Source organism: Actinoplanes sp. NPDC024001, from assembly GCF_040638955.1.
Taxonomy (GTDB): Bacteria; Actinomycetota; Actinomycetes; order Mycobacteriales; family Micromonosporaceae; genus Actinoplanes.
The window spans coordinates 1-56,393 of sequence record NZ_JBEZZB010000010.1 but is presented as its reverse complement, the minus strand read 5'-3'; the positions used below and the strand labels follow the sequence as shown (position 1 = coordinate 56,393).

The 56,393-nt window shown below is 71.5% G+C and carries 52 protein-coding genes and 1 pseudogene (1 of these 53 running past the window's edge); 39 read left to right on the top strand and 14 right to left on the bottom strand.

From position 1 onward, the window contains the following. From AB0F81_RS06275 to AB0F81_RS06260, 4 genes are all read left to right on the top strand, one after another. Positions 1-1,120, top strand: partial view of an FtsX-like permease family protein gene (locus tag AB0F81_RS06275; RefSeq protein ID WP_360191821.1) — the end only. The gene continues 1,460 nt to the left of window position 1, outside the view; the window shows 1,120 of its 2,580 coding nt (coding positions 1,461-2,580); its start codon lies off the left edge, out of view; the stop codon is at positions 1,118-1,120. A gap of 64 nt (positions 1,121-1,184) precedes the next feature. Beyond that, on the top strand, positions 1,185-2,960 hold the full coding sequence (locus AB0F81_RS06270; RefSeq protein WP_360191818.1) for a CocE/NonD family hydrolase: 1,776 nt from the start codon (positions 1,185-1,187) through the stop codon (positions 2,958-2,960). A 265-nt stretch (positions 2,961-3,225) separates the two neighbouring features. Continuing rightward, positions 3,226-4,362, top strand: a complete 1,137-nt coding sequence (locus AB0F81_RS06265; protein ID WP_360191815.1) for an FAD-dependent monooxygenase — start codon at positions 3,226-3,228, stop codon at positions 4,360-4,362. Between the two features lie 47 nt (positions 4,363-4,409). Further along, positions 4,410-5,954 carry a carboxylesterase family protein gene (locus AB0F81_RS06260; protein ID WP_360191812.1) on the top strand — a complete coding sequence of 515 codons (1,545 nt, stop codon included), beginning with the start codon at positions 4,410-4,412 and terminating at the stop codon, positions 5,952-5,954. 131 nt (positions 5,955-6,085) lie between these two features. Here AB0F81_RS06260 and AB0F81_RS06255 read toward each other — a convergent pair whose 3' ends face one another. Then, positions 6,086-7,234, bottom strand: a complete 1,149-nt coding sequence (locus AB0F81_RS06255) for a cellulose binding domain-containing protein (protein ID WP_360191809.1) — start codon at positions 7,232-7,234, stop codon at positions 6,086-6,088. Beyond that, positions 7,234-8,607: a non-reducing end alpha-L-arabinofuranosidase family hydrolase gene (locus AB0F81_RS06250; protein ID WP_360191806.1), complete on the bottom strand. Its 1,374-nt coding sequence runs from the start codon at positions 8,605-8,607 to the stop codon at positions 7,234-7,236. The genes AB0F81_RS06255 and AB0F81_RS06250 overlap by 1 nt, the downstream gene beginning before the upstream one ends. Before the next feature lie 414 nt (positions 8,608-9,021). Here AB0F81_RS06250 and AB0F81_RS06245 point away from each other — a divergent pair, with 414 nt between their 5' ends. The 5 genes from AB0F81_RS06245 (at position 9,022) to AB0F81_RS06225 (ending at position 16,456) form a co-directional block, all read left to right on the top strand. Continuing rightward, positions 9,022-10,395: a non-reducing end alpha-L-arabinofuranosidase family hydrolase gene (locus AB0F81_RS06245; protein ID WP_360191803.1), complete on the top strand. Its 1,374-nt coding sequence runs from the start codon at positions 9,022-9,024 to the stop codon at positions 10,393-10,395. A gap of 22 nt (positions 10,396-10,417) precedes the next feature. Then, positions 10,418-11,764 carry an endo-1,4-beta-xylanase gene (locus AB0F81_RS06240; protein ID WP_360191800.1) on the top strand — a complete coding sequence of 449 codons (1,347 nt, stop codon included), beginning with the start codon at positions 10,418-10,420 and terminating at the stop codon, positions 11,762-11,764. Positions 11,765-11,983: 219 nt separating this feature from the next. Beyond that, complete coding sequence (locus AB0F81_RS06235; RefSeq protein WP_360191797.1) at positions 11,984-13,315, top strand: TIGR04013 family B12-binding domain/radical SAM domain-containing protein; 1,332 nt, start codon at positions 11,984-11,986, stop codon at positions 13,313-13,315. Next, the gene (locus AB0F81_RS06230; protein ID WP_360191794.1) at positions 13,305-13,622 is read left to right on the top strand and encodes a trypco2 family protein; all 318 of its coding nucleotides are present in this window, start codon (positions 13,305-13,307) and stop codon (positions 13,620-13,622) included. Before AB0F81_RS06235 ends, AB0F81_RS06230 begins: the two co-directional genes overlap by 11 nt. Positions 13,623-13,624: 2 nt before the next feature. Continuing rightward, the gene (locus AB0F81_RS06225; RefSeq protein ID WP_360191791.1) at positions 13,625-16,456 is read left to right on the top strand and encodes a trypsin-like peptidase domain-containing protein; all 2,832 of its coding nucleotides are present in this window, start codon (positions 13,625-13,627) and stop codon (positions 16,454-16,456) included. Here AB0F81_RS06225 and AB0F81_RS06220 read toward each other — a convergent pair. Further along, the gene (locus AB0F81_RS06220; protein ID WP_360191788.1) at positions 16,400-17,785 is read right to left on the bottom strand and encodes a DedA family protein; all 1,386 of its coding nucleotides are present in this window, start codon (positions 17,783-17,785) and stop codon (positions 16,400-16,402) included. The two genes, AB0F81_RS06225 and AB0F81_RS06220, sit on opposite strands and share 57 nt — an antisense overlap. Before the next feature lie 124 nt (positions 17,786-17,909). Between AB0F81_RS06220 and AB0F81_RS06215 the strand changes: the two genes are divergently transcribed. Together AB0F81_RS06215 and AB0F81_RS06210 are read left to right on the top strand one after the other, a co-directional pair. Next, the gene (locus AB0F81_RS06215; RefSeq protein ID WP_360191785.1) at positions 17,910-18,677 is read left to right on the top strand and encodes a hypothetical protein; all 768 of its coding nucleotides are present in this window, start codon (positions 17,910-17,912) and stop codon (positions 18,675-18,677) included. Between the two features lie 26 nt (positions 18,678-18,703). Continuing rightward, entirely contained in the window at positions 18,704-19,300 is a 597-nt protein-coding gene (locus AB0F81_RS06210; RefSeq protein ID WP_360191782.1) for a holin, read from the top strand. On the opposite strand, the gene AB0F81_RS06205 is transcribed toward AB0F81_RS06210, so the two are convergent. After that, positions 19,294-20,463 (bottom strand): 4-hydroxybenzoate 3-monooxygenase, encoded by a 1,170-nt coding sequence (locus AB0F81_RS06205; protein ID WP_360191779.1) that lies wholly within the window; start codon positions 20,461-20,463, stop codon positions 19,294-19,296. The two genes, AB0F81_RS06210 and AB0F81_RS06205, sit on opposite strands and share 7 nt — an antisense overlap. 98 nt (positions 20,464-20,561) lie before the next feature. On the opposite strand from AB0F81_RS06205, the gene AB0F81_RS06200 reads away from it, so the two are divergent. Next, complete coding sequence (locus AB0F81_RS06200; protein ID WP_360191776.1) at positions 20,562-21,437, top strand: hypothetical protein; 876 nt, start codon at positions 20,562-20,564, stop codon at positions 21,435-21,437. Between the two features lie 12 nt (positions 21,438-21,449). Here the strand turns inward: AB0F81_RS06200 and AB0F81_RS06195 are convergent, their stop codons facing one another. Next, positions 21,450-22,199: an IclR family transcriptional regulator gene (locus AB0F81_RS06195; protein WP_360191773.1), complete on the bottom strand. Its 750-nt coding sequence runs from the start codon at positions 22,197-22,199 to the stop codon at positions 21,450-21,452. Between the two features lie 74 nt (positions 22,200-22,273). Here AB0F81_RS06195 and pcaH point away from each other — a divergent pair, with 74 nt between their 5' ends. The 8 genes and pseudogenes from pcaH (at position 22,274) to AB0F81_RS06155 (ending at position 28,375) form a co-directional block, all read left to right on the top strand. Beyond that, positions 22,274-23,020 carry a protocatechuate 3,4-dioxygenase subunit beta gene (gene pcaH / locus AB0F81_RS06190; RefSeq protein WP_360191929.1) on the top strand — a complete coding sequence of 249 codons (747 nt, stop codon included), beginning with the start codon at positions 22,274-22,276 and terminating at the stop codon, positions 23,018-23,020. After that, entirely contained in the window at positions 23,017-23,580 is a 564-nt protein-coding gene (gene pcaG / locus AB0F81_RS06185) for a protocatechuate 3,4-dioxygenase subunit alpha (protein ID WP_360191770.1), read from the top strand. The genes pcaH and pcaG overlap by 4 nt, the downstream gene beginning before the upstream one ends. After that, the gene (locus tag AB0F81_RS06180) at positions 23,577-24,794 is read left to right on the top strand and encodes a lyase family protein (protein ID WP_360191767.1); all 1,218 of its coding nucleotides are present in this window, start codon (positions 23,577-23,579) and stop codon (positions 24,792-24,794) included. The genes pcaG and AB0F81_RS06180 overlap by 4 nt, the downstream gene beginning before the upstream one ends. Beyond that, positions 24,788-25,510, top strand: a pseudogene (locus tag AB0F81_RS06175) (alpha/beta hydrolase); the annotation flags it as partial. The gene AB0F81_RS06180 and the pseudogene AB0F81_RS06175, both read left to right, overlap by 7 nt. Before the next feature lie 15 nt (positions 25,511-25,525). After that, positions 25,526-25,912, top strand: coding sequence for a 4-carboxymuconolactone decarboxylase (pcaC, locus tag AB0F81_RS06170; protein WP_360191926.1), 387 nt, complete (start codon positions 25,526-25,528; stop codon positions 25,910-25,912). After that, the gene (locus AB0F81_RS06165) at positions 25,909-27,087 is read left to right on the top strand and encodes a thiolase family protein (protein WP_360191764.1); all 1,179 of its coding nucleotides are present in this window, start codon (positions 25,909-25,911) and stop codon (positions 27,085-27,087) included. Before pcaC ends, AB0F81_RS06165 begins: the two co-directional genes overlap by 4 nt. A gap of 5 nt (positions 27,088-27,092) precedes the next feature. Then, a complete protein-coding gene (locus AB0F81_RS06160) occupies positions 27,093-27,746 on the top strand; it encodes a 3-oxoacid CoA-transferase subunit A (RefSeq protein WP_360191761.1) in 654 nt (217 codons plus the stop codon). Then, positions 27,743-28,375, top strand: a complete 633-nt coding sequence (locus tag AB0F81_RS06155; protein WP_360191758.1) for a 3-oxoacid CoA-transferase subunit B — start codon at positions 27,743-27,745, stop codon at positions 28,373-28,375. The genes AB0F81_RS06160 and AB0F81_RS06155 overlap by 4 nt, the downstream gene beginning before the upstream one ends. A gap of 156 nt (positions 28,376-28,531) precedes the next feature. Here AB0F81_RS06155 and AB0F81_RS06150 read toward each other — a convergent pair whose 3' ends face one another. Beyond that, on the bottom strand, positions 28,532-29,440 hold the full coding sequence (locus AB0F81_RS06150) for an AraC family transcriptional regulator (protein WP_360191755.1): 909 nt from the start codon (positions 29,438-29,440) through the stop codon (positions 28,532-28,534). Between the two features lie 71 nt (positions 29,441-29,511). On the opposite strand from AB0F81_RS06150, the gene AB0F81_RS06145 reads away from it, so the two are divergent. Next, the gene (locus AB0F81_RS06145) at positions 29,512-29,988 is read left to right on the top strand and encodes a VOC family protein (RefSeq protein WP_360191752.1); all 477 of its coding nucleotides are present in this window, start codon (positions 29,512-29,514) and stop codon (positions 29,986-29,988) included. Between the two features lie 171 nt (positions 29,989-30,159). Here AB0F81_RS06145 and AB0F81_RS06140 read toward each other — a convergent pair whose 3' ends face one another. Next, positions 30,160-31,233 carry a lytic polysaccharide monooxygenase gene (locus tag AB0F81_RS06140; protein ID WP_360191749.1) on the bottom strand — a complete coding sequence of 358 codons (1,074 nt, stop codon included), beginning with the start codon at positions 31,231-31,233 and terminating at the stop codon, positions 30,160-30,162. A gap of 168 nt (positions 31,234-31,401) precedes the next feature. Beyond that, positions 31,402-32,019: a hypothetical protein gene (locus AB0F81_RS06135; RefSeq protein ID WP_360191746.1), complete on the bottom strand. Its 618-nt coding sequence runs from the start codon at positions 32,017-32,019 to the stop codon at positions 31,402-31,404. A gap of 151 nt (positions 32,020-32,170) precedes the next feature. Here AB0F81_RS06135 and AB0F81_RS06130 point away from each other — a divergent pair, with 151 nt between their 5' ends. After that, positions 32,171-32,749, top strand: coding sequence for a DUF2087 domain-containing protein (locus AB0F81_RS06130; RefSeq protein WP_360191743.1), 579 nt, complete (start codon positions 32,171-32,173; stop codon positions 32,747-32,749). Positions 32,750-33,565: 816 nt separating this feature from the next. Here the strand turns inward: AB0F81_RS06130 and AB0F81_RS06125 are convergent. After that, positions 33,566-34,759: an MFS transporter gene (locus tag AB0F81_RS06125; protein ID WP_360191740.1), complete on the bottom strand. Its 1,194-nt coding sequence runs from the start codon at positions 34,757-34,759 to the stop codon at positions 33,566-33,568. A gap of 115 nt (positions 34,760-34,874) precedes the next feature. Beyond that, entirely contained in the window at positions 34,875-35,807 is a 933-nt protein-coding gene (locus AB0F81_RS06120; RefSeq protein WP_360191737.1) for a LysR family transcriptional regulator, read from the bottom strand. A 111-nt stretch (positions 35,808-35,918) separates the two neighbouring features. On the opposite strand from AB0F81_RS06120, the gene AB0F81_RS06115 reads away from it, so the two are divergent. From AB0F81_RS06115 to AB0F81_RS06090, 6 genes are read left to right on the top strand one after another with little or no spacing between them, the layout of a single operon-like run. After that, on the top strand, positions 35,919-37,043 hold the full coding sequence (locus tag AB0F81_RS06115; RefSeq protein WP_360191734.1) for an FAD-dependent monooxygenase: 1,125 nt from the start codon (positions 35,919-35,921) through the stop codon (positions 37,041-37,043). Positions 37,044-37,062: 19 nt separating this feature from the next. Then, complete coding sequence (locus tag AB0F81_RS06110; RefSeq protein ID WP_360191731.1) at positions 37,063-38,004, top strand: VOC family protein; 942 nt, start codon at positions 37,063-37,065, stop codon at positions 38,002-38,004. Beyond that, complete coding sequence (locus AB0F81_RS06105) at positions 38,004-38,927, top strand: fumarylacetoacetate hydrolase family protein (protein ID WP_360191728.1); 924 nt, start codon at positions 38,004-38,006, stop codon at positions 38,925-38,927. The genes AB0F81_RS06110 and AB0F81_RS06105 overlap by 1 nt, the downstream gene beginning before the upstream one ends. Then, positions 38,928-40,070 carry an alpha/beta fold hydrolase gene (locus AB0F81_RS06100; RefSeq protein WP_360191725.1) on the top strand — a complete coding sequence of 381 codons (1,143 nt, stop codon included), beginning with the start codon at positions 38,928-38,930 and terminating at the stop codon, positions 40,068-40,070. Next, a complete protein-coding gene (locus AB0F81_RS06095; RefSeq protein ID WP_360191722.1) occupies positions 40,067-41,026 on the top strand; it encodes a cyclase family protein in 960 nt (319 codons plus the stop codon). Before AB0F81_RS06100 ends, AB0F81_RS06095 begins: the two co-directional genes overlap by 4 nt. Positions 41,027-41,035: 9 nt before the next feature. Then, positions 41,036-42,001 (top strand): phosphotransferase, encoded by a 966-nt coding sequence (locus AB0F81_RS06090; protein WP_360191719.1) that lies wholly within the window; start codon positions 41,036-41,038, stop codon positions 41,999-42,001. 170 nt (positions 42,002-42,171) lie between these two features. Here the strand turns inward: AB0F81_RS06090 and AB0F81_RS06085 are convergent, their stop codons facing one another. Then, positions 42,172-42,483, bottom strand: coding sequence for a DUF3817 domain-containing protein (locus AB0F81_RS06085; RefSeq protein WP_360191923.1), 312 nt, complete (start codon positions 42,481-42,483; stop codon positions 42,172-42,174). Between the two features lie 126 nt (positions 42,484-42,609). Here AB0F81_RS06085 and AB0F81_RS06080 point away from each other — a divergent pair, with 126 nt between their 5' ends. Both AB0F81_RS06080 and AB0F81_RS06075 read left to right on the top strand, forming a co-directional pair. Beyond that, complete coding sequence (locus tag AB0F81_RS06080) at positions 42,610-42,771, top strand: hypothetical protein (RefSeq protein WP_360191716.1); 162 nt, start codon at positions 42,610-42,612, stop codon at positions 42,769-42,771. Positions 42,772-42,781: 10 nt separating this feature from the next. Beyond that, on the top strand, positions 42,782-43,030 hold the full coding sequence (locus AB0F81_RS06075; RefSeq protein WP_360191713.1) for a hypothetical protein: 249 nt from the start codon (positions 42,782-42,784) through the stop codon (positions 43,028-43,030). On the opposite strand, the gene AB0F81_RS06070 is transcribed toward AB0F81_RS06075, so the two are convergent. Then, positions 43,002-43,805, bottom strand: a complete 804-nt coding sequence (locus AB0F81_RS06070) for an SAM-dependent methyltransferase (RefSeq protein ID WP_360191710.1) — start codon at positions 43,803-43,805, stop codon at positions 43,002-43,004. The genes AB0F81_RS06075 and AB0F81_RS06070 overlap by 29 nt on opposite strands. 79 nt (positions 43,806-43,884) lie before the next feature. On the opposite strand from AB0F81_RS06070, the gene AB0F81_RS06065 reads away from it, so the two are divergent. Then, positions 43,885-46,191, top strand: coding sequence for a PAS domain S-box protein (locus tag AB0F81_RS06065; RefSeq protein WP_360191707.1), 2,307 nt, complete (start codon positions 43,885-43,887; stop codon positions 46,189-46,191). A gap of 17 nt (positions 46,192-46,208) precedes the next feature. Beyond that, positions 46,209-48,311, top strand: a complete 2,103-nt coding sequence (locus AB0F81_RS06060; protein WP_360191704.1) for a glycoside hydrolase family 15 protein — start codon at positions 46,209-46,211, stop codon at positions 48,309-48,311. On the opposite strand, the gene AB0F81_RS06055 is transcribed toward AB0F81_RS06060, so the two are convergent. Beyond that, on the bottom strand, positions 48,283-48,753 hold the full coding sequence (locus AB0F81_RS06055) for a hypothetical protein (RefSeq protein ID WP_360191701.1): 471 nt from the start codon (positions 48,751-48,753) through the stop codon (positions 48,283-48,285). The two genes, AB0F81_RS06060 and AB0F81_RS06055, sit on opposite strands and share 29 nt — an antisense overlap. Before the next feature lie 76 nt (positions 48,754-48,829). On the opposite strand from AB0F81_RS06055, the gene AB0F81_RS06050 reads away from it, so the two are divergent. Further along, positions 48,830-49,606 (top strand): SAM-dependent methyltransferase, encoded by a 777-nt coding sequence (locus AB0F81_RS06050; RefSeq protein ID WP_360191698.1) that lies wholly within the window; start codon positions 48,830-48,832, stop codon positions 49,604-49,606. Here the strand turns inward: AB0F81_RS06050 and AB0F81_RS06045 are convergent. Then, entirely contained in the window at positions 49,593-49,937 is a 345-nt protein-coding gene (locus AB0F81_RS06045) for a cupin domain-containing protein (protein WP_360191695.1), read from the bottom strand. The two genes, AB0F81_RS06050 and AB0F81_RS06045, sit on opposite strands and share 14 nt — an antisense overlap. A gap of 85 nt (positions 49,938-50,022) precedes the next feature. On the opposite strand from AB0F81_RS06045, the gene AB0F81_RS06040 reads away from it, so the two are divergent. From AB0F81_RS06040 to AB0F81_RS06015, 6 genes are all read left to right on the top strand, one after another. Continuing rightward, positions 50,023-51,006, top strand: coding sequence for a sporulation protein (locus AB0F81_RS06040; protein ID WP_360191692.1), 984 nt, complete (start codon positions 50,023-50,025; stop codon positions 51,004-51,006). 412 nt (positions 51,007-51,418) lie between these two features. After that, positions 51,419-52,432, top strand: a complete 1,014-nt coding sequence (locus tag AB0F81_RS06035) for an ABC transporter substrate-binding protein (RefSeq protein ID WP_360191689.1) — start codon at positions 51,419-51,421, stop codon at positions 52,430-52,432. Beyond that, complete coding sequence (locus tag AB0F81_RS06030; RefSeq protein ID WP_360191686.1) at positions 52,429-53,229, top strand: ABC transporter ATP-binding protein; 801 nt, start codon at positions 52,429-52,431, stop codon at positions 53,227-53,229. The genes AB0F81_RS06035 and AB0F81_RS06030 overlap by 4 nt, the downstream gene beginning before the upstream one ends. Then, the gene (locus AB0F81_RS06025; RefSeq protein ID WP_360191683.1) at positions 53,222-54,049 is read left to right on the top strand and encodes an ABC transporter permease; all 828 of its coding nucleotides are present in this window, start codon (positions 53,222-53,224) and stop codon (positions 54,047-54,049) included. The genes AB0F81_RS06030 and AB0F81_RS06025 overlap by 8 nt, the downstream gene beginning before the upstream one ends. After that, a complete protein-coding gene (locus AB0F81_RS06020; protein ID WP_360191675.1) occupies positions 54,046-54,933 on the top strand; it encodes a TauD/TfdA family dioxygenase in 888 nt (295 codons plus the stop codon). Before AB0F81_RS06025 ends, AB0F81_RS06020 begins: the two co-directional genes overlap by 4 nt. Further along, positions 54,933-56,276 (top strand): LLM class flavin-dependent oxidoreductase, encoded by a 1,344-nt coding sequence (locus AB0F81_RS06015; protein WP_360191672.1) that lies wholly within the window; start codon positions 54,933-54,935, stop codon positions 56,274-56,276. The genes AB0F81_RS06020 and AB0F81_RS06015 overlap by 1 nt, the downstream gene beginning before the upstream one ends. Positions 56,277-56,393: the final 117 nt, after the last annotated feature.

Here is a 56,393-nt window from a genome sequence, read left to right as displayed (position 1 = left end):
CAACCCGCGGCGTACGGCGGTCACCGCGGCAGCCCTGATGATCGGGGTCACGCTGGTGAGCGCGGCCAGCGTGGTCGGCGCCTCGTTCAAGACCACCATCGACCAGCAGGTCAACTCGTCCATCGGCGCGGACGTCATCGTGCAGACCAACCAGACGCAGGGCCCGCCCGGCGGTGAGACCGGCTTCTCGGCGGCGGCGATGCAGCAGGTCCGCGAGCTGCCCGACGTGGAGCGCGCGCTGTCGCTGTTCGTCACCATCGACGCCGTGATCGAGGGACAGGCCAACCAGACGCTGGGGCTCGCCGCCGTCGATCAGGACTTCACGGTGGCGGCCGACATGTTCGGGATGAAGCCGGTCGCCGGCGATCTCGGCACGTTCGGCGAGGGCGAGTTCGTGACCGACGAGAACACCGCCGACGGACGCGGCTGGCAGGTCGGCGACCAGGTACCGATCACGCTGAGCAAGGGTGGTGAGCGGCGGTACCGGCTGGCCGGCACCTTCGAGAGCACGCCGATCCTGACCGGCACGCTGTTCCTGCCGCGGTCGGCGGTGGGCGACTTCACCGGGCCGCTGGCCAACCAGGGATACGTCGACCTCGCCGAGGGCGCCGACGCCGCGGCCGTCACCGAGCGGATCGAGCAGATCATGTCGGACTTCCCGCTCGTCACCGTCGGCGACCGGTCCAGCCTCGTGGAGCAGTTCAACTCGTTCGTCGACATCGCCCTGACGATCGTCATCGTGCTGCTCGGCCTGGCGATCCTCATCGCCCTGCTGGGGATCCTGAACACGCTGCTGCTGAGCATCTACGAGCGGACCCGCGAGCTGGGCATGCTGCGGGCGGTCGGGCTCAGCCGGTTCGGTGTGATGCGCATGGTCGGCACCGAGTCGGTCGTGATGGCCGTCTTCGGCTGCCTGCTGGGGATCGTGGTCGGGCTGGGGCTCGGGGTCGCCCTGTCCGCGGCCTTGATCGACATCGACTTCCTCAGCACGATCTCCGTGCCGTGGGTCAGCCTGGCGGTGTTCGTCCTGATCGCGGCACTCGCCGGGGTGGCCGCCGCGCTGTGGCCGGCCTGGCGGGCGTCGCGGCTCAACGTGCTGGAGGCCATCGCCTACGAGTAATCCACACCCGGGCACGCTAGCGTCGGGGTCTTGCAGAGATGTCGGTCTATCTCTTGGAGGCTCAGTGCGCGTACGCAGTCGGACAGCAGCAGCCGCGTTGATCACGGTTGCGACTCTCGCGGTGGGTGGCCCGGCGGCCGCCGCCGCCCCGGCGCCGGCCCCGGCGGGCGTCACCCACGAGGAGAACCCCCGCGTGCCGGAGGGCGCGGTGTGGACGGAGGCCTACTTCCCCTCCGCCGACAACAGCGGCGTCGAACTCCACGCCGACGTCCTCCGGCCGGCGAACCTGCCGTCGCACGCCCGGACGCCGGTGATCCTCGCCGTCGGCCCGTACTTCAGCCACGCCGGCCAGACCGGGCCGGAGGGGTGGCCCCGGACCGGCCCGTCCAGCCGGTTCGCGGACTTCACCAGCGGCACGGACCTCTTCGCCCGCGGCTACACCTACGTCATGGTCGACCTGCGTGGCTTCGGCGGGAGCACCGGCTGCCTCGACTGGGCCGGACCGGGCGAGCAGGCGGACGTGAAGGCCGCGATCCAGTGGGCGGCGACCCAGCCGTGGTCGACGGGCAAGGTGGGCATGTACGGCAAGTCGTACGACGCCGTCACCGGGCTCATCGGCAACAACCTGCGCCAGCGGGCACTGAAAGCCGTCGTGGCCCAGGAGCCGGTGTGGAACATGTACAACTACCTGTTCAGCAACGAGGTGCCCCGGCCCAACGTGACCGGCACTCCGAACGCCTACAACGGCATCGCCACGCTGGCGCCGCTGCCCGACGACACCGAGCGCTACCGGGCCAACGCGGCGTACGAGCAGAGCCACCCCGAGTGCCTGGCCGACAACCTCACCAACAACAACAATCCTGACCTCGACTCGCCCTACTGGCGCGCCCGCAACCTCGCGGCGCAGGCGAGGGGCACGAGCACCCCGCTCTTCGTCACACAGGGCTTCATCGAGAACAACACCAAGCCCGAGGACATGGAGGAATACCTCGACAACCACCACGGCGTCGAGCGGGGCTGGCTCGGGCAGTGGGAGCACGTCCGCGGCAACGAGACGAACGAGCAGGGCCAGCTGCTCATGGGCCGGGCCGGGTTCTTCGACGAGGTCATGCGCTTCTACGACCGTTACCTGAAGGGCGCCAGGCCGTCGGTCCACGACCCGGCTTACGCCATCGAGGACAACACCGGCGAGTGGCGCGCACAGCCCACCTGGCCGGCGCCGTCGTCGTACACCACGGCGACCCTGTCGAACGGAACGTACGTCGACGACGGCATCGCCTCGACGCTGACCGTACCGGCCGGCCAGCAGTGGGACATGGAGCACTTCACCGATCCCGCCCCGCCCGCCGGTCTGCGCCTCGCGCCCGGCGACGCAAGCAGCTACTTCAGCTGGTCCACGCCGGTCACGTCCCGGCTGCGGATCACCGCCACCCCGCGGATCACGATGAACGCGAACGCGCCGGGCAACGTCATGGTGCGGCTGTGGGACGTCGCCCCGGACGGGACCGCGGTGATGTTCGACGAGAACGTCGCGCTGATCGAACGGGCGGGCCGCGTCGCGTTCGACCTGAAATCCACCGACTGGACCTTTGAGGTGGGTCACCAGCTGGGGGTTCAGATCGGGACGATCGGCAGCGGGAGCTGGCGCGACACCCCGAGCGGCAACACCATCGAGGTCACCCGCGCGCGGCTGGGCCTCGCGCTGCAGAACCCGCGGTTCGACGTGCCGACCCAGGGCGATCGCTCACCCTTCCTCGACACCTACCTGAGGCAGTACACCCGCACGCTCACCGACGTCGGCGAGGGGACCTTCCCGCTCGCCCTCCGCAGCCGGCCCTGACGAGCCGGCGACGGGGACTGCCCGGCCCCGCGACCGGCCGGGCGGTCCCGCCAACCACTACTTGTGAGCCTGCGTTCGGTGGTGGCCGTCTGGCGGCGGTACTGACCGTGGTGAGCAGCGCGGGTCGGGCGCCACCCGAGTTCTGGGCGCGGCCCGTACGTCAGGTGACGTAGCGGCGGCTGCGTCACCTGGGCGACGCGCCGGGGCTGTGCATCGGTGACCGTGAATCGTCATCGGAGCAGCCGATCGGCGAAGCGGGGCAGCCATGGACGTGATCATCGTAGGTGCGGGTGTCGGGGGTCTTGCCCTGGCCGCCGGCCTGTCCGCGGACGGGCACGGCGTCCGGGTCCTGGAGCGGGCGCCGAGCCTGCGTACCGACGGGGCCGCGGTCACCGTGTACAGCAACGGCGCGGCCGCGGCGGCCGGCCTCGGCGTGCCGCTCGACGGGCTGGGCCGGGTCATCGAGACACTCGACCTCTGCTCCTCGAACGGGCACCCGTTCGCCCGGGCGGACCTGCGGTTACTGCGCCGGCGTACCGGCTTCGGCGTGGCCACCGTCCCGCGCGCCGACCTGCTCCGGCGGCTCGCCGCCGGATTGCGGCCCGGCGTCGTGACACCCGGCTGCGAGGTGGTCGGCGTGACGGCCGGGCCGGACGGGGTGACGGTCACTGATGCCCGCGGCGACCGGCACACCGCCGACGTGGTGGTGGGCGCCGACGGGTATCGCTCGGCGGTCCGCGGCGCGGTGCTGGGCGATGCCGGCGCGGCCCGCAACGGCTGGGTGAGCTGGCAAGGGCTCACCGCCGTACCGCTGGAGCTCACCGGCGGGTCCCGCGCGATCTGCCTGGTCGGCCCGGCTGGTCTGTGCGGCCTGATGCCGGCCGGCGCCGGACTGCTGCAATGGTGGTTCGATGTGCCGCCGCCCGGACCGGGTACCGCCCCGGTCGGCGAGTGGCTGCGGGACCGGTTCGCCGGGTACGCCGAACCGGTCCGCACACTGCTGACCTCGGTGAGTGCCGCCGACATCGGACGGTATCCGCACGTGGTGCACCGCGTCCCGGCGCGCTGGGGTAGCGGAGCGGTCACCCTGCTCGGCGACGCGGCACACGCCTTCCCGCCGTCGCAGGCGCAGGGCGCCAATCAGGCCCTGGAGGACGCCTGGACGTTGCGGTGTGCCCTGCGTACACCGGGCGATCCGGTGCCGCAGCTGCGCCGGTACGAGCGCGCTCGTACCCGCCGGGTGCGGCCCATCGCCCGGCTCGCGGCTAGCGAGGTGACCAACCGCCCGCCGACCGTGGTGGGCCGGCTCGCCGGCCGCGTGCTGTCGCCCGGCATGGTCGCCCGCCTGCAGCTGGCGATGATCCGCCGGTGCAGCAGCGTGCTGAACGAGGAGTCGGTGTGACGGCACACCGCACCCGGAGAACCCTCCGCAGGAAAGGACGCCACACCATGACACTCTGGATCAGCGGCCTGCTGGCGGCCGTCCTCGCCGCCGCGCCCGTCGCCGCCTCCGGCGCGGACGACGGCCACGCCGTCGTCCGAACTGCCGCCGGCGCGGTGCGCGGTCTCGTCACGGCGGACCATCGCATCTTCCACGGTGTTCCGTACGCCGCCGCGCCGGTCGGTGCGCTGCGGCTGCGGGCGCCGCGGCCGCGTCCACCCTGGTCCGGGGTCCGGCAGGCGGTGAAGCCGGCGCCGATCTGCCCGCAGACGTACGCGTACCCGCCCGGCGCCCCGACGCGGTACGACGGTTCCGAGGACTGCCTGTACCTCAATGTGCACGTGCCGCGTGACGCCGGCCGCCGGTTGCCGGTCATGGTCTTTCTGCACGGGGGCAACTCCGGCGCGGGCAGCCACTACGACCCCCGGCCGGTCACCGGGGCGGGGAACGTGATCGTCGTGACGGTCAACTACCGGCTGGGCGCCCTCGGGTTCCTGCTGCATGACGCCCTGCCCGACCCGTACGCCGGCAACCTCGCCCTCGCCGATCAGCAGGCCGCCCTTCGCTGGGTGCGCACCGAAATCGCGGCCTTCGGCGGCGACGCGGGCAACGTGACCCTGTGGGGCGAGTCGTTCGGCGGCTTCGGGGTGTGCGCCAACCTCGCCTCACCGTCGGCGCGCGGGCTGTTCGACAAGGCCGTCGTGCAGAGCGCCTCCTGCGGCAACCACGTCGTCACCCGCGCGGAGGCCGTCCGGCGTGGCCACCGCGCGGTGGCGGCACTCGGCTGCGACCGGGCGCCCGACGTCGCCGCGTGCCTGCGTGCCCTGCCGGCGGAGCGGATCGCCGCCCTGCCGAACACCGCCACGCACCAGCGCGACATCGCCGCGGCGATGCCCTGGTTCTACACCGCGGGTACGCCGGCGCTGCCCCGGCAGCCGCTGCACGCCGCCCGGACCGGCCTGATCCACGGGGTACCGCTGATTCACGGGGGTACTCGCGACGAGATGCGCGGCGTCCTCGCCCGGCTGCTGAACCTCGAACAGAACACGATGACCGCCGACCGATACCGGAGCATCGTCCACGACCGGTACGGCCGGGACGCTGTCACGGTGCTGAACCGATATCCGGCAGCCCGGTACGCGACGCCGAGTCTCGCGCTGGCGACGTTGCAGACCGATGAGGGCCGCACGATGGGCACCTGCAGCCAATGGCCCTTCAACACCGCCCACCGCGCGCCGGTGTACGCCTACGAGTTCGCTGAGGACTCCGGCGACACCCTGGGCGACCTGCCGCTGGGCGCCTCACACGGGGACGACGTCCGGTACTTCTTCGACTCGTACCTGCCCGGCGTGCCGGCGGAGGACACCGACCCGGGGCTCACCGCCGAGCTGATCGGCCGGTGGACGGCCTTCGCGCACACCGGGCGGCCCGGTCCCGGCTGGGCACCGGACCGGCCGGGCACGGCGTTGTCGCTGTCCAGCGCCGAGGTCCGGCCGGTGAATGTGTACCGGCAGCATCAGTGCCGGTTCTGGCGGCCGCTGCTACCACGGTGATCCGGCGTAGCCCGCGGCGCCGCGTATGCCGTGCCGTCTTCTCGGCTCGGCATTTGTCACTCGGTCGGGGCTCACGACCCTGGTCGAGGTGCGGTCGGGGGCGCCGGTACGGGCGCCCCCGACCAGCGGCCTCAGCTCGCGGTGCAGGTGACCGTGGCGCCGCCGCCGGTTCCGGTGCCCTGGAAACCGAAGGTGGTGCTCTGGCCGGGTGACAGCCGGCCGTTGTAGCCAGCGTTCGTGACAATGTTGGTGCCGGTGGCGACAGCGTTCCAGAGCGAACTGATCGACGCCCCGCCCGGCAGGCCCAGGGCGACCCGCCAGCCGTTCACCGCGGCGGTCCCGGCGGTCACGGTCACCGAGGCGACGAAGCCACCGTTCCACTGGTCCTGCACCGAGTACGCCGCGGAGCAGGCCGACGGCGGCGGGGTCGTCGGTGTGCCGCCGTCGAGGGTCAGGTTCTTCTGCCGGACCTGCCATTGTGTGCCGCACAGGCCGCAGTTCGCGCCGACGAAACTGCCGCCCGCGGTGGTGTCACCCTTGAGCCGCCACTTGAGGTAGAGGACCGCCACTCGGGCGAACTCGCCGCCGTTGACCTGGTCGTAGGTGCCGCCGTGGCCGACGTTCAGGTTGCCCATGAAGGCGGGCAGTCCGGCGGGGAGTTTGTTCCAGTCGTCCATCGCATTCGGGTACGCGATGTCGCCGGGCCCGCCGATGAAGTACGCGATCGGCTTGGTCAGCCTCCGGAGCTGGTAGTCGTCGGCGTCGTTGAGCAGACCGCTGCTGAAGATGGTGGTCGTGGTGACTCGCGGGTCGCCGGAGACGGCGTACGCCTCCAGTCCGCCGCAGGAGAAGCCACCGGCGGCGATCCGGGTTGTGTCGAGCCGGCCGTAGTACTTGCCGCCGACCCGGGAGTTCTCCGCGACGGCCCAGTTGATCGACTGGGTGAGCTGCTGGGCCGTCGTGGAGCCGGAGCCGTTCGGGGCGCCGTTGGCGATCGCCAGGAAGCCGTGCGAGGCGATCTCGCGCAGGAAGTTCTGCTGCGACAGGCCGTTGCCCGAGCAGCCGCCGTTGCCCCAGACGAAGACGGGCATCCGCTCGGCCGGCAGGTTTTGCGGCCGGTAGATGGTGTGGTTGGGCAGGCCGGACGAGGTCTCGTAGTCGGCCGGGTACGGGCCCGACCCGCCGACGGCGGCCTGGGCCGGGGCCGCCCCGAGCGCCAGGAGCGCGGCGGTGACCGAGACGACGGCGGTGACCAGGGAGGTGCGGGCGCGGCGGCCCATCAGCGTTGCCTGGTCAGCAGGGCCGGCCGCCAGGGCAGCTGGTCGTAGGGGACGTTCACGCTGGGGTTCTTGCCCTGGTAGAGCAGCTGCAGGTTGCACGGGTCGACGGTCTTGGTCTGGTCCGGATTGGTGCGGACCAGGTCACCGTGGCTGATGTCGTTGGTCCAGGTGGCGCCGGCGTTGGCCTTGCCCGCGAACGGGTTGCTCTCGGTGGCGGCGTTGGGGGTCCACGTTCCGCCGAGGCTGGTGGCGGTGAACGAGCGGAAGTAGCGTCCCTGGCTACCGATCGCCTCGACCAGCATCAGGTACTGGTTCTGGCCGGCGACCTTGTAGACCTCGACACCCTCGAACAGGTTCTCCCGGGTGTCACTCATGATCTGGGTGTACGAGGAGCCGAAGCTGCCCGGGAAGTTGCCGATCGGCATGCTCTGCCGGTAGATCCTGCCGTTGTCACCGGCGAAGAACAGGTACATGTTCTGGCCGTCACCGATCACCGTCTGATCGATCACGCCGTACGGGGCGTCGGCGATGGAGGCGGTCGACAGGGTCTGCGGCGCGGACCAGCCGTTGGCGTTGGTGGGGTCGCTGGAGGTCTTGTAGCTGAACGAGGTCGGGCCCCACTGGTACGCCAGGATCCAGACGTTCTTCGGCGCGAAGTAGAACAGGGTGGGCGCCACGGTGCCCTGGCTCATCGCGTTCTGCCCGGCGGTTGCCATGTCGGACCAGTTCGTGAACGGGGTGAAGTTCATCGAGCCGTACCCGGAACTGGAGACGTTCGAGGCGTAGACCAGGTGCTTGCCGTTGTGGACGACGTTGGTGAAGTCCTTCAGCGACAGCCACCCCGACCTGGGTTCGGCGAGCGGACCCGTCGACGTCCAGCGGTAGGACGAGGGCAGCGTGCACGTCGGCGGCGGGGGTGAGGACGACGGCGGGGTGGACGGCGGTGTCGAGGGCGTGGTGCCGCCGGTGCAGGCGACGCCGTTGAGGGCGAAGCTCGCCGGTACGGGGTTGCTGCCGTTCCACGTTCCGTTGAAGCCGAACGAGACGGTCCCGTTCGTCATGACGGCGCCGTTGTAGCTCACGTTCTTCGCCGTCACGGCCGGGCCGTTCTGCGTCAGGGTGGTGTTCCACGCCTGCGTGACCGTTTGCCCGGCATCGTACGACCAGGTCAGAGTCCAGCTGGACAGCGGATCACCCAGGTTGGTGATGGTCACGTCGGCGTTGAATCCGCCCTGCCACTGCGACGACACGGTGTATTTCACCGCGCAGCCGGTTGCCGCGGCATCGGCCGGCATGGCCACGACGACCGCCGACGAGGCCAGCAGGGCGGCGCCGGCCGACACCAGGCCGGCCCGGGCTCTTCTCGACATCATGGTTCTCTCCTGAGGGGGATGGCGGGGATGCGTGTGCAGCGGTCAATGCTTTTGCCGTAAACAGTTGTTTTCGGCAGGTTACGGGAGCGCTCCCAAAGCCTCAATGGTGTCAGTGTTGAAGAAAATGGCCTCGAAAAAGTGTTACGCGGGGAACGTCATCGAAGTCGAGGGTTGTCGGTCATTTCGGCGACGGAGACGCAGCCCTGTTGCGCGGCAGGTCATGGGCGCCGTACCCGCTCTTTGGAATCAATTCAGGCGGGCCTTAAATGTTATGCGGGCGGGTGCCGCCTGGTCGGTGGACTGATTCCTTGAAAGGAATGGGAGCGCTCCCGTAGCCTGCGGTCAACGGCTGCTCAATCTACAAGCGATCTTTCCCCGAGGTCAGTCAGCCGTGATCCCCGTCAGGAGAGAAGCATGCGCAAATTCAGAGCCGCCGCTGTCAGTGGCGTTCTGCTGGCCGGCTCGGCGGCTGCTGCCGTGACGCTGCCCGCCTCCGCCGCCGCCGGCTGCTCGGTGAACTACGCGGTCTCGTCGCAGTGGCAGGGCGGCTTCGGCGCCGCCGTCACCGTCACCAACCTCGGCGACGCCGTCAACGGATGGACGCTCACCTGGTCCTACACCGCCGGTCAGCAGGTGACCCAGTTCTGGAACACCGACCTCACGCAGTCCGGCGCCGCTGTGACGGCCCGCAACGTCGGCTACAACGCGGTGATCGCCACCAACGGCAGCGTCTCGTTCGGGTTCAACGGCTCGCAGACCGGCAGCAACCCGGCACCGGCGGCGTTCGCCCTCAACGGCGTCGCCTGCACCGGCGACACCACGCCTTCGACACCGCCGTCCACTCCGCCGTCGTCCTCACCCCCGCCGCCGACGTGCACGCTGCCCTCGTCCTACCGCTGGACGTCGACCGGTCCGCTGGCGCAGCCGAAGTCCGGCTGGGCTTCTCTCAAGGACTTCACCATCGCCCCCTACCAGGGCAAGCAGCTGGTGTACGCCACCACCCACAGCAGCAGCGCCACCGGTGGCTGGGGTTCGATGAACTTCGGTCTCGTCGACAACCTCAACCAGCTCGGCTCGGCCAGCCAGAACACCATGAACCAGAGCACCGTCGCGCCGTCGCTGTTCTACTTCGCGCCGAAGAACATCTGGATCCTCGCCCACCAATGGGGTCCGACGTCGTTCTCGTACCGCACGTCGACCAACCCGGCCAACGCCAACAGCTGGTCGGCCCCGCAGCCCCTGTCGACCGCGAGGATCACCGACTCCACCACTGGCGTGATCGACCAGACGATCATCGGCGACGACCAGAACATGTACCTCTTCTTCGCCGGCGACAACGGCAGGATCTACCGCCAGATCATGCCGATCGGCAACTTCCCGGGCAGCTTCGGCTCCAACTACACGACGATCATGAGCGACACCTCGGAGAACATCTTCGAGGCGCCGCAGGTCTACAAGGTGCAGGGCCGCAACCAGTACCTGATGATCATCGAGGCCAGGACCAGCTCCTGGGAGCGCTACTTCCGCTCCTTCACGGCGACCAGCCTGAGCGGCACCTGGACCCCGAACGCGGCGACCTACAACAACCCGTTCGCGGGCAAGGCCAACAGCGGCGCCACCTGGACCAACGACATCAGCCACGGTGAGCTCCTCCGTACCAGCGCCGACCAGACCATGACCATCGACCCCTGCAACCTGCAGCTGCTCTACCAGGGACGATCCCCCAGCTCCGGTGGCGACTACGGTCTGCTGCCCTACCGTCCCGGCCTGCTCACCCTCCGTCGATAACCCCGGAAAGGTTCCGTTCACCATGCGCATCCCCAGGAACGGCCGCTTCGCCCTGTTCTCCGGAGCCCTCGCCACCGTCCTCGTCGCCGCCGGTGTCGCCGTGACCGGCTCCGCCGAGGCGGCCACCACCCTCGGCGCCTCCGCCGCACAGACCGGCCGCTACTTCGGCGTCGCCACCAGCGCGTTCCGGCTCTCCGACACGAACTACATGACGATCCTCAACCGCGAGTTCAACTCGATCGTCGCCGAGAACGACATGAAGTGGGACGCCACCGAACCGCAGCAAGGCCGCTTCAACTACACCAACGGCGACCGGCTGGTCAGCCACGCCCAGAGCCGGGGCATGACCGTACGCGGCCACACCCTGCTCTGGCACGCCCAGCAGCCCTCCTGGGCGCAAGGACTGTCCGGCAGCGCCCTGCGCAACGCCGCGATCAACCACGTCACCCAGGTCGCCACCCACTTCCGCGGGAAGATTCACTCCTGGGACGTGGTGAACGAGGCGTTCGCCGACGGTGGCAGCGGCGGCCGCCGTGACTCCAACCTGCAGCGCACCGGCAACGACTGGATCGAGGCCGCCTTCCGCGCCGCACGGGCCGCCGACCCGGGCGCCAAGCTCTGTTACAACGACTACAACACCGACGGCATCAACGCGAAGTCCACCGGCATCTACAACATGGTCCGTGACTTCAAGTCCCGCGGTGTGCCGATCGACTGCGTCGGACTGCAGTCCCACCTGGGCACCACGCTGGACTCCACCTACCAGCAGAACATCCAGCGGTTCGCCGACCTCGGCGTCGACGTCCAGATCACCGAACTCGACGTCCAGCAAGGCGGCAACCAGGCCAACATCTACGCCTCGGTCACCCGAGCCTGCATGGCCGTGGCCCGCTGCACCGGCATCACCGTCTGGGGCCTGCGCGACCCTGAGTCCTGGCGTACCGGCGCGAACCCGCTGCTGTTCGACGGCAACGGCAACAAGAAGGCCGCGTACACCGCGGTCCTCAACGCCCTGAACGCGGGCGGCCCGACGACACCCGGCTCACCCTCGCCCTCCGCCTCCTCGCAGCCGCCGCTTCCCGGCGGATGCAGCGCCCGCGTGACGCTCAACTCGTGGAACGGCGGCTACACCGCCACCATCCGGGTGACCGCCGGTTCGGCAGCGCTCAACGGCTGGACCGTCGGCGTCACCATCCCGTCCGGCGGTGCGGTGACCAGCGCCTGGAACGCCACGAACACCGGCACCACCGGCCAGGTGACCTTCCGCAACGTCAGCTACAACGGCCAGGTCCCGGCCGGCGGCTACACCGAGTTCGGCTTCCAGGGCACCGGCACCGGGCCCACCGCCACCCCCTCCTGTACCGCCTGAGGAAATCGAGACCGGCCGCCGCGCTTGCGGCGGCCGGCACCTCGTCGCCACCCAGACTGCACGGTGTCCGCGAGGCCGTCCTCGTCGTCTGACGGATCGCCTGCTCTACCGTCATGCCATTCGACGGACGGGACGTCGAATCGCCGGACCAGCAATAGTCCCGGCAGGAGCCCTGGGCTCGGGACGGAACGGTTCTTCGGGGCCTGGCAAAATCGCGGCATGGGTGGTCCTGAGCTGGTCCTGGTGCTGCGCTACCGCAAGGCGGTGACGTACGGCTTCCACGTGTTGCTCGGCGCGCTCGGCGAGCACGAGACCGCGACCCGGTACGAAGTCCGGTTCGGAGAGACCATCGAGGAGACGGCCCGGCACATCCGCGATGCCGGCGAGACCCGTACCCTCGTGCTCTGGTCGTTCTACTCGCCGGACGCCGTAGCGCTGGCAGAGGAACTCCGGCAGATCCGGGCCCGGGCCGACGGCCCGAACGTCACGCACCTGGCCGGTGGTGTGCACGCGACCGCCGAGCCGGTGCAGACCCTCGACGCGGGCTGGGACATGGCCGCCATCGGCGAGGGGGAGTCGACCCTGCTCAGCCTGGTCGACGCGAAAGGCGACCCGAGCGGGATCGCCGGCTTGGCCTACCGCGACGCCACCGGCAACCTGATCCGGACCGGCAAGGCCGAGCAGCGTGACCTCAACGACTTCCCCGGCTTCGCCCTCAAGTGGGACAGGTTCAACGCCCTGGAGATCACCCGCGGGTGCATCTACGCCTGCCGGTTCTGTCAGACGCCGTTCATGTTCTCCGCGAAGTTCCGGCACCGCAGCCTGGAGAACGTGCGCTGGCACGTCGACCAGATGCGGGCGCGCGGCCTGCGCGACGTCCGGTTCATCACGCCGACCGCGCTCTCCTGGGGCAGCCAGACCGAGGAGCCGAACCTCGCCGCCGTCGAGGAGCTGCTCGCCTCCTGCAAGGAGGGGATCGGGCCGAACGGGCGGGTCTTCTTCGGCTCGTTCCCGAGTGAGATCCGGCCCGAGCACGTCACCCGTGAGGCGCTGCGGCTGGTCAAGAAGTACTGCGCGAACAACAACATCATCGTGGGGGCGCAGTCGGGCTCCGACCGGGTGCTCGACGCCGCGAAGCGGGGGCACGGCGTCGAGGAGGTGAAGCGCGCCGCGCGGCTCGGGGTCGAGGAGGGCTTCCGGATCAACGTGGACATGATCTTCGGGATGCCGGGGGAGGACCGGGCCGACGTGGACGCCTCGCTCGGCCTGGCCAAGGAGCTGGCCGACCTCGGCGCCCGGATCCACGCGCACACGTTCATGCCGCTGCCCGGCACCCCGTGGCGCGACGCCCCGCCGGGCGACGTCGACCCGGAAACCATCCGCGAGGTGGACCGGCTCTCCCGGCGCGGCGCCCTGTACGGTCACTGGCAGAAGCAACGCGACCACGCCGTACGTCTCGCGGCCGCCGCGGAGGCGTATCCGCGACCGGGCCGCAGCCGCACGTTGCTGCCCACCATCGAGACCCGGAAAGGGACCGCGAATGGAGCCTGAGTACCTGCCGCTCGCGCAGGCCATCGGCGAGCTGCGCAACGAGCTGATGGCGGCCGTGGACAACGCCACCACCGAGGACCTGCAGTTCGCGGTGGAGTTCATCGAGCTGGAGATGCAGGTCGTCGCCACCAACACGCTGAAGGGCGAGGCGGGCGGCACCCTGTTCGGCGTGCTCACCCTCAAGGGCGGCGCCGACCACGCCAACGCCGCCACCCACAAGGTGAAGCTGGTCCTGCGGCCGGAGAGCCCGTCCGCGCCGGGCCAGGACGTGCTGGTGGCCGACACCACCCCGGTCCGCCCGCGCTGACCGTGCGGCTGAGCTCGGTCACGGAGGTCTTCGCCGGGCGGTCCGGCTCCGGGTACGTGCTGGCTCCCGACCTGGTGCTGACCGCCGCGCACGTCCTGGTGGACGGTCACGCCATCTCGGTGCGGCCGCTCGGCGCCACCGACTGGGTCGACGCGGACGTGGTGTGGCGTGGTTCCGGTGACGTGGACGCCGTGCTCCTTCGCGCCCGAGCGCCGGCTGATCCGGCCCTCAAGTTCGGCACCGTCGGCCCGCGGGAGCAGATCGCCTGCCGGGCCACCGGCTTCCCGGCGGTCGCGCAATTGCCGGGCCAGGTGCGTGACTCCGACACGTTCTGCGGGCAGACCGTGCCGGGCGCGGCCGTCAAGGACGGCCGGCTGGTGATCGAGTCCGCCGCCGGACCCCGCGACCTCGACCAGGCGGCCTCCCCATGGGCGGGCATCTCCGGCGCGGCGGTCTTCTCGGCGCCCGAGCGCTTCCTGCTCGGGATCGTCGAACGGACCCCGGCCGGCTACCCGAACAACCGCCTGAAAGTGCTGCCGTCGAGCGTTCTCCTCGCCGACCCCGAGTTCCGCCGGCTCACCGGCGAACCCGCGGCGCAGGCGGTCACCCGCTCCGGCTCGGTCCTGCACCCGCCCTACCAGGCGTTGCCCGCCAACCGGCCGGACTCGTGGCTGCTGGAGTCCCGCTACGCGGTGGTCGACTTCGTCGACGAGGGCGGCCAGCTGGACACGCTGACCGAGTGGGCGAACTCCGGCGACGGCTTCAGCATCGGCGTGGTCACCGGCGGCGGCGGGACGGGCAAGAGCCGGCTCGCCGCCGAGTTCGCCGACCGGCTGCGCCGGGCCGGCTGGGACGCCGGCCTGCTCAACACCGACAACCCGGCGAGCTGGGACGAGATCTCCTCCGATCAGCCACTGCTGATCATCGTCGATTACGCCAGCCGGTTCGCCGAGCCGCTGGCCGGCCTCATCGGCCGGTTGGCCGACGACAACCCCACCGATTCCGTACGGCTGCTGCTGCTCGAACGTCGCATGGGCTCCTGGTGGGAGACCGTCGACCGGCAGACGAGCCGCCTCGCCCGCCACCTGCTCGGCCTGGACCTGACGATGCGGGAAGCCGAGCGGGACCGGCATGTCGAGGCGGCCACCAGATCGCTGTCGCGCCGCCTCGGGGTGTCACCGGCGGCCGTCGGTGAGATCCAGGCCGACCGTCCGCTGCTGATCCACGTCGCGGTGCTGCTGGCCCTGCGCGGCGACCCGGGCGGATCCGGCCGGGAAGCCCTCCTGCAGCGCCTGCTCGACCGGGAGGTCATCCGCTGGGAGGCAGCGCTCGGCGTGCACAAACTCGGCCACCTGCACCCGGCCCAGGCCGCCGAGATCATCGCGGTGGCCTCGCTGGTCAGCCCCCACCGCGACGAGGCGAAGGCCCTGCTGGAGGGCGTCGCGCCGCACGACGCCGGGAAGGTGGTCGAGTGGCTGACCGACGTGCTCGGCGCGGAGGACGGCGTGATCCGGCCGGTCGGCCCCGACCTGCTCGTCGAGCATCTGCTCGAAACCCTGCCGGACCTGCGCTCCGTCACGCTGCGGCTGCTGGCCGCGAGCGACACCGTCACCGCCACGCACCGCGGGCGCATCCTGCACCTGCTGACGCTCGCGGCCCGGAACGGGCCGAACTCGCGGGCCGCGCTGACCGCCGCGCTGACCAAGCACCTGCCCGAGCTCCTGGACAGTGACCCCACTTCGCTCAGCGCGGCACTCTTCGCCGCCGACAGCACGAACCTCGCCCTTTCCCGGGCCGCCGGGCAGGTCGCCTCCAGCCTCGCCGACAGTGAACGTCTCGCCGAGGTGCGGGCCGAGATCTACCACCTGGCCACGGTCCGGATCCGCAAGCGGGCCGGCGGCCGGATCAGCGAACTCCCGGACGAGATGATCATCGATGACCGGGCCGCCGCGTTCGCCGATCTCGGCGGGCTGCTCGTCAATCGCGGAATGAGCCTCGGCACGCTGAGCCGATGGGGCCGGGCGCTGGCCGTGACCCTGGAAGCGGTCGAGATCTTTTCGGTGCTCAGCGAGAAGTTCGGCAACTTCGCTGACCGGCGCCGGCTGGCGATCGCCATCAGCCACGCGGGAAAGTTCTTCCGGCACCTGGGCCTGCACTGCGAATCGACCCGGTTCGCGAAGAGGGCGACCAGGATGTGGCGTTCGCTCGCGCAGGAAGATCCGGACCAGCGCGAAGATCTTGGCATTTCACTCACCAACCTGGCGGACACCATCTGTGCGGCGGGCCGCGCGGGCGAGGCGATTCCCTACGGGGTCGAGGGGATCGCGCTGTTCCGCGCCGAGCTGCAGCGGGGGCGCGAGAGTTCCCAGCCGCACCTCGAGCGGGCGCTTTCCGAAATGGCCCATCACCGCACGGAGGTGGGCGATGTCGGCGATGCCTGGGCGGTGATCCACGAGGCCGCGCAGCTCAAAGGACTGGTGATCGGCGAGACGGCCGAGGTCGACGACGTGGAGAAGCTCGACGCGGTCGGATACCTCAACGGCCGGGCGGCGGAGTTGCACCTGCGACAGGGTCATCTCGAGCAGGCGAAAGCGTGCGCTGTCCTCTCCGCCGGAGCCTATGCGCAGTATGCCTACGAGTTTCCTGCGAACCTCTTCTACTTCCGGGGGAGTCTGCAACTCCTCGTCGAAATCCTGGACGCCGCGGGTGATGAGGATGACGCTTCGAGGATCCGAGCCGACATGGCGCACCTGCTCGCTGAGCCCGAACCGGCCGACCTAGACCCGCACCTCACGGAGTTCGCCGGCTTCCAGGACGTCATCGACGCGGTCTGAACCCGGCCGCCGGCGATCCTCCCGTCCCGACCACACCGCCGCGTTCACCGCGGCCCAGGCCGCCCCCAGCATCAGCGCCGCCACCGTCTCGCTGGTCCGGCTCCACCCCAGATAGATCCACGACCCGGCACACACCACCGTCCCGATCGCCGCCACGGTCCACACCGCGACCTGCCACCGCCACGGCAACCCTCGCGCCACCAGCCAGGCCAGCAGTCCCGCAGCCGCCGCCACCTGCGCGGTCTGCCCCGCCGACATGGTCGCCAGCGCCATCGCCGCCGCGTCCAGCGGCACCGGCCCGTCGAACTCCGCCGGCGCCGGGAACACCAGCGTCTCCGCCGCCCGCCACCCCGGCGGCACCGCCATCGCCAGCACCGCCGCCAGGATCACCGCCGGCAGCACCGGCCCCAGCGCCTCCACCAGCCGGCCCTGGTTCTCCCGCGACCCGAACCCGATCCGGTGCGCCCACCACCGCGCCAGCGACACCAGGACCGCCACCGCGATCAGCACCTCCGGCACCAGCGTCGTCGCCGACTGCAGCGCGAACAGATAGCCGTCCGAGGTCCACTGCGACCGCGCCCAGTCGGCCACCGTCTCGTCGGTGGCGGCCAGCCCGCTGAACCGCACCACCGGCGGGATCGCCGCCACCAGCAGCACCGCCAGGGTGGTGAGCAGTCCGAGGCTGAGCCCGGCCGCGGCCGCCGGATGCCACATCCGCGGCGGCCAGCCTTCCGCGATGACGCGCAGCGGCGGGATGCCGCGCAGGGAGCGGGCGAATCCCCGTACCGGATCGGGGTGTCGACCGAACCAGCGACCGGCCAGGATGAGACCGAGAAGGAGCAGGGTGAGCGCGGCGAGCGCGCCGGCGGCGCGCCCGGCGCGCGCCGCGAGAAGGTCATAGGACGCGCCGGCCGCGTAGCTCGCACCCACCATCCACCAGGCCCACAGGATCGCCGCCGGCGTGTGCCAGGCCGCAAAACGGCGATGGGGTACGCGTGAGCGCGCCGCCAGTCGTGGCATCAGGGTGCGCGCCCCCACCACCCACTGACCGAGAAAGATCGCCCGGCCACCGTGCTTGGCGAAGAGCCGCTCGGCCCGGTCCCAGCCGCGCCCGCGCGGTGCGGTGACCACCCGGCGGGTGCCGAACCGGTAGGCGAGGTTGCCGCCGAGCAGCGCCGCCCCGGTCGCCACCGCCAGGGCCGGCGCCAGCGGCACGATCCCGGCGTTGGCCAGCAGTCCCATCGCCACCAGCGCGGTCGCGGCCGGCAGCACCAGCCCGGCCACCAGCGCCACCTCGGCGGTGACCAGGGCGCCGACGACGAGGTACACCAGCGCCGGCGGTAATCCGCTCAGAAGATCGCTCAGCCAGCCCACATCGATCAACCTAGGGGCTTGGGCGCGGGCGGCGGATCGGTGATGCTCCTTAGGGATCCACCGATATCCCGGAGGCGCGATGCACCCCATCTTGCAGCGGATCGACGAGCTCGCCGCCCACCTGGCCGCCCGCGACGACACCGTGGCCGTGCTCGGCCTGGGGTCGGCCGGCGCCCAGCGGGCCCGCCTGGACGAGCACTCCGACCTGGACTTCTTCCTGATCGTGGCGGACGGCGCGAAATGGCGTTACGTGGACCGGCTGGACTGGCTGGAGGCGCCGTGCCCGGTCGTCTACAGCTTCGCCCACGACCGGTCCGGCCGCAGAGCGCTCTATGCCGACGGTGTCTACGCCGAGTACCTGGTGCTCACCGCCGCCGAGCTGGCCCGTGTGCCGTTCTCCGGCGCCCGGGTGGTGTGGCGGCGCGAGGGCGCCCCGACGGGGTTGACGCAGAGCGAGGCGCCGCTGCCGCGCCCGGCCTACGACACCGTCGAGTTCCACCTGAACGAGGCGCTGACCAGCATTTTTGTCGGCCTGCACCGGGAGTTGCGCGGCGAGCACCTGGCCGCGGCGCGGTTCATCCAGTCCCGCGCGGTGGACGAGGTGATCGCACTGATGCGGCTCAGCGGCGGTGAGGCGCCGTACCGGGATCTGTTCGAACCGGCCCGGCGGGTGGAGCGGGCGTACCCGCCGGATGTGCTGCCGCTGGCCGCGATGGTGCCCGGTTACGCCGCGAACCTGGCGGCCGCGCGCACCACCTTCGAGTGGTTGTGCCGGCGGTATCCGGTGGATCCGGCGATCGGGGGCGCGATCCGCGATCTGCTCGGCCGTTCGGACGATTCTCGCTGACCATCGGAGCGAGGAACGTCTATGCCATGGTGCAGACAGTTCCGAAGTGGAGGGCCGTGCTCCTGGATTTCCTGGAGCGGGCCGGCTGGTCGGCGGGGCAGGTGTTCGTGGCGACCCTGCTGGCCGGCGGGATGGGTGCGGTCGGGCAGTTGCCCTGGAAACAGGCGCTCACCCTGGCGGTCAGCGCCTTCGTCGCCTCGCTGCTGCTCACCCTGGTGCAATACCTGGGGAAGTTCACCAACCTGGCGTTCTGGCCCGACCTGCTGGTGCGCCTGGCCAAGACGTTCCTCGGCGCGCTCACCGGGTCGATGGTCGCCGGCGTCTTCGACGTCACCACCTTCGATTGGGGTGCCGCGTTCAACGTGGCGTTCCTGGCCACCCTGGCCTCGCTCGGCAAGGGGCTGCTGGCCCGGGAGCCGGCCGCGCCGAACGGGCAGGTCCCGCCCGGCGCCAGCCCGTCGACGCTGCCCACCGGCACCTACCGGGAGGCGGTCGACCACGCCCCGCCGCCGCCCACCATCGAGGCGACGAACCCGCCGGACGGGACGGCGGCGATCCCACCGCAGGGCACGCCGGCGGTGCCCCGGCCGCGGGCGCCTCAGCCGCAGGAGCCGGCTCAGTAGCCGATCGGCAGGCCGGCGTAGTTCTCGGCGAGGCCGGTGGCGCCGGCCCGGCTGGTGGCGACCCAGCGCAGTTGCGAGAGCTGCAACTCCGCGTCGAACGGGTCGCCGGAGGTGTGCAGCATCGTCGTCATCCACCAGGAGAAGTGCGTGCACCGCCAGACCCGGCGCTGCGCGTCGTCGGAGTACCGCTCGGCGAGTGCCGGGTTCTTCTCCCTGAGCTGGGCGATCAGGGCCTTGCTGAGCAGCGCCACGTCGGCGATGGCCAGGTTGAGGCCTTTCGCGCCGGTCGGCGGGACGATGTGCGCCGCGTCGCCGGCCAGGAACAGGTTGCCGTGCCGCATCGGGGTCTGCACGTAACTGCGCATCGGCAGCACGCTCTTGTCGGTGATCGGGCCGGGGGTGAGCTTCCAGCCGTTCTGCCCGTGCCCGAGCCGGGTGGCCAGCTCCTCCCAGATCCGGTCGTCGGACCACGACTCGGGGTCGGTGCCGTTGGGCACCTGCAGGTAGAGCCGGCTCACCGTGGCCGAGCGCATCGAGTGCAGGGCGAACCCGTTCGGGTGCCAGGCGTAGATCAGCTCGTCGGTGGAGGGCGCGACGTCGGCGAGGATGCCGAACCACGAGTAGGGGTAGACGCGTTCGAACGTCTTCGCCGCAGGGACCGCGTGGCGGCTGGGCCCGAACGAGCCGTCACATCCGGCGATCACATCGCAGTCGAGACGCTGCGTGGAACCAGACTTGTCAGTGAATGTCACATAGGGGCGATCCGATTCCACCTCGTGGAGCGCTACGTCGGAGACCTCGTAGTGGATCTCCTGGTCGTCGGCGGCCCGGGCGGCGATCAGGTCCTTCTGCACCTCGGTCTGCCCGTAGACCCAGACGCTGCGGCCGGCCAGGTCGACGAAGTCGAGGTGGTGCCGCTCGCCCGGCCACTGCAGGTAGATGCCGCGGTGGTGGTCGCCCTCGGTACGGATGCGAGCGCCCAGCCCGACTGCCTCCAGCAGTTCGACGCTGGAGTGCTCGAGGATGCCGGCCCGGATCCGGGCCGCCACGTACGCCTCGGAGCGGGTCTCGAGGACCACCGACTCGACGCCGCCCTGGGCGAGGAGGTGGGAAAGAAGCAGGCCGGCGGGGCCGGCGCCGATGATGGCGACCTGGGTACGCATGCCCTCAGCCTGCCGCATCAGGGGGCGCACCGGGCAAGACCCGGTTTCCGCTGGACGGAAGATCAAGGCGGCGCTGCTGTCGACTTCCGGCAACACCCGTGCGGTTGCTGTCGGCCCGGCTGTTCGACGATCGGTGGGACCGTCGGGTGATCACCACGTTCGCACGCCGGGTCGTCGAGCGGCTGCCGGACGGCGCGACGATCGTCCCCCGGCACGTCGAAGTGGTCGTGCGTGGACTGCTCGGCGAGACGGAGCTGTTCGGCGACGCGGACCACGGTGAGGAGCCGGAAATCTTCCTGGACGTCCTCTTCGCCATGGTGGACGAGCTCGGCCTGGACGACGCGGCGGTCCACGCGCTTCTCGCCGACGCCGAGGAGCAGGCCGCCCGCGCGGAGGGCCTGTGCCTGGGACCGGACATGGACGGCGACACGGTGCCCGACGGCGGGCGGTGGCGCCGCACCCGCCGGCGCTACCTGACCGACGACGACTTCGTCGCGCGCCGGCCGGCCACGCTCCGCCGGCCACGACTGTTCATCCCCGGCGACGGCCCCCAGCCGTACTCGAAAGCCGGCCGCTACCTGCGCGGGCTGACGCTGCGCCGGCCCGAGCTCGGTCCACCGGTCGAGGACGTTCCGAACCACGACCTGCTTCTGGTCACGCGAACCGCGCTGGTCGCGGCGGCCCCGCGGTACTTCAACCCGGATCCGGACATCGCCGAGATCGCCGCGCTGGCGCGGGAGACCCGCAAGACGTACGGCTCCGAACTCGACCTCATGAAGGGCGAGTACCTCGCACGCACCGCGCTGAACGAGACCGTCCCGCTCGACGGCATCACCAGCCGGGACGTCTATCTTTGCTGCACGCTCCTGGTGTGCGCGATCGCTGACTGGTGGAGCCACAACGACGCGGCTGTCTGTGCCGTCATCGTGGACGCGGAGGAGTACGTCGCGCGGCGCAACAGGCTCGCGCGGTGACCGGCCGGCCGCTTATTTCCACTGGATGAAAGGGTCGCCGGTCAGGGTCCGCCCGATGCCCTGCGCCGCCACCTGCAGGGCCGACACCAGCCTCGGCAGCTGGCGGCGCAGGTCCGGCACCACGATGCCGAGCGCGGCCACCACCGTGTTCCCGTTGCGGACCGGCACCGCCACCGAGCAGGCGCCCAGGCTCATCTCCTCGCCGGTGGTCGCGTAGCCCTCGGCGCGCACCCGGCGCAACTGCTCCAGCAGCCGCGCCGGCTGGGTCACGGTGTAGGCCGTGATCCGGGTGAGCCGTTGCAGGGCCTCCGCACGCACCTCGTCCGGGGCGTACGCGAGCAGCACCTTGCCCACCCCGGTGGCGTGCATCGGCAGCCGCGACCCGACCCGGCTGACCACCGGCACCGACACATGCCCGGCCAGCCGCTCGATGTAGAGCACCTCCAGACCGTCCCGGACGGCGAGGTGCACGGTGGAGAGCGTCGCGCCGTACAAATCGTGCAAAAATGGCGAGGCGGCCTGGCGCAGGCCGCTCTGCACCGGGGCCAGCAGCCCGAGCTGCCAGAGCCGGCGCCCGATCACGTAGTCGCCGCTCGGCTCGCGGGCCAGCGCGCCCCACTGGTGCAGCTCGCCGACCAGGCGATGTGCGGTCGCCAGGGGGAGTCCGGAGCGGCGGGCGAGGTCGGTGAGCGAGAGGCTGCGATGTTCTCCGTCGAAGGCGCCCAGGAGGGCGAGCGCGCGGGAGGTGACACTGGCGCCCATCGCCGCTCCTTCCGCTCAGTGGAAGAAGAATATCGCCGGAGTTCGCCTGACCGCCTAGCGTCCGGAGCGTGAACATGGAGTCGTCACAAGCTGACATCAACCGGGAGATCGAGGCGGCAGCTCGGCAGCCGGGCGGCCCCCAGCCGAGGATCGACTATCCCTCCTACCGCAGCAGCGTCCTGCGGCACCCGAAACAGCCCCTCCATCTGATCGACCCGGAGTCGGTCGAGCTGTGGGCGCCCGCGTTCGGCCACCGCGACGTCGCCGACGACGAGGCCGACCTGACCATCCAGCACGCCGGCACCCCGCTCGGCGAGCGGATCGTGGTCACCGGCCGGGTCCTCGACGGTGACGGCCGGCCGGTCGCCAACCAGCTCGTCGAGGTGTGGCAGGCCAACGCCGCGGGCCGGTACCGGCACCAGCGCGACCAGCACCCGGCGCCGCACGACCCGAATTTCACCGGCGTCGGGCGGATGCTGACCGGGCCGGACGGCACCTACCGGTTCCAGACGATCAAGCCGGGGCCGTACCCGTGGCGCAACCACCTCAACGCCTGGCGCCCGGCGCACATCCACTTCTCGGTCTTCGGCAGCGACTTCACCCAGCGCCTGGTCACCCAGATGTACTTCCCGGGCGACCCGCTCTTCCCGCTCGACCCGATCTTCCAGTCGATCACCGACCCGAAAGCCCGGGAACTGCTGATCGCCCAGTACGACCACGACGTGACCACTCCCGAGTGGAGCACCGGATACCGTTGGGACATCGTGCTCACCGGCACCCACCGCACTCCCCTCGAGTCGGATGTTGAGGACAACGCATGAGCGCGGCTCCCGGCCAGACCGTCGGCCCCTTCTTCCACCTCGGTCTCGAGTACGACCGGATGAACGAGCTGGTCCCGCCCTCGCACCCGCGCGCGGTCCGGTTGCACGGCCACGTCTACGACGGCAACGGCGCCCCGGTGCCGGACGCGGTCCTGGAGATCTGGCAGGCCGACCCGCAGGGCCACATCGTGCGCGAACCCGGCTCCCTGCGCCGCGACGGCTGGACCTTCACCGGCTGGGGCCGCGCCGCCACCGACCCCGACGGGCACTACCAGTTCGCCACCCTGGAGCCGGGCGCGACCGAACCGGGCAGCGCCCCGTTCTTCGCCGTCACGGTCTTCGCCCGCGGGCTGCTCGACCGGCTGTTCACCCGCGCCTACCTGCCCGACGACCCGGACGTGCTGGCGAACGACACGCTGCTGGAGTCGGTCGCGCCGGAGCGGCGCTCGACGCTGATCGCCACCCGCGAGCCGGGCGGTCTGGTCTTCGACGTGCGCCTGCAGGGCGAGGGCGAGACGGTCTTCCTCACCTACCCCCGCCTGCGCGACGCATGGGCATGACCGCACCCTTCGACCTGCTGTGGCCCGGGGACGACCGCGCCGGTGACGTGTTCACCGACGCGGCCGTCCTCGCCGCCATGGTCCGGGTGGAGGCCGCCTGGCTGGACGCGCTCGTCCGGCACGGCGTCGCCGGGCCCGACGCGCGCGACGACCTCAGCGGGCTGATCGGCGCCGGCGACGGCCCGGCCGTGGCGGCCGGCGCGGAGTCCGGCGCCAACCCGCTGATCCCGCTGCTCACGCTGCTGCGCCAGCGGCTCGAAGCCCGCAACCCGGCCGCGGCGCGATGGCTGCACAAGGGCCTGACCAGCCAGGACGTCGTCGACACCGGGCTGGTCCTGTGCCTGCGCGACGCCGTCGCCCGGATCCGCGACGACCTGGCCGCCCAGACCGGGACACTGGCGCGGCTCGCCGACGAGCACCGGCACACCGCGATGGCCGGGCGCACGCTGACCCAGCACGCCGTACCGATCACCTTCGGTCTGAAGGCCGCGACCTGGCTGACCGGTGTGCTCGACGCCCGCGGCCGCCTGGCGGCCGTGGACCTGCCCGTCCAGATCGGCGGCGCGGCCGGCAGCCTGGCCGCGCCGGTCGCGCTGGGCGGCTCCCCGGCCGTGGCCGGCGACCTGATCGCGGCGACCGCCGCCGCCCTCGGCCTGCCGGTCCGCGACCCGTGGCACACCGCGCGGGCGCCGCTCACCGGCATCGCCGACGCGCTGGTCACCTGCACCGACGCGTGGGGGCGGATCGCCAACGACGTGCTCGTCGCGGCCCGCCCGGAGATCCACGAGCTGTCCGAGGGCGCGGTGTCCGGGCGCGGCGGCTCGTCCGCGATGCCGAACAAGCAGAACCCGGTCCTGTCCGTCCTGATCCGCCGGGCCGCGCTGGCCGCGCCGCCGCTGGCCGCGACCGTGCACGCCGGTGCGGCAGCCGCGGTCGACGAGCGGCCCGACGGCGGCTGGCACGTGGAGTGGGCCACCCTGCGTACCCTCGCCCGGCGCACCGTGGTCGCCGGATCCCAGACCGCCGAACTGCTGGCCGGGCTGCGGGTGGAGACTGCCTGGATGACCGCGAACCTGGCCGCCGCCCGTCCCGGCATCGACGCCGAACAGCGCTCGGTCGCCCCGGACTCGGCCCCCGGCGAGCCCTACCTCGGCGCCACCGACCAGATCATCGACGCGGCGCTCGCCCGCGCGAAGGAGACCCCGTCGTGCTGACCGCGACCATCTTCGCCGACGCACCCGACCGGCCGCTGCTGCTGCTCGGCTCCTCGGTCGGGACCAGCGTCGACTCGCTCTGGGCGCGCTGCGCCGAGCGGCTCTACGGCCGCTACCACGTGGTCGGCTTCGACCTGCCCGGCCACGGCCGCAGCGCCCCCGCGCCGGGGCCGTTCAGCATCGCCGACCTGGCCCGCGAGGTGGTCGCGCTCGCCGACCGGATCCGGCCGGGCACGTCGTTCCTCTACGCCGGGGACTCGATCGGCGGCGCGATCGGCCTGCACCTGCTGCTCGACTTCCCGGAGCGGGTCACCGCCGCCGCCCTGCTCTGCACCGGCGCCAAGATCGGTGAGAGCGCGATGTGGCACGACCGGGCCGCGCTGGTGCGGGCCGAGGGCACCGCGGTGGTGGTGGCCGGCTCGATCGACCGGTGGTTCGCCCCGGGCTTCCCGGAACGCTCACCCGAGATCACCGAACCCTTGCTGGGTGCGCTGCGCGCGACCGACGATCACAGCTATGCGTACGCCTGTGAAGCGCTCGCCGCCTTCGACGTCCGCGACCGGCTCGCCGAGATCGCCGCACCGGTGCTGGCGGTCGCCGGCGCCGCGGACAAGCCGACCCCGCCGGAGGGCCTGGCCGCGATCGCCGACGGCGTGCTCCACGGCCGCCTGGTCGTCCTCGACGGCGTCGCGCACCTGGCCCCGGCCGAGTCCCCGGAGGTCGTCGCCTTCCTGCTCGACCAGCACTTCGACGAGCAGCGGGCGGCCGGCATCAGGGTGCGCCGCGAGGTGCTCGGGCCCGCCCACGTGGACCGGGCCACCGCCGGCACCACCGCCTTCACCCGCGACTTCCAGGACCTGATCACCCGGTACGCGTGGGGCGACATCTGGACCCGGCCCGGGCTCGACCGCCGCAGCCGCTCGCTGATCACCCTGACCGCGCTGGTCGCGCTCGGGCACCACGAGGAGCTGGCGATGCACGTCCGCGCGGCGCGTACCAACGGGCTGACCGTCGACGAGATCAAGGAGACACTGCTGCAGACCGCGATCTACTGCGGCGTACCGGCCGCCAACACCGCCTTCCGCATTGCCCAGCGTGTCCTCGAGGAGCCCCAGTGACCGACTCGTTCGTCTACGCCGCCGTCCGCACCCCGTTCGGCCGTTACTCCGGAGCGCTGGCCGAGGTGCGCCCCGACGACCTGGCCGCCACCGCGGTGACCGGGCTGCTCGCCAAGGCCCCGCAGCTGGACCCGGCCCGCATCGACGACGTGCACTGGGGCAACGCCAACGGCGCCGGCGAGGACAACCGCAACGTCGGCCGGATGGCCGTGCTGCTGGCCGGCCTGCCCACCTCGATCCCGGCGAACACCGTCAACCGGCTCTGCGGCTCCAGCCTCGACGCGGCCATCATCGGCTCCCGGGCGATCGCGGCCGGCGACGCGGAGATCGTGCTGGTCGGCGGGGTCGAGTCGATGACCCGGGCGCCGTGGGTGCTGCCGAAACCGTCACGGGCCTTCCCGGCCGGCAACCTGGAGGCGGTCTCCACCACGCTCGGCTGGCGGCTGACCAACCCGAAGATGCCTGTGGAGTGGACCGCCTCGCTGGGCGAGTGCAACGAGCAGCTGGGGGAGAAGCACGGGATCTCCCGGGAACGGCAGGACGCCTTCGCGGTCCGCTCCCACCTGCTCGCCGCCAAGGCCTGGGACGAGGGCTTCTACCAGGACCTGACCGTGCCGGTCGGCGACCTGGACCGGGACGAGGGCATCCGGGCCGACAGCAGCGTCGAGAAACTGGCCCGGCTGAAGCCGTCGTTCCGCAAGGACGGCACGATCACCGCCGGCAACGCCTCCCCGCTCAACGACGGCGCCGCCGCGGTGCTGATCGGCTCGGCCGCCGCGGCCTTCCACATCGGGTTCGACCCGATGGCGCGGATCGCCGGGCGGGCCGCGCACGCCGTCGACCCGCAGGAGTTCGGGTTCGCCCCGGTCGAGGCGGCCGAGAAAGCGCTGCGCCGGGCCGGCATCAGCTGGTCCGACGTGGGCGCCGTCGAGCTGAACGAGGCGTTCGCCGTGCAGTCGCTCGCCTGCGTCGACGCGTGGGGCATCGACCCGGAGATCGTGAACACCCGGGGCGGCGCCATCGCCATCGGCCACCCGCTCGGCGCGTCCGGCGCCCGCATCCTCGGCACCCTCGCCCACGTGCTGCGCGAACGCAACCAGCGCTGGGGTGTCGCCGCCATCTGCATCGGCGTCGGCCAGGCCCTCGCCGTCGTCCTGGAGAACTGCACCCGGTGAGAACCATGATCACGGACGCGCTGGAGGCGGTGTCGGCGGTCCGGGACGGCGACACCGTCCTGGTCGGTGGATTCGGCATGGCCGGCATGCCGGTCGAGCTGATCGACGCGCTGATCGAGCACGGCGCCGGCGACCTCACCATCGTCAGCAACAACGCCGGCAACGGCGACACCGGGCTGGCCGCGCTGCTCGCGGCCGGCCGCGTACGGAAAATGATCTGTTCCTTCCCGCGCCAGACCGACTCCTGGGTCTTCGACGGTCTCTACCGGGCCGGCAAGATCGAGCTGGAGGTCGTGCCGCAGGGCAACCTGGCCGAGCGGATGCGGGCCGCCGGCGCCGGCATCGGCGCCTTCTTCTGCCCGACCGGTGTCGGCACCATGCTCGCCGAGGGCAAGGAGACCCGGGTGATCGACGGCCGGGAGTACGTCCTGGAGTACCCGATCCACGGCGACGTCGCGCTGATCCGGGCGCACGTCGCCGACCGGCTCGGCAACCTGGTCTACCGCAAGACCGCCCGCAACTTCGGCCCGGTGATGGCCGCCGCCGCCCGGGTCACCGTCGCCCAGGTCTCGCGGATCGTCGAGATCGGGGAGCTGGACCCGGAGCACGTGATCACCCCGTCGATCTACGTGAACCGCCTGGTGGAGGTGCCCCGATGAGCCTGGACAAGGAAGAACTGGCCCGGCTGATCGCCGGCGACATCCCGTCCGGCGCCTACGTGAACCTCGGCATCGGGCAGCCCACCACGATCGCCCGGTTCCTGGACCCGGACAGCGGCGTGGTCCTGCACACCGAGAACGGCATGCTCGGCATGGGCGAGGTGGTCCCGGCGGAGCAGGCCGACTGGGACCTCACCAACGCCGGCAAGCAGCCGGTCACCGAGCTGCCCGGCGCGGCCTACTTCCACCACGCCGACTCGTTCGCCATGATGCGCGGCGGCCATCTGGACGTCTGCGTGATGGGCGCCTTCCAGGTGTCGGCCGGCGGTGACCTGGCCAACTGGCACACCGGCGCCCCCGACGCGATCCCGGCCGTCGGCGGTGCGATGGATCTCGCGGTGGGCGCCAGACAGGTGTGGGTGATGATGACGCTGTTCACCAAGACCGGCGAGCCGAAGCTGGTGCCGCAGTGCGGCTACCCGCTGACCGGCAAGGCGTGCGTCACTCGCGTTTACACCGAGCTCGCCACGTTCCAACTGACCGATTCCGGGGTACAGGTGTCCCGGACCTACGGGATCTCCTTCGACGAGCTGGCGTCGCGCCTGGACGTGCCGCTGTCGAAGGTCTGAGACCACGGAGGCCGGCGGCTCAACGACGCGCCGCCGGCCTTCGTTCAGCCTCTTCCCGGTGGGCGCCGGGCTTCAGCCGCCTTCCGGTGGGCGCCGGGTTTCAGTCGCCTTCCGGTGGGTGCCGCGTTTCAGCCGCCTTCCGGTGGGCGCCGCGTTTCAGCCGCCTTCCGGTAGGCGCCGCGTTTCAGCCGCCTTCCGGTAGGCGCCGGGTGAGGTGCCGACCTCCCGCTTGAACGCCGCCGCGAACGCCACCTCCGACGCGTATCCCACCTGCCCCGCGACCGCCGCCACCGTGGCCCGCTCGTCGCGCAGCAGCGTGCGGGCCCGCTGCATCCGGACGGCCAGCAGGTAGCGCATGGCCGGCTCGCCCACGCGCCCGGTGAACCGCGCCGCGAACGCGGCCCGTGACAGCCCGGCGACGCGGGCGAGCGCGGCCAGCGTCCACGGCCGGGCGGGATCCGCGTGCAGCGCTTCCAGGGCGGCAGCGACGTACGGGTCCGCGAGCCCCGCCAGCCACCCGGCCGGCTGGGCGTCGCCGTGGTGGCGCAGGGCCCGGATCAGCAGCGCGTCCGAGAGCCGGGCCATCACCAGGTCACTGCCCGGCCCGCCGTCGAGCGCCTCGGTCTCCAGCGCCTCGACGAGCGGCCCGAGCCAGGGCTGCGGCGCGGGCAGCCGCAGGACCCGGGGGAGCCCGCGCAGCGCGGGATGGTCCGGCTCGCCCATCACGAAGGCCCCGCACATCACCACCGTGTCCGGCACCGGTCCGCCGGCGCGCAGGCGGATCCCTGGCGTACGCATGGCCAGCTCGAATCCCGGCACCACCGGTCCGGACCGGCCCGACTGGAGCAGATGCGCGTCGCCGCGCGGGAAGATCACCAGATCGCCGGCGCCGAGCCGCCCGGTCTCGCCGGCCAGCTCGTACTCACAGCAGCCGTGCGTGACCAGGTGCACGCCGCGCAGGCCGGGCCGGTCGAAGCCGACCCGGAACGGCGTGCCGAGTTCGAGCCACCGGTATCCGGCGCTCTCGAAACGGGCCTCACGCAGGACAGCGCTCAGCAGGTCCATGAGACGGACGCTGTGGTTCGGCGGACGGTCACGGATGGAGTGTCCCCGCCACGCTGCCTAGCGTCGAGCGCATGACGGACACCATGACCGGCCTGACCCGCATCGCCCAGGTCAAATTGCCGGTGACCGACCTGGCCCGCAGCGTCACCTGGTACCGCGACCTGCTCGGCCTGCGGCTGTGGGCGGAGTTTCTGGAGGACGGGGTGGTCCGCGGCGCGGCGCTGATCGATCCTCTCGGACGCTTCAACATCGCGCTGCGCGACCGTGCGGTGTGCGCGAGCACGCCGGACCTGACCGGTTTCGACGTGGTCGCCTTTCTGCCGGACAGCCGCTCGGTGCTCACCGGCCTGGTGGAGCGTTGTGCCCGGCTCGGCATCGATCACGCCGGGATCGAGGAGACACCGGCCGGTCCGCGCCTGGACATTCCCGACCCGGACGGCACGGTGTTGCGCTTCTACCACTTCACCGACTCGACCGACGGTTTCATCGGCCTGGAGTCGCGCGGCGGGCGGCCCGTGGGGATCTATCGGGAGTCCCGCCTGGGATGACGGGGAACGAGGTGGGGCTGCCTCGTTCCCCGTCGGGAGTCACAGCACGTGCGTGGACGGAGCCGAACCACGCGGTCTAGCTTTGCCTCCGTTTCTGCTGGGGATGAGTTGGGGGACTGGGAGCGCTCCCATTAACAACAATGTATCCGATGTGAACGCCGGGCGCGAGGGTCAGACCGTGGCCGTACAACTGACGGTCGGCGTGGCCGAGGCTCCCGAGCCGAGGAAGCCGAAGCTCGTGCTGGCCCCCGCCGCCACCGCGCCGTTGTAGCCGACGTTCGTCGCCTGGACCGTGCTGCCGCTGGTCGTCAGCGTCGCGTTCCAGGCCTGCTGGATCGGCGGCGTGCCCGGGAAGGTGAGCAGCACCGACCAGCTCTTGATGGCCGCGCTGCCGGCGGTCACCTTCACCTCACCCTGGAACCCGCCCTGCCAGGTGGAGGTCACCGCGAAGGTGGCCGCGCAGGCGCCGGTCACCGGCGTCGACGGCGAGGTCGACGGCGACACCGAGGGGGAGGCCGACGTGGACGGCGACGGCGAGGACGGCGACGGCTGGCTGCCGCCGAAGTTCACGTCCGAGCAGAAGTAGTACGACTGGTCCGAGTGGCTCGCCTGCCAGATCGTGTAGACCAGCGCCCGCCCGGACCGCCCGGAGACGCTCACCGGGATGTCCTGCTGCACACCGTTGGACAGCTGGTGGGTCCACTGCGCCGCCGGCGTGTTCGGAACCGTCTTCACCAGATCCAGGTCGGACCACTTCAGCGCCGTGGTGACCGGGTTGTAGCCGGGCTTCGACACGTACACCCGGATGTAGTCGGCGCCGTGCCGCGCGCCGTCGAAGAGTTGCACCGTGAACGAGTTGCCGACCGAGGTGGCCTTCCAGTTGCCGGCCACGTCCATGGCGTTGTAGCGGCCGCTCTCGGTCTGGCCGCCGCTGCACAGCTGACCGTCCGGGATGGCGCCCTGGTGGTTGCCGGCGACGCCCTCGCGGTAAAGACCGTTCCAGTTCCACATGGCGTTCGGGTTGGCCTGCCAGGCCTGCCAGCACATCGGATCCTCGGTCGCCATCGTCGGGTCCTGGAACTTCGAACCCCACCGCTCGAAGCAACCGTAGTTGCGCGAGGCGGGACCGACCACGTTGCCGTGCGCGCTGGCCGGCGCGCTGGGTGCGAAGAGCACGGCAGCAGCCGCGGCCAAGGCCGCGACGATGCTGGAGATCAAAAACCTGCGTCGTACGGGTGAGGACATGTGGGCTCAGCACTCCGTGAGCTCGGGACCGTCGCGTGGAACGCGGCGGCCTGCATAGGTGGACTGCGCGAAAGCTGCCCAAGCTTGCGCGCGCCGCGTGGCTCCGGCGGCAGTGCTGTGGCCCCAGCCTCGCCGAACAATCGACCGAAGTCAATCATCGATCAACTGTCAGGCGTGCCCGACCGTCCAGTTCTCCCCGAACTCGGTCCCGCTGCAGGAATCCGCTCCGTACCCGGGCCGCACACACACCCGGAACGTCACCGTGCGCCCCTCCCCGAAGTCATGATCGAACCGAACCGTCCGGCCGGTCGTGTCCGAACCCCAGTGGGTGCCATCCCGCAGGGTGCCGTCCAGCCGCACGTAGCGGTACTCGACATACGGCCGCCCGTCCCCGGCCTTCTTGGTAACCGCGAAGGCGTCACCGGTCGACTCGAAATACCCCTCCGCAAGAACCCGGCTGTCCGCGTCGTAGACCCGCGCGAGGGCGTCCTGCCCCCGCACTCCCATCCCCGCGCCGCTCCCCGCCGCCGTCGCGGTGCCGGGGTTTCTGTCCGCTGCCGGGTTGATGAGGGCGTCGTGCCCGCGTATCCCCATCCTCGCGCCGCTTCCCGCCGTGGAGATGCCATAGGCGTGCTGCCCGCGCGCCGTCGTCGTGGTGCTGGGGTTGATGTCCGCCGCCGGGATGATGGGGGCGTCGTGCCCGCGCGCCGCTGATGCGAAGCTCGGGGCCAGGCCCACCGCCGCCAGGACGGTGATCGGAACGGCGACTCGTCGCAGGATGGTCATGCTGCCTCCCGGTTCCGCCGGAACGGCGCGGCTCGGCGCCGCGTCGCCCAAACCGGGGTGGTCTTCCTGGGATACCCGCCGGTGATCACCGGAAACCGCGCCGGCCGTTTATTCGGATGCCGGGCCGGGGCGACGTCCCTACGGTGAAGGGATGTCTGCTCAAGCCGCCCGTGCCGCCGAGATCCTCATGCAGTTGTCCAACCCGACCCGGCTGCGTGCCTTCGCCGAGCTGGTCAAGGAGGGCAACAACGGCGCCAGTCTCTTCGAGCTGTCGATCCACCTCGACCTGCCGAAGCCGGAGGTCGCCGAGGTTTGTGGCCGGCTGGTCGGCGCTGGTCTGGCCACCGGCACCGGCAACGGGGTCTTCCGGGCCCGCACCGACGTGCTACGCGAGGCCGCCCAGGCGCTCGGGCGCGTCCAGCCGATTGCCGCGCTACTCGGTGAATATCCGCAGCTGAAGTCCTATTTCTCGCACGGTCGCCTGACCAGCCTGCCGCCCACCATGAGCGAGCGTTACCAGCAGATCGGCGAGCTGTTCGCCCGGTTCCTGGCCGTCGAGGGCGTCCTCACCGAGGAGGAGGTGAACCAGCGAATCGCCGTCGTGGCCGACGACGTGGCCGCCGTCCGCCGCATGCTGGTCGAGACCGGCTGGCTGGAGCGCGACCGCGCCGGCACGTCCTACGGCTCGGGCCGCGCGCTCCCGCAGTCACCCGCCCTGAATCCCGCCTGACCGGCGGCCGAAGCCGCATCCACCGCGCTCAACCCCGCACCGAGCGCACCCGCGCGCTCATCCTGCACCAACAGGATGAGCGCGCGGCCGTAACCCCAACTCCCCACCCTCCGCCGCCAGCCCCTCGTGTGCCCAGCGCGCCGCAATTCCCGCGCTGCCGCCGCTGGGAAACCGTCCGCTCGTGAGCGCAGACCGATTCGCGCCGATCTTGGTCAGCTGACTCTCAGCGCTGTCCGAGCCCGTGCACACCAGCGCTGGCGACCAGCCGGTTCCTCCGGCTGCGCCCGAGAGCTGCCTCGGCCGACCCGAACCGACACTGCCCGCCAGCCCGCCAGCCCGCCAGCCCGCCAGCCCGCCAGCCCGGCTGCGCCTGGGTGTTGCCTCGGCCGACCCAGCCTGCCAGCCCGGCTGCCTGCCAGCCCGGCTGCCCGCCAGCCGGGCTGCCGGGCTGCCCGGCTGCCCGGCTGAGAGTCGCTTTGGCTGGCCTGGGGCGTCGCTGGCGGTCAGCCGGTTTGTCGAGCTGCGGCTGGGTGTTGTCTTGGCCGGCTCGGGGCGACGTTGGCGGTCAGCCGGTTTGTCGGGCTGCGGCTGGGTGTTGCTTTGGCCGGCTTGGGGCGACGCTGAGGGGCAGCCGAGCGGATTTCACCGCAGGGCGGACAGCCCCACCGGACGGTGGTGTGTGACATTCGTGCGCTTGGCGCGCCGCCGATTTCACACGCTGCTGGGTGGCGCGAGCTTTGTGGGGACTTGGGGTGCGGAGCGCGGCCCAAGTTTGCGCGCTTGCGGGTATGGGCCGCACGTTCATGCGGGAGCGAGTCAGCTGTGGGTGACGTTCAGGGGAGGGGCGTCACGGGGGACGATTGCCAGCATCGCCACCGCCAGGATCGCGGCGACGATGCCGAGCATGCCCAGCGCCGGCCGCAGCCCGCCGACCGCCCCGGCCACGCCGGTGATCAGCACCGGCGACAGGAACTCGCCGACGAACAGCGTGCCCGTCCACAGGCCGGTACCCCGGCCGCGCTCGGAGAACGACAGGCCGTTGGTCGCCCAGGTCACCAGCGTCGGCAGCAGCAGCCCGGTGCCCGCCCCGGTCAGCACCGCCCCCACCGTGATCACCGCGACCGACCCGCTCGCCCAGATCACCAGGAACCCGGCGGCGGACAGCCCGAACGCGACCGGCAGCAGCGTCCGCGGCGTCTGCCCGGACAGCTTCGCGAACGAACCCGCGGCCGCCGCCGTCGCCAGCGACATCAGGGCGCTGAGCGCGCCGATCGTCGCGGTCGCGGTCACCCCGGCCTCGTCGAGCACGAACGACAGTTCCACGATCAGCGCGTAGAAGACCACCCCGCCGGCCAGCGTGACCAGGCACGGTGTGCGCAGCTGCCGCCACGGGATCGGCGCCAGCTTGCCGGTCCGGGCAGCACGTTCCGGCTGCCAGATCAACACCGCCATCGGTACGGCGAGAAGCGCCGCCACCAGGTAGAGCCAGAACGGGGTGCGCCACCCGGACGAGCCGAGCGCCCCGCCGAGTCCGAGGAAGACGGTCGCCGAGACCGAGGCGAGCAGCGTCTGCAGTCCGAGGTAGCGGCTGCGCTGCGGCCCCGACCAGTAGTCGGCGATCAGCGTCGTGCAGCAGGTCATGATCGCCGCTTCGCAGAGTCCGACGAGGACCCGGCTGCCGATGATGGCGTGCAGCGACTCCAGGTAGAGCGGCGCGGTCCCGAAGATCGTGTAGCCGATCATCGAGGCGATCAGCACCCGTTTGCGGTCGATCGCGTCGGCGATGAGCCCGGCGAACGGCGCGGTCAATCCGATGATCAGGGCCGGGACGGTCAGCACGATCGGCACCAGCACGTCCGCGCCGGCGACGGCGGCGAAGTGGTCGGTCATTTGCGGCAGTACCGGCGCGATGAGCACCGCGCCGAGCACCGAGAGGCAGCTGCCGGCGAGCAGGAGCACCAGCTGGGCCAGTCCGGCCTGGCGTGGCGGTGCGGAGGTGGCGACAGGCATGAGGGAGCCTTCCGAGCGACAGGGTGGGGCCCGCGTGGTCCAGGTCACACGCGGTGGCCCTGACTATGTGCGGCGACCCGCTGTTCGCGGAAGACGGTTCCGCTGATGCCGGCTATCAGTTCGGCTGATGGCGCAGTTCGGCGGCGGCCGCGGCGAGGATCTCGCGCAGCCACACGTGGGCGGGGTCGTTGCGGTGCACCGGGTTCCACCAGAACGCCTCGGCCACCGGCACCACGTCGAACGGGCAGGGCAGCACCCGTACGCCGGTGACCGGTGCCAGGTGCCGGGCGAGACGTTCCTGCATGAGCGCCACCCGCCGGGTTCCGGCCACCAGGAACGGCATCTGCAGGAACCCGTCGACCACCACGTCGACCCGGGCCTCGACGCCGAGCATCCGCAGCTGCCCGGAGGCCGAGGCGAACGCCGTCGGGCCGTTGAACAGCGCCACCCACGGCAGTTCGCTGAGCTGCTCCAGGCTGAGCGTGTCGCCGATGTCGGGGTGGTCGCCGTCCACGATGCACACCCACCGGTCCTCGTAGAGATCCAGGTAGGGCAGGCCGGTGACGAAGCCGTGCGGGATGAACAGGCCGTCGGCCGAGCGCAGGGTTTCCGCGGCGTGGTCCACGGCGTACGGCGTGGTCTGCTGCAGGTGCAGCCGCACGCCCGGCGCGGCCTCGGCGAACCGGCGGGCGACCAGCGGCCCGAGGATGGTGGCCGCGTAGTCGGAGCTGACGATGACGAATTCGCGTTCCAGCCCGGACGGGTCGAACTCGGCGGTCGCGTCGAAGACCCGGCGCACCCCGGCGAGGGCGGGCCCGGTGAGCGCGGTGACCCGGGTGGCGAGCGGGGTGAGCTCGTACCGGTTGCCGACGCGGACCAGCAGCTGGTCGCCGAAGTGCCGCCGCAGCCGGCTGAGGGCGCCGCTGACCGCGGGCTGGCTGACGCCGAGCCGCTCCGCGGTCCGGGTGACGTTGCGTTCCCGGAGCAGGGCGTCGAGCGTCACGAGCAGGTTCAAATCGAGATTCGCCAGCACCCGGTCGACGCTCATAGCCGCCACTATAAGCCGCGGCTATGGCAGGGATCAGCAGGTCGAGCTTCCCTGATGGCGTGAAGGGAGGGGACAGTGGTGCCAGTCACACGAAACAGGAGGGAAACCGCCGTGCCAGCAGTTCGTAACGTACTGGTCGTCGGTGGTGGCGCCGCGGGCGCTGCCGCGGCGATCCTGCTCGCGGAGGGCGGCGTCTCCGTCGACCTCGTCGACGCCAAGCCCGACGTGGCCGCGCTCGGCTCCGGCATCACCCTGCAGGGCAACGCCCTGCGCGTGCTGCGTGAGCTGGGGGTCTGGGACCAGGTCGCCGCCGAGGGGTACGCGTTCGACACGCTCGGCCTGCGCGCCCCCGACCCGGCCGGGACCCTGCTCGCCGAGCTCACCGACATCCGCACCGGCGGTGCGGACCTGCCCGCCACGCTGGGCATGTACCGCCCGGCCCTGGCGAGGATCCTGATCGACCGGGCCACGGCGGCGGGCGCCAAGATCCGCTTCAACACGCGGCCGACCGGGCTCAGCGCCGGCGCCGGCGCCGTCTCCTTCGACGACGGGTCGACCGGACGGTACGACCTGGTGATCGGCGCCGACGGCATCCGGTCGTGGACCCGCCGTACGATCGGCATCGACTGCGAACCGCAGCCGGTCGGCATGGGCATCTGGCGTACCTTCACCCGTCGCCCGCCGAGCGTCACCCGCACCGATCTCTGCTACGGCGGTCCCGCCTACATCGCCGGTTACTGCCCGACCGGCCAGGACAGCATCTACGCCTACCTGGTCGAGCAGGTGCAGGACCGGTCCGGCCTGTCCGCGGAGGAGAAGCTCGCCACCATGCGCGGGCTCGCCGAGGCCTACCACGGGCCGTGGGACGAGATCCGGGAGAGCCTGACCGACCCGGCGACGGTCAACTACACCGCCTTCGAGAGTCACCTGATCGACGGCCCGTGGCACCGCGGCCGCGTGGTGCTGATCGGCGACGCCGCGCACAGCTGCCCGCCCACCCTGGCCCAGGGCGCCGCTCAGGCCCTGGAGGACGCGTCCGTGCTGGCCGAGCTGCTGCTGCGCCACGACACGGTCACCGACGAGCTCTGGCAGGAGTTCACCGCCCGCCGCCTGGACCGTGCGCGGACCGTCGTCGAGGCCTCCCTGCAACTGGCCCGCTGGCTGCTCGCCCACGAGCGTGGTGACGTGCCCGGCCTGATGGGCCGCATCGCGCACCTGGTCGCCGAGCCGGCCTGACCCCCGAGAAGGAACGAACATGAACGACGAACGACTGATCACCCACCTGCGCCACGTCGACCTGGCCGTGCCGGACTACGACAAGCAGCTCGAGTTCTACACGGACATGTGGGGCCTGGACGCCGAGACCACCGACGAGGGCATCGCCTTCCTGGCGGCGGCCGGCTCACCCGAGCAGTACTCGGTGCGGCTGCGCAAGGCCGCCGAGAAGCGCCTCGACCTGATCGCCTTCGGCGCCACGAACGAGGCCGACGTGAACGCGCTCGCCGAACGCCTCGGCCGGGCCGGGATCAAGCTGGTCAGCGAGCCGGGCAAGCTGCAGACTCCCGGCGGCGGCTACGGCTTCCGCTTCTTCGACATCGACGGCCGGACCGTCGAGGTCTCCTGCGACGTGGCGGTGCGGCAGCACCGCAGGCTGGAGGAGGGCGAGTCCGTCCCGGTCAAGCTCTCGCACGTGGTGATCAACTCGCCGAACCCGGAGGCGACCGTCGCCTTCTACAACGCCCACCTGAACTTCGCCCTCTCGGACACCCTGATGCACCCGCGGATGGGCGAGATGATGTGGTTCCTGCGGACCAACCGCTGGCACCACAGCCTGGCGATCGCCCGCGGCCCGCACGTCTCGCTGCATCACGCGTCGTTCGAGATGCGCGGCATCGACGAGTACATGCGCGGCACCGGCCGGCTGCTGCGCGGCGGCGTGGAGAAGGTGTGGGGCCCGGGCCGGCACATGGCCGGCAACAACACCTTCAGCTACTTCCTCGACCCGCACGGCAACACCATCGAGTACACCACCGAGCTGGAGGAACTCGACGAGGACACCTGGCACCCGCACCTCTACGACTTCTCCGACCCGACGGTCAGCGACCAGTGGGGCACCGCGAACCCGATGAACGAGTTCGTCGCGAAGCAGTCGTTCAACGACGTCGACCGCGGCGTCTTCGTCGCCCCGCCGGTCTGATGCGGCTCGCCACCTTCCGGCACGACGGCCGGACCCGGACCGGCATCGTCGACGGTGACCTGGTGCGGCCGTTCACCGGCGACCCGGACATGCTCGAGATCATCGGAACCGGCCCGGACGGACGGGACACCGCGCCGGCCGTACCCCTGGCGAGCGTGCGCCTGCTGGCGCCGCTGCGGCCCCGCTCGATCCGTGACTTCGTCGCGTTCGAGGAGCACGTCGAAGGCGTGCGCCGCAGCATCGACGGCGCGAGCGGGGTGCCCGAGGCGTGGTACGCCGCGCCGACCTTCTACTTCACCAACCCGCACACCGTGCTCGGCCCGGACGACGAGGTGCCGTTCCCGGCGGCGTCGGTGGCCCGCGACTTCGAGCTGGAGGTCGCCGCGATCATCGGCCCCGACCAGCGGATCTTCGGCTACACGATCTTCAACGACTGGTCGGCACGGGACCTGCAGAGCCGGGAGATGAAGGTCAGCCTGGGCCCGGCCAAGGGCAAGGACTTCGCCGGCACGCTGGGCCCGTGGATCGTCACCGCCGACGAGCTGGAGAGTCGTAGGAAGGCGGGCTTCCTCGACCTGTGGTGCACGGCGACCGTCAACGGCGCCGAGGTGGGCCGGGACCTGCTCAGCAACATGGGCTGGACCTTCGAGACCATGCTCGCCTACGCCGCCCGGGACAGCCGGGTGGTCGCCGGTGACGTGCTCGGCTCGGGCACGGTCGGCAACGGCGGCTGCCTGGCCGAGCTGTGGGGCCGCAACGGCAAGCAGGATCCGCCCCCGCTGCGCGACGGCGACGTGGTGACGCTGACCGTCGAGGGCATCGGCAGCCTGACGAACACCGTCATCTCCGGACAACCAGCGGGCGAGCTGGAGAAAGTGCGGCGCCGTGACCCGGCTGCCGCGCGAAACGAAAGGCAGCACTGAATGTTCGAGTACTTCCCCGGCAACTACGTCTGGAACCTGGGCGTCGTCGCCACCCTGAACAGCGGCGGCCTGATCGACGAGGTGGACCGCGCCTGCCGTCCGATCCGCGAGCTGGCCGCGCAGGGCTCGGACGTCGGCACCAAGGAGTTCATGGCGTCCTGGGCCCAGGTCGCCGAGGACCTGGCGGCGCAGGCGGCCGCCGACGAGGCCGCCGGGCACCTGCGCACCGCCGGCCAGAAATACCAGCGGGCCACCAACTACCTGGCCCAGGCCGAGCGGATGCAGAGCGCCAAGTCGCCCGACCGCAGGGCCTTCTACCAGCGGCTGCTCGACCTGCAGCAGAAGGCGTTCGACCTGATCGACCCGGACACCACCCGGGTGGCGATCCCGTTCGAGGGGGCGCTGCTGCCGGCGTACTTCAAGAAGGCTCCCGTCGCCGGGCCGGCGCCGACGATCATCCTGTGGAACGGGCTGGACTCCACCAAGGAGCACATGTACGCCTCGGGCTTCGCCCACGAGATGGCGGCCCGCGGGATCAACACCCTGATGGTCGACTGCCCGGGCAGCGGTGAGGCGCTGCGGTTCCTCGGTCTGACCAGCCGGGTGGAGACCGAGGACTGGGCCAAAGCGTGCGTCGACTACCTGCTGACCCGGGACGACGTGCAGGCGGAGAAGATCGGCCTGATCGGGTGGTCGCTCGGCGGCTACTACGCGCCGCGGGCCGCCGCCTTCGAGAAGCGGCTCGCGCTCTGCGTGGCCTGGGGCGCCAACCACGACTGGGGTGCGGTGCAGAAGCGCCGGCTCGAACGGGAAGGGGAGAACCCGGTCCCGCACTACTGGGACCACGTGCTGTGGGTGTGGGGTGAGACCGACCTGGACACGTTCATCAAGAAGGCCGAGGCGGTCAACCTCGACGGGGTGGTCGAGCAGATCACCGTGCCGTTCCTGATCTGCCACGGTGAGAACGACCGGCAGATCCCGCTCGCCTACGCGCACCGCTCCTACGAGCAGGCGGTCAACTCGCCCAAGCGTGAGCTGCGGATCTTCACGGCCGCCGAGGGCGGGGCCGAGCACATCGGGCTGGACCACTTCGCGCACGTGCAGACGTACATCGCCGACTGGGTCGCCGGGGAGTTCGCATGATCGACCGGACGGACCCCGAGGGCGCCATCGCGGCGGCGGCCAAGCGCTGCTCCAACTGGGGGCGGTGGGGTGCGGACGACGTACGCGGAACCATGAACTTCCTGACCCCGCAGAAGCGCACGCAGGGCGCATCGCTGGTGCGCCGCGGGGTGTCGTTCTCGCTGTCGCAGTCGTTCGACGCGAACGGCCCGCAGAAAGGCTGGCGCCGGCGCACCAACCCGGTGCACACCATGCTCGACACCGGCACCGACGCGGCCGCCGGGGTGCAGGGCTTCCCGCACGGCATCGGCGGCGCCGACGACGTCATCGCCATGCCGCTGCAGTGCTCGACGCAGTGGGACGGGCTCGGGCACATCTTCGACCACGGCTACGCCTGGAACGGCCGCCTCGCCGCCGAGGTGGTGACCAGCCTGGGCGACTCGCGCACCGGCATCGAGACGGTCGCCGACGTGATCGCCGGGCGCGGCGTGCTGCTGGACGTCGGGCGCACGCTGGGCACCGACGGCGAGCTTCCGGATGGCTTCGCCATCACGGAGGAGCACCTCACGGCCACCATCGACGCGCACGGTGTGCGGGTGGGCCGGGGAGACATCGTTCTCGTCCGTACGGGTCAGCTCGCCCGCGTCCGCCGGGACGGCTGGGGTGACTACGCGGGCGGCCCGGCCCCGGGGCTGTCGTTCACCACTGCCGACTGGCTGCACCGCACCGAGATCGCCGCGATCGCCACCGACACGTGGGGTTTCGAGGTGCGCCCGAACGAGTTCGACGACGCCTTCCAGCCGCTGCACCAGGTGGCGATCCCGCACATCGGCCTGTTCCTCGGCGAGATGTGGGACATGGAGGCGCTCGCCGCGGACTGCGCCGCCGACGGCGTCCACGAGTTCTGGCTGACCGCGGCCCCGCTGCCGATCACCGGGGCGGTCGGCTCCCCGGTCAACCCGATCGCCGTCAAATAGCCTGACCGGATGGCGTTGACCTGGCTGCCCGAGCCGACCGTGGCGGCGCTGCGGGCCGCGCTGCGCACGGTGGCGCCGGACTTGGCCGACGGCACCGTCGTGCCCCGCGGCCTGGAGCCGGACGACGACCCGCAGTGGTGCGCGGCCAGCGCCGTGGTCGACGGCCGGTTCGTGGTGAAGTTCGCCTGGGCCCGGCCGCCGGCGCTGCGGATCTGCCACGAGGCGCGGCTGCTGGCGACGCTGCGGACGGCCGCGCCGTGGATGCCGCTGCCCGTCGTGGTGGCGGCGTCCCGCACCCCGGCGATGCTGGTCACCCGCCGCGCGGACGCGGCGCCGTTCTTCGGCGTGCGGCACCGGATCGCGGCCGCCGACCGGCAGGCCGTCGCGCGTGATCTCGCCGCGGTTCTCGCCGGCCTGCACGACCCGCGGCTGCTGGCAACGGTGTCCGAAGCGCTGGGCCCGCTGCCCCAACCGGCGGCGCACACCTCGACGGACACTCTGCGGGCCCGGTTCGGGGCGCTGATCAGACCCGGCCAGCGGGACGTGGTGTCGTCGTGGTGCGACTGGGCCGACCGGGCACTCGCGGCGCCGGGCCGGACCGTTCTGGTGCACGGCGACTTCCACGGCGACAACCACCTCTGGGAAGGGGAGTCACCGCGGCTGCGCCTGGTCGTCGACTGGGAGACGGCGGGTGCCGGTGAGCCCGAGTTCGACCTGCGCTGTCTGCCCGGGGACTGCGGTGTCGAGCTGTTCACCGCGACGGTGGCGCACTACGAGCGGATCTCCGGCGCCTCGGTGGACGTGGACCGGGTCATGGCCTGGCACCTGCGCACCGTGCTGGATGACGCGCTGTGGCGGGCCGAGGCCGGGGTCGCGTTGCCGGACCGGCGGACGCCGGCGCAGTGGGTGGACGACCTGGACGCGCGGTTCACTGCGCTCGGCACCTTCGGTGGGGCGGGGTCCCCACGGCGGTGACCACCTGCCGTTTCCCGGCGGTCGCGCCGGGGCCGGGAGTGGCTGGGTGAGCGCGCTTGGCCACGGGCGCTTCCGCTTCCGTACCGATCAGGGGTTTGCGGGAGTGCCGGCCGCGCGGTTGGCGGCCCGCGTGGCCGGCACTCGGCTCAGCTTGCCGCCCAGCCTGCCGCTCAGCTTGCCGCCGCGACGGCGGCCTGCGGCCGGCGCCGGGTCACCCAGCGCTCGAAGATCAGCGTGGTGAGCGGCGGGATGGATGACGCCAGGCCGAAGAGCGTGCGCCACAGCGACCAGCGCTCGGCGCGCGCGACCCACAGCGTGGCCGCCAGGTAGGCGACGAACAGCGCGCCGTGCAGCCGGCCGAACAGCCACACCCCGGCCTCGGTGGTCTCGGTGACGTGCTTGAGGTACATGCCGACCAGCAGCCCGGTCCACGAGAACGCCTCGAGGATCGCGGTCACCCGGAACACCCGGAACGCCTGCACGTGGATCTCCTTCTCGATCAAGAACTGCGCCGACGGTACGCGACCGAAGTTGAGTGTTTGCTGTGGGGATGAATCCGTCCTTACCGGGTATTCCGCACCGGGCATCCGTCATCGGAGGGGGAGACCGTGCCGAAGATCGTCGAGGACAAGCAGGTGAGCGCCGACAAATCGGACAAGCCCGAGCCGCTTAGCCGGCACGACCTGTACGAGAAGGCGAAGCAGCGGCAGATCCCCGGCCGGTCGAAGATGTCGCGGGATCAACTGGCCGAGGCCCTCGGCGAGAGCTGACACTGGTGCCGTGGAACGGATCGAGCGGATGCGCCCGTGCCGCCGGTGCGGTCACCCCACCCGGGTCGACCGCATGGTGCAGGGCTACGGGCGCAACTGTGCCGCACTGCTGGGCCTGATCGGCACAACGGTCGACACCGGGCACACCGGCCCGGACCTGCTCGATCTGATCGAGGTCGAGCCGGAGGACCACTGCGACGGCTGGGACCGCCCGGCCGACGCCGGGGTGCCTATCTCACGCCGACGCCGCCCAGCATGACGCCGGCGACCGGCTCCGGCAGCCGCGGCTCGTCCGGGCCGGGCCGCCACGCCTGCACGCCGACCAGGCCGGGCTCGACCAGCCGCCACCCCTCGAAGAAGCGGGCCACCTGCTCCGCGTCGCGCGGCACCAGCGGCGTGCCGGTGCGGTTGTAGAGGTCGGCGAGCCGGTCCACCTCCGCCGAGGAGGAACCGCCGGCGCCGTGCGAGATCACCAGCAGGCTGCCGGGTGCGGCGGCCTCCCGGTAGGCGCGCAGGGCGGCGGGCAGCAGCGGGCTGTCCGGCACGAAGTGCAGCACGGCGATCATCAGGACGGCGACCGGCCGGCTCAGGTCCAGCAGGTCACGGACCTCCGGCTCGGCCAGCAGGATCTTCGGCTGCTGCAGGTCGCCGTGCACCACGGCGGTGTGCGGATCGCCGTCGACGAGGTGCCGGGCATAGAGCACGGCGGTCGGATCGATGTCGACGTAGACCACCCGGGTGTCCGGGGCGACCGCCTGCGCCACCTCGTGGACGTTGTGCATGGTCGGGATGCCGGAGCCCAGATCGAGGAACTGGCGGATGCCGTGGTCGATCGCGTACCGCACGGTCCGGCGCAGGAAGGCCCGGTTGGCCTGGGCGACCAGCGGGGTCTGCGGCATCATCTCGACGGCGCGGGCGGCGACCGCCCGGTCGGCGGCGAAGTTGTGCGTGCCGCCGAGGAACGCGTCGTAGATGCGCGCGGCGCTGGGGCGGTTCGGATCGATCGTGGCGGGCGGCTCCGGAGTACTGCTCACCTCGCCAGGTTTTCTCAGATTCGCCATCCGCATACCCGGAATATCCGAATAGACTTACTTTAGAGGGCGGGAGGTAGCGGTGGAGCCACGCGAGATCCCGGGGCTCCTGCTCGACACCGCCCCGGACGCGATCATCGTCAGCCGCTCGGACGGCGCCATCACCCTGGCCAATCGCCGGGCACACGAGATGTTCGGCTATCGCGCCGAAACCCTGGTGGGCACCTCGGTCGACGCCCTGGTCCCGCCGGACGTGCGGGACCGGCACCCGGCGCAGCGCGCCGGATATCTCAGCGGTGAGCACCGGCCGCTGCGCCGCCTGCCGCTGCGCGGCCTGCGCCTCGACGGCACCGTCTTCGCCGTCGAGGTCTCGCTCTCCGCGGTCAGCGCGCCCGACGGTGAGACGTACGTGACCGCGGTGCTCCGTGACGACACCGCGCAACGGGAGGCGGCCCGGACCCGCGCGCTGCTCGCCTCGATCGTCCAGTCGTCGCACGACGCGATCGTCACCACCGACCTGCAGGGCCGGGTGCTCTCCTGGAACCCCGGCGCCGAGATGCTCTACGGGTACCCGGCCGCCGACATGATCGGCAAACCGGTCGACGCGATCATCCCGGCCGACCGGCGCACCGACGAGGAACAGGTCCGCCTGCTGGTCCGCCTCGGCGGCCGGGTCGACCGCTACCGCAGCGTCCGGCAGAACGCCAAGGGCGAGACCATCGCGGTCTCCATGCTGATCTCGCCGCTGCTCGACGAGCGCGGCGCCATCTTCGGCACCACCAGCATCGCCCGCGACATCAGCGAACGGGAACGGGCCGAGGCCCGGGTGCAGGCCTTCCTCGACGCCGCCCCGGACGCGATGCTCGGCGTCGGCGAGACCGGCGAGGTGGTGCTGGTCAACGCCGAGGCCGAGCGCCTGTTCGGCTTCCCCCGCTACGACCTGCTGCACATGCCGCTGGACCAGCTGCTGCCGGACGGCCTGCCCCCGGTCTCGGCCGTGCTGCGCACCGGGGGCGACAGCACCCCGCTGGACACCGAACGCGCCGACGACCCGGCCGACCAGCGCTGGGCCACCCGCCGCGCGCTGCGCCGCGGCGGCCTGGAACTGCCGGTCGACATCGCCTGCAGCTCGCTGCACAGCGAGAGCGGCACGGTCATCGTGGTGGTGGTCCGCGACATCACCGAACGGCTCGCCGCCGAGGAGGAACGGCGCCGGCTGCGCGAGGAGACCGACCGGCAGCGCCTGGAGGCCCGGATGCAGCAGGCGCAACGGCTGGAGAGCCTGGGCCAGCTGGCCGGCGGCATCGCCCACGACTTCAACAACCTGCTGGCGGTCATCCTCAACTACGCGTCGTTCATCGTCGAGGACGCCGCGGGCAGTCCGCCGGCGGTCGACGCCGAGCAGATCGCGCGGGCCGCGCGGCGCGGCAGCGACCTCACCCACCAGCTGCTCGCCTTCGCCCGCCGCGAGGTGATCCGGCCCCGGCCGCTCAACCTGAACACGGTGGTCACCGAGGTGCACCAGATGCTGGAGCGGTCCCTCGGCGAGCACATCGCGCTGACCGTGCGCACCACGGCCGGCCTGCCGTCGGTGATGGCCGACCCCGGCCAGCTGGAACAGGTGCTGGTCAACCTGGCGGTCAACGCCCGCGACGCGATGCCGACCGGCGGCCGGCTCACCATCGACACCGCCCGGGTCCAGGTCGACTCGGAGCACGCCGCCGCCCGCGCCGGGCTCGCCCCGGGCCGTTACGTGCGCCTGCGCGTCTCCGACACCGGCACCGGCATGCCGAAGGAGGTGATCGACAAGGCGTTCGAGCCGTTCTTCACCACCAAGCCCAGCGGTCAGGGCACCGGCCTCGGCCTGGCCACCGTCTACGGCATCGTCACGCAGGCCGGTGGCACCGTGCAGATCTACTCCGAGCCGGGGATCGGCACCACCTTCACGATCTTGCTGCCCGCCACCGAGGCGCAGGCCCAGGAGGCCGCGGCCGAGGAGAACACGGCCGAGCTGACCGGGCACGGCGCCACCGTGCTGGTGGTCGAGGACGAGGACGCGCTGCGCGAGGTGACCTGCCGCATCCTGCGGCGCGGCGGCTACACCGTGCTGGCCGCCGGCGGCGGCGAGGAGGCGCTGCGGCTGGCCGCCGAGAACACCGTCGACGTCCTGCTCACCGACGTGATCATGCCGGGCATGCTGGGCAAGGACCTGGCCGACCGGGTGCTGGGCTCCTGGCCGGGCACCAAGGTGCTGTTCATGTCCGGGTACGCCCAGCCGGTCCTGACCACCCACGGCACCCTCGCGGCCGATGTGCACCTTCTGGAGAAACCGTTCACCAGCGCGGAACTGATGCGGGCCCTGCACGACGAGCTTCAGGCCAAGCCGTGATGGTGTAGACCGGAGGCATGTGGACATCGGTAGTTGTCGTTCTCTCGCTGCTGCCTGCGCCGCCGCCACCCGGGCCGGGCATCGACCAGCAGTACCTGCCGGCCGCCAAGACCGGCTTCCTCACCTCGGCGGACACCCGCAGCAAGGTCTGGGCCACCGTGCAGGGTTCCGGTGGGCTCGGCGAGATCTTCTACCCCGACATCGGTGCGCCGAGCGCACGCGCCCTGCAGTTCGTGCTGGCCGGCCCGGACGGGCGGGCGGTCCGCGCCGAGGAGGCGGCCGCGGTCACCACCTCACTGACCAGCGACCGCAGCCTCAGCTACCGGCAGGTCTTCACCGAGCGCTCCGGCCGGTGGAAGCTGTCCGCCTCCTACACCACCGACCCGCGCGCCGCCGGTGTGCTGGTCGACCTGCGCCTCACCACCCGCGGTGACCGCCCGTACCGGCTCTACGCGATCTACGACCCCGCGCTCGGCAACACCCGCGGCGGTGACTCCGGCCGCACCGGCGGCGCCGCCCTGCTCGCCTCCGACGGGCCGGTGAGCAGCGCGTTCACCGCGAGACCCGCCTTCGCCGCGACCTCCAGCGGCTACGCCGGCGTCTCCGACGGCTGGACCGACCTGCTCGCCGACGGCCGGATGGACTGGCGCTACCGCAGCGCCGGGCCGGGCAGCCTGGTGCAGACCGGCGAGGTCAGGCTGGCCCGGCACCGGGCGACACTCGCGCTCGGCTTCGGGCCCTCGGCCGGGCAGGCCCTCGGCGTCGCCCGGTCCGCGCTGGACCGCGGCTTCGGCCGGGTCGCCCGGGACTACGCCGCCGGCTGGGCCCGCTACCTGGCGTCCGTCGACCGGGCGCCGGCCGTCGCCGACCGCGGCCTCTACCGGGTCTCCGCGATGGTCCTGGCGGCCAGCGAGGACAAGACGCACCGCGGCGCGTACGTGGCCGCCCCCGCCGCCCCGTGGGCGTTCGGCCGCGACGACCCGTCCGGGCCGTACCACCTGATCTGGGCGCGTGACCTCTACCAGATCGCGACCGGGCTGCTCGCCGCCGGTGACCGGGCCGGCGCCGAACGGGCGCTGGACTACCTGTTCACCGTGCAGCAGAAGCCGGACGGCTCGTTCCCGCAGAATTCCCGGCTCGACGGCACCCCGGTGTGGGCCGGCCTGCAGCTCGACGAGGTCGCGTTGCCGCTGGTGCTGGCGTACCAGCTGGGGCGCACCGACGCGGCGACCTGGAGCGGGGTGAGGAAGGCCGCCGACTTCCTGATCGGCTACGAGGGCGCGCCGTTCAGCCCGCAGGACCGCTGGGAGAACCAGTCCGGTTACTCGCCGGCCACCATCGCGGCGCAGATCGCCGGGCTGGTCTGCGCGGCCGCGATCGCCCGCGCCAACGGCGACACCGCCGCCTCGGCCCGCTACCTGGCGACCGCCGACGACTGGCGGGCGAACGTCAAGGGCTGGACGGTGACCAGCACCGGGCCGTACTCGGCGAAGCCGTACTTCCTGCGGCTCACCAAGGACGGGCAGCCGGACCGCGGCACCACGTACGACATCGGCGACAGCGGTCCCACCGGCGTCGACCAGCGGCGCGTCGTCGACCCGGGCTTCCTGGAGCTGGTCCGGCTCGGCGTGCTGCCGGCCGCCGACCCGGCGATCCGCAACTCCCTCGACGTGGTCGACGACCAGCTCGGCGTGCCCACCCGGCGGGGCCTGTTCTGGTACCGCGCCTCGTTCGACGGCTTCGGCGAGAAGGCCGACGGCAGCCAGTGGGACTACGACCTGCCGCCGGGCTCGCGGATCACCCGGGGCCGGGCCTGGCCGCTGCTCAACGGCGAGCGCGGCGAGTACCTGATCGCCGCCGGTGACCTGCGGGCCGCCCGGGCGCAGCTGGCCACCATGGCCCGCGCCGCCGGACCCGGTCTGCTGCTGCCCGAGCAGGTGTGGGACCGGCAGCCGCCGTACCGTGAGCCGGGCACACCGACCACCTCGGCGACCCCGCTGACCTGGACCCACGCCCAGTACCTGCGGCTGGCCCGCGACCTCGAGGCGGGCCGGGTCCTGGAACAGCCGGCCGTGGTGGCCGAGCGTTACCTCACGGGTTCGACACCGCGGACAGGATGATCCCGAAACACCCGCACAGGGCCAGCGCCACCGCGGTGATCAGCAGGATCACCGCGGCGGCCAGGCCGGGGTAACGCTGCGGGGGAGTGCCGAGGGCGCCACCCATGAAGGAGAGCAGGGGCGCCCGGTACTCCAGCTCGACGGTGCCGCCCGGGGTCGCCACCACGGTGGTCTCGGCCGTGCCGATCCGGGCCGGCAACAGGTAGGGCACGTGCACGTGGACGAGATGCGGCCCGAACGCCACCGAGGTGACCACCCGGCCCCACATCGCCGGCACGTCCTGACCGTCCACCTCGAGCACCGGGGTGAACAGGCCGAGCAGGAAGGCGAGCGGCGCGTATTTCATCGTCACCGCGATCGCCGAGTCGCCGTTGCCGCGCGAGTCATCGACCGGCGGGATGCCGGGCAGGACGGGCCGGTGAGGCGGCGCTTGGGTGACCAACGCTGAACCTTTCCCGAGGTCGCCCGGGAAGAATATGCCGGATCCGGCGGCTGGAAAACCCGGTTAAGATTCCACAGTGGATCAGGAGACGGTCTCACCGGCCCGCCGATGGAACTACTGGCTCGGCGGCAAGGACCACTTCCGGGCGGACCGGGAGTCCGGCGAGCGGATCGCCCGGGCATATCCGGCGATCCGGGTGGCCGCCCGGCAGGGCCGGGCGTTCCACGGGCGGGTGATCCGCCACCTCACCCGCGAGGCCGGGATCCGGCAGTTCATCGACATCGGCACCGGCCTGCCCGCGCCGGACAACACGCACGACGTGGCCCAGGCGATCGCGCTGGACAGCCGGGTGGTCTACGTCGACAACGACCCGATGGTGCTGGCGCACGCCCGCGCCCTGATGAACGGCGGCGCCACCACCTATGTGCACGGCGACCTGCGCGACCCGGGCGCGATCCTGGGCTCCGCGGAGCTGCGCGGCACCCTCGATTTGAGCCGGCCGGTCGCCATCCTGCTGATCGCGGTGCTGCACTTCATCGCCGACGACGCCCGGGCCCGCGCGGTGGTCGGCGAGCTGCTCGCCGCCGCCGCGCCCGGCAGCTACCTGGTGGTGACCAACTCGACCAAGGACTTCGTCGCCCCCGAGGTGGCCGCCCGCTACGACGCGCTGCTCGCCGCCGGCCACACCGACGCCTGGCCCCGCGACCGGGCCACCTTCGCGGGCTTCCTCGACGGCCTGGAGCTGCTCGAACCCGGCGTGGTGGCGCTCAGCGAGTGGCGGCCCGAGCACCACGACCGGCCCACCCCGGCCGAGGTCTCCATGTACGGCGCGGTCGGCCTCAAGCCCCGGTGACGTAAACCTTGCGCAGCGGCTCGCTGACGTGCCACACGGTCCGCGTGCCGGCGGCCAGCCGGACCAGGTCACCGGGGCCGACCGGCACCCGGCCGCCGCCCTCGACCTCGATCTCGGCCCGGCCGGAGAGCAGCACGAACGCCTCCTCGGCCTCCACGTCGCGGACCGCGCCGGCGCTCATCTCCCAGACGCCGATCTCGGCGCCGAGCCCGGGCAGCGTGGTGACCGTGACCGCGCCGGTGGTCGGGCTGCCGCCGACCACCGCCTCCGGGGGCGCCGGTTCGTGCGGCACGGCGACATCGGCCAGGTGAAAGACGGTGACAGGCTCCATGATCTTGCACAATAGCTCTCAGGATTCGTTCAGCGGGTGTTGATACTTTTTCGAGCCGTCGGACCGTTGAAGCAGGAGAAACATCGTGGTCTTCAAGAAGTTGCTGGGTGCCCTCGGGGTGGGCGGGCTCAGCGTGGACACTGTGCTGTCCAACCCCAGCACCTACCCGGGTGCCCCGCTCGCCGGCCAGGTCAACCTGGTGGGTGGCACCCAGGACGCCGACATCGAGCACATCACCCTCGGCCTGGTGACGCGCATGGAGGTCGAGGGCGGTGGCGGTGACTACTCGGCCGTCGCGGACTTCCTCCGGGTCCCGGTGACCGGGCCGATGCGGCTCGCCGCCGGCCAGCAGCTCTCCCTGCCGTTCCGGTTCGACATGCCGTGGGAGACGCCGATCACCGCGGCGTACGGGCAGCAGCTGCGCGGCATGGTGATGGGAGTGCGCACCGAGGTGGCGATCGCCCGGGCCATCGACAAGGGCGACCTGGACCCGGTGCACGTGCACCCGCTCCCGATCCACCAGCGGATCATGGACGCGTTCGCCCAGCTCGGCTTCCACTTCAAGTCCGCCGACCTGGAGTACGGGCAGATCTACGGCGTGCACCAGACGCTCCCGTTCTACCAGGAGATCGAGTACTACCCGCCGCAGCAGTACGCGCACGCCGGCATCAACGAGGTCGAGCTGACCTTCGTGACCAACCCGAACACGGTCGAGGTGGTCCTCGAGTTCGACAAGCGCGGCGGCCTGTTCACCCAGGGCCACGACACCTACGGGCGTTACACCGTCTCGCACGCCGACGCCGACACCACCGACTGGCGGCAGGTCGTCGACGGCTGGGTGCGCCAGGCGGTCGACAAGCGCAAGTCGATGCCGGGCTTCGGCGCGCCGGCCGGCTACGGCCACCCGCAGCCGGGCTACGGCCACGGCCACCACGGCCACTACCGCCGGCACGGCGGCTCGGGCATGGGCGGCGCCGCCATGGGCATCGCCGGTGGCCTGGCCGCCGGCTATCTGGCCGGTGAGGCGATCGAGGAGATCGGCGAGGACTTCGGCGGCGACTTCGAGTAACCGAGCGTTCAGCGCAAAGGGCGAGGCAGCGGCTGCCTCGCCCTTTTTGCTGGAACCATATCCCACTCACCCTATGGGAAATGTATGTGGGCTGGGTCACAAAGTGGCTGACGCGGGGACCCGGCGGCGTCTACGTTTCAGGGCATGAACCGGAGCAAGCGTCTGACCCGGCGCCGCTTCGTCGACTACCTCCGGGTGTGTACCTGCGCCTGTTGAGTCCGACGGCGGAGCCCTCGCCGCCCTGACCGATCCACCGTCGCCGCGCATCGTCGCCCGGCCGTCGCCTCCGGCCCATCCGGGCGCAGCAACTCCCGCAACCGCCGGGCCCGCCGGCGCGCTGAACCCTGCCTTCTTCCGCCGACGGCTTCGCAAGCCGCTCGGCCGATGACGCCTACCCGAGAAGGAGTCCTCCATGGCCACCCGCAGATCCGCACTCGCTGCCGCAGCAGCCGGCATCCTGACCGCCGCACTGCTCTCCGCATGCGGCGGATCCGACGCCGCGGCCGCCGGCGAGCAGGCGAAGGAGCTGCGCTACCAGGGCTGGGTGGGCACCGTCACGCCCGCCGAGCTGGCCGAGAGTCTCGGCTATCTCGACGACGTCAGACTCAAATGGATCGGCAACACCATCAGCGGCCCGCAGGACATCCAGGCCGCCACCACCGGCGACACCGACTTCGGTGGCGCCTTCAACGGCGCCATCGTCAAGCTCAAGGCCTCCAAGGCGCCGATCACCGCGGTGGTCAGCTACTACGGCTCGGACAAGGGCAACTACAGCGGCTTCTTCGTGCTGAAGGACAGCCCGATCAAGACCGCCAAGGACCTGATCGGCAAGAAGATCGGCGTCAACACGCTCGGCGCGCACGCCGAGGCGATCACCAAGACCTACCTGACCCGCGCCGGGCTCACGCCCGACGAGATCAAGCAGGTCGAGCTGATCGTGGTGCCACCGGTCAACACCGAGCAGTCGCTGCGGGCCGGCCAGATCGACGTCGCCGCGCTCAGTGGCACGCTGCGCGACGTCGCGATCGAGCACGGCGGCATCCGCCCGCTCTACACCGACGTCGACCTGCTGGGCGACTTCAACGGCGGCAGCTACGTGCTGCGTGACGACTTCATCAAGAAGAACCCCGACACCGTACGGAAATTCACCACCGGCGTCGCCAAGGCCGTCGACTGGTCCCGTGCACAGCCGCCGGCCACCGTGCAGGCCAAGTTCAAGGAGATCATCGCCAAGCGCGGCCGCAACGAGGACGACAGCCAGGTCAAGTTCTGGAAGAGCTACGGCGTCGTCAGCCCCGGCGGCCGGATCGCTGACACCGACTTCAGCGTCTGGATCGACTGGCTCAACGGCACCGGCGAGCTGAAGAAGAACGACCTCAAGCCCGCCGACCTCTACAGCAACGAGTACAACGGGGCAGCCTCATGAGCAAGATCCGCTTCGACGGGGTGGGCAAGACCTTCACCGCCCGCGGCCGGACCGTCACCGCCCTGCAGGACATCACCCTCGACGTGCACGACGGCGAGTTCCTGGTCATCGTCGGCCCCAGCGGCTGCGGCAAGTCCACCCTGCTCGACCTGCTCGGCGGCCTCACCTCGATCAGCAGCGGCCGGATCCTCGTCGACGGCGCCGAGGTCACCGGGCCCGGCCTGGACCGCGGCATCGTCTTCCAGCAGTACGCGCTGCTGCCCTGGCGCACCGCCCAGGGCAACGTCGAATTCGGACTGGAGGCCAAGCACGTGCCCCGCCGGGAGCGTGCCGAGAAGGCCCGGGAATACCTCGACCTGGTCGGCCTCGCCGGCTTCCACGACCGCTACCCGCACGAGCTCTCCGGTGGCATGAAGCAGCGGGTGGCGATCGCCCGCAGCCTCGCCTTCGACCCGGACGTGCTGCTGATGGACGAGCCGTTCGCCGCCCTGGACGCGCAGACCCGCGACGGCCTGCAGGACGAGCTGCTGCGGATCTGGGAGAAGACCGGCAAGACCGTCGTCTTCATCACCCACGGCATCGAGGAGGCCGTCTACCTCGGTCAGCGCGTCGCCGTGATGACGTCCCGGCCGGGCCGGATCAAGCAGATCGTCGACGTGCCGATCGACGCCCGTTCGGCCACCGAGGACCTGCGTTCCGACCCTCAGTTCGCCCACTACCGGCACGAGATCTGGAGCCTGCTGCGCGACGAGGTCAGCAAGGCCCGCAGCGAAGAACTGGAGGTCACCCGTGTCTAGCCTGACCACCGCCCGGGCGCTGCCCGCACCCCGCACGCTGCGGGTGCCGGCCCGGCGCGTCGCACGCTTCACCGGCGCCGTCCTCACCCGGATCGCCGCCCTCGGCGCCCTGGCGCTGGCCTGGGAGATCCTGCCCCGCGTCGGCGCCGTCGACGCGGTCTTCCTGCCACCGCTGTCCGAGGTGCTCGTCGCCTGGTGGGACCTGCTGGCCTCCGGTGAGCTGTGGAGCCACACGTCGGCCAGCCTGGGCCGGTCGGCGGCCGGGTTCGGGCTCGCGATCGCGGTCGCGGTGCCGCTCGGCCTGCTGATCGGCTGGTACACCCCGGTCGCGAACCTGCTCAACCCGCTGCTGGAGGTGTTCCGCAACACCGCGGCGCTCGCCATCCTGCCGGTGTTCGTGCTGATCCTCGGCCTCGGCGAGACCTCCAAGGTCGCGATCATCTTCTACGGGTGCACCTGGCCGATCCTGCTGAACACGGTCAGCGGCGTCCGTACCGTCGACCCGCTCTTGATCAAGTCGGCCCGGTCGCTCGGCCTCGGCCCGGTCCGCCTGTTCCAGAAGGTGGTGCTGCCGGCGGCCGTACCCACGATCTTCACCGGCATCCGGCTTGCCGGTGCCGCCTCGATCCTCATCCTGATCGCCGCCGAGATGGTCGGCGCGAAAGCCGGCCTCGGCTACCTCATCAACTACGCCCAGTACAACTTCGCCGTCCCCGACATGTACGCCGGGATCATCACGATCTCCGCGATCGGCCTGCTGGTCAATCAGCTCCTCGTCGTCACCGAACGCCGCTTCTCTACCTGGAGGACCCACTCATGAGTCTCACCGTCAACCGCATCGGCGGCCGGATCGGCGCCGAGATCACCGGCGTCGACCTGACCGGAGAGTTCGACGCCCAGGCGATTCACGACGCCTTCGTGGAACACAAGGTCCTCGTCTTCCGCAGCCAGCATCTCGACGACGAACAGCACCAGCGGTTCGCCTCGATCTTCGGCGAGCTGACCCTCGCCCACCCGACCGTCCCGTCGGTCGACGGCCAGGCCAACGTGCTGGAGGTGGCCGGCGGCGAGGGCGCCCGGGCCAACGCCTGGCACACCGACGTCACCTTCGTCATCGCCCCGCCGAAGGCCACCACGCTGCGCAGCCTGGTCATCCCGCCGTACGGCGGCGACACCCTCTTCTCGAACACCGCCGCCGCCTACGCCGACCTGCCCGAGCACCTGCGGTTCCTGGCCGACCGGCTGTGGGCTGAGCACTCCAACGCCTACGACTACGCCGAGCACCCGCAGTTCCGCTCCAGCGAGGCCGAGGAGTACCAGAAGGTCTTCGAGTCCACCCGCTACCGCACCGCCCACCCGGTCGTCCGCGTCAACCCGGACTCCGGCCGGCCGAACCTGTTCATCGGCAACTTCGTCACCGGCATCCTCGGCCTGTCCCGCACCGAGTCCCGCGACATCCTGCGCCTGCTCCAGCACTACGTGACCCGGCCGGAGAACACCCTGCGCCACAGGTGGCAGGTCGGCGACATCGTCGTCTGGGACAACCGCAGCACCCAGCACTACGCCGCCGACGACTACGGCGACCTGGCCCGCAAGCTGCACCGGGTCACCGTCGCCGGCGACGTGCCGGTCAGCCTGGACGGCACCAAGAGCTGGATCCTCGAAGGCGACGAGGCCACCCACTACACCCCGCGGGTGCAGTGATGCTGCATCTCAACGCGTTCCTGATGAGCGTCGGGCACCATGAGGCGTCCTGGCGGCTCCCGGAGAGCGACCCGCACGCCGACCTCGACGTCGAGCACTTCAAGAACCTCGCCCGGATCGCCGAGCGCGGCAAACTCGACTCGGTCTTCCTGGCCGACGGCCCGGTGCTCTGGGACCAGGTGGGCCGCCGCCCGTCCGGCGTCCTCGAACCGACCGTGCTGCTCACCGCCCTGGCCGGGGCCACGTCGCACATCGGGCTGATCGCGACCGCGTCGACCACCTACAACGAGCCGTACAACCTGGCCCGCCGCTTCGCCTCGCTGGACATCGTCAGCGGCGGCCGGGCCGGCTGGAACATCGTCACCACCGCCGGGCTGGACGCCGCCCGCAACTTCAACCTGGACGCGCTGCCCGCGCACAGCGAGCGCTACGAGCGCGCCGCCGAGTTCGTCGACGTCTCCCTCAAGCTCTGGGACTCCTGGGACGACGAGGCCATCGTCGCCGACAAGGAGCGCGGCGTCTGGGGCGACGACGACAAGATCTACCCACCGGCGCACCGCGGCCGCTACTACTCGGTGGCCGGGGCGCTCAACGTCCCGCGCTCCGCGCAGGGACACCCCGTTCTGGTCCAGGCAGGCTCGTCGGAGAACGGTCGCAACTTCGCAGCCCGGTACGCCGAAGCGGTGTTCACGGCACACCAGAGGCTGTCCGACGCCACCGAGTTCGCCGACGACCTGAGACGACGGGCCGCCGAACACGGCCGCGACCCGGCACACGTCAAGATCCTGCCCGGCATCGTCCCGATCATCGGCGCCACCTCCTCGGAGGCCCGCGCTCGGGAAGCGGAACTGAACAATCTGATCCGCCCCGAGTACGCGATCCGGCAACTCGCCGAACTGCTCGGCGTGGCCGAATCCGGCCTGGACCTCGACGCCGAACTGCCGACCCACCTGCCGGAAGAGGCTGAGATCGAGGGCGCCAAGAGCCGCCGCACGCTGGTGGTCAACCTCGGCCGCCGGGAACGGCTCACCGTCCGCGAACTCATCGCCCGCCTCGGCGGCGGCCGCGGCCACCTCACCTTCACCGGCACGCCGGTGCAGGTCGCCGATCAGATCGAGAACTGGTACGCGGCCGGCGCCGCCGACGGCTTCAACATCATGCCGCCGGTGCTGCCGTCCGGGCTCCAGGCGTTCGTCGACCACGTGGTGCCGATCCTGCAGGAACGCGGACTGTTCCGCACCGAGTACACCGGCCGCACCCTGCGCGACCACTACGGCCTGCCCCGGCCGGCCAACCGCAACACCGCCGCCGCATCCCGGCGGCTGGCCGCCGTGCACGTCTGACCCACTCGCGCCACGCCCGGCGGCTGGCCGCCGTGCACGTCTGACCCACTCGTGCCACGCCCGGCGGCTGGCCGCCGTGCACGTCTGACCCACCCGCGCCACGCCCGGAGGCTGGCC

What these genes read in the sequence shown, in the direction of transcription:
- pcaG (WP_360191770.1), top strand. Translation starts at nt 23,017, where the DNA reads ATGAGCGCGGCTCCCGGCCAGACCGTCGGCCCCTTCTTCCACCTCGGT.
- AB0F81_RS06120 (WP_360191737.1), bottom strand. Translation starts at nt 35,807, where the DNA reads ATGAGCGTCGACCGGGTGCTGGCGAATCTCGATTTGAACCTGCTCGTG.
- AB0F81_RS06125 (WP_360191740.1), bottom strand. Translation starts at nt 34,759, where the DNA reads ATGCCTGTCGCCACCTCCGCACCGCCACGCCAGGCCGGACTGGCCCAG.
- AB0F81_RS06180 (WP_360191767.1), top strand. Translation starts at nt 23,577, where the DNA reads ATGACCGCACCCTTCGACCTGCTGTGGCCCGGGGACGACCGCGCCGGT.
- AB0F81_RS06140 (WP_360191749.1), bottom strand. Translation starts at nt 31,233, where the DNA reads ATGTCCTCACCCGTACGACGCAGGTTTTTGATCTCCAGCATCGTCGCG.
- AB0F81_RS06210 (WP_360191782.1), top strand. Translation starts at nt 18,704, where the DNA reads ATGGTGCAGACAGTTCCGAAGTGGAGGGCCGTGCTCCTGGATTTCCTG.
- AB0F81_RS06030 (WP_360191686.1), top strand. Translation starts at nt 52,429, where the DNA reads ATGAGCAAGATCCGCTTCGACGGGGTGGGCAAGACCTTCACCGCCCGC.
- AB0F81_RS06160 (WP_360191761.1), top strand. Translation starts at nt 27,093, where the DNA reads ATGATCACGGACGCGCTGGAGGCGGTGTCGGCGGTCCGGGACGGCGAC.
- AB0F81_RS06090 (WP_360191719.1), top strand. Translation starts at nt 41,036, where the DNA reads ATGGCGTTGACCTGGCTGCCCGAGCCGACCGTGGCGGCGCTGCGGGCC.
- pcaH (WP_360191929.1), top strand. Translation starts at nt 22,274, where the DNA reads ATGGAGTCGTCACAAGCTGACATCAACCGGGAGATCGAGGCGGCAGCT.
- AB0F81_RS06215 (WP_360191785.1), top strand. Translation starts at nt 17,910, where the DNA reads ATGCACCCCATCTTGCAGCGGATCGACGAGCTCGCCGCCCACCTGGCC.
- AB0F81_RS06250 (WP_360191806.1), bottom strand. Translation starts at nt 8,607, where the DNA reads ATGATGTCGAGAAGAGCCCGGGCCGGCCTGGTGTCGGCCGGCGCCGCC.
- AB0F81_RS06145 (WP_360191752.1), top strand. Translation starts at nt 29,512, where the DNA reads ATGACGGACACCATGACCGGCCTGACCCGCATCGCCCAGGTCAAATTG.
- AB0F81_RS06205 (WP_360191779.1), bottom strand. Translation starts at nt 20,463, where the DNA reads ATGCGTACCCAGGTCGCCATCATCGGCGCCGGCCCCGCCGGCCTGCTT.
- AB0F81_RS06260 (WP_360191812.1), top strand. Translation starts at nt 4,410, where the DNA reads ATGACACTCTGGATCAGCGGCCTGCTGGCGGCCGTCCTCGCCGCCGCG.
- AB0F81_RS06060 (WP_360191704.1), top strand. Translation starts at nt 46,209, where the DNA reads ATGTGGACATCGGTAGTTGTCGTTCTCTCGCTGCTGCCTGCGCCGCCG.
- AB0F81_RS06020 (WP_360191675.1), top strand. Translation starts at nt 54,046, where the DNA reads ATGAGTCTCACCGTCAACCGCATCGGCGGCCGGATCGGCGCCGAGATC.
- AB0F81_RS06110 (WP_360191731.1), top strand. Translation starts at nt 37,063, where the DNA reads ATGAACGACGAACGACTGATCACCCACCTGCGCCACGTCGACCTGGCC.
- AB0F81_RS06035 (WP_360191689.1), top strand. Translation starts at nt 51,419, where the DNA reads ATGGCCACCCGCAGATCCGCACTCGCTGCCGCAGCAGCCGGCATCCTG.
- AB0F81_RS06015 (WP_360191672.1), top strand. Translation starts at nt 54,933, where the DNA reads ATGCTGCATCTCAACGCGTTCCTGATGAGCGTCGGGCACCATGAGGCG.
- AB0F81_RS06150 (WP_360191755.1), bottom strand. Translation starts at nt 29,440, where the DNA reads ATGGACCTGCTGAGCGCTGTCCTGCGTGAGGCCCGTTTCGAGAGCGCC.
- AB0F81_RS06235 (WP_360191797.1), top strand. Translation starts at nt 11,984, where the DNA reads ATGGGTGGTCCTGAGCTGGTCCTGGTGCTGCGCTACCGCAAGGCGGTG.
- AB0F81_RS06155 (WP_360191758.1), top strand. Translation starts at nt 27,743, where the DNA reads ATGAGCCTGGACAAGGAAGAACTGGCCCGGCTGATCGCCGGCGACATC.
- AB0F81_RS06195 (WP_360191773.1), bottom strand. Translation starts at nt 22,199, where the DNA reads ATGGGCGCCAGTGTCACCTCCCGCGCGCTCGCCCTCCTGGGCGCCTTC.
- AB0F81_RS06255 (WP_360191809.1), bottom strand. Translation starts at nt 7,234, where the DNA reads ATGGGCCGCCGCGCCCGCACCTCCCTGGTCACCGCCGTCGTCTCGGTC.
- AB0F81_RS06230 (WP_360191794.1), top strand. Translation starts at nt 13,305, where the DNA reads ATGGAGCCTGAGTACCTGCCGCTCGCGCAGGCCATCGGCGAGCTGCGC.
- AB0F81_RS06130 (WP_360191743.1), top strand. Translation starts at nt 32,171, where the DNA reads ATGTCTGCTCAAGCCGCCCGTGCCGCCGAGATCCTCATGCAGTTGTCC.
- AB0F81_RS06240 (WP_360191800.1), top strand. Translation starts at nt 10,418, where the DNA reads ATGCGCATCCCCAGGAACGGCCGCTTCGCCCTGTTCTCCGGAGCCCTC.
- AB0F81_RS06245 (WP_360191803.1), top strand. Translation starts at nt 9,022, where the DNA reads ATGCGCAAATTCAGAGCCGCCGCTGTCAGTGGCGTTCTGCTGGCCGGC.
- AB0F81_RS06095 (WP_360191722.1), top strand. Translation starts at nt 40,067, where the DNA reads ATGATCGACCGGACGGACCCCGAGGGCGCCATCGCGGCGGCGGCCAAG.
- AB0F81_RS06100 (WP_360191725.1), top strand. Translation starts at nt 38,928, where the DNA reads ATGTTCGAGTACTTCCCCGGCAACTACGTCTGGAACCTGGGCGTCGTC.
- AB0F81_RS06265 (WP_360191815.1), top strand. Translation starts at nt 3,226, where the DNA reads ATGGACGTGATCATCGTAGGTGCGGGTGTCGGGGGTCTTGCCCTGGCC.
- AB0F81_RS06135 (WP_360191746.1), bottom strand. Translation starts at nt 32,019, where the DNA reads ATGACCATCCTGCGACGAGTCGCCGTTCCGATCACCGTCCTGGCGGCG.
- AB0F81_RS06105 (WP_360191728.1), top strand. Translation starts at nt 38,004, where the DNA reads ATGCGGCTCGCCACCTTCCGGCACGACGGCCGGACCCGGACCGGCATC.
- AB0F81_RS06045 (WP_360191695.1), bottom strand. Translation starts at nt 49,937, where the DNA reads ATGGAGCCTGTCACCGTCTTTCACCTGGCCGATGTCGCCGTGCCGCAC.